This window comes from Candidatus Bathyarchaeota archaeon (assembly GCA_026014685.1).
Lineage (GTDB): Archaea > Thermoproteota > Bathyarchaeia > Bathyarchaeales > Bathycorpusculaceae > Bathycorpusculum.
The window spans coordinates 1-52,887 of record JAOZHW010000010.1 but is presented as its reverse complement, the minus strand read 5'-3'; the positions used below and the strand labels follow the sequence as shown (position 1 = coordinate 52,887).

General features: G+C 46.0%; 53 protein-coding genes and 2 tRNA genes. 23 read left to right on the top strand and 32 right to left on the bottom strand.

Annotated features, from left to right (window positions below):
* Positions 1–873 (bottom strand): methyl-accepting chemotaxis protein (locus NWE96_08660; protein MCW3984052.1); only part of this gene is annotated, 873 nt, incomplete at its 3' end.
* A gap of 165 nt (positions 874–1,038) precedes the next feature.
* On the opposite strand from NWE96_08660, the gene NWE96_08655 reads away from it, so the two are divergent.
* From NWE96_08655 to NWE96_08640, 4 genes are all read left to right on the top strand, one after another.
* A tRNA-Ala gene (locus NWE96_08655) sits at positions 1,039–1,113 on the top strand.
* Positions 1,114–1,166: 53 nt separating this feature from the next.
* The gene (locus NWE96_08650; GenBank protein MCW3984051.1) at positions 1,167–2,030 is read left to right on the top strand and encodes a site-specific integrase; all 864 of its coding nucleotides are present in this window, start codon (positions 1,167–1,169) and stop codon (positions 2,028–2,030) included.
* Positions 2,031–2,127: 97 nt separating this feature from the next.
* Complete coding sequence (locus NWE96_08645; GenBank protein MCW3984050.1) at positions 2,128–2,763, top strand: DUF5343 domain-containing protein; 636 nt, start codon at positions 2,128–2,130, stop codon at positions 2,761–2,763.
* On the top strand, positions 2,714–3,319 hold the full coding sequence (locus tag NWE96_08640) for a hypothetical protein (GenBank protein ID MCW3984049.1): 606 nt from the start codon (positions 2,714–2,716) through the stop codon (positions 3,317–3,319). Before NWE96_08645 ends, NWE96_08640 begins: the two co-directional genes overlap by 50 nt.
* Positions 3,320–3,603: 284 nt before the next feature.
* Here the strand turns inward: NWE96_08640 and NWE96_08635 are convergent, their stop codons facing one another.
* Both NWE96_08635 and NWE96_08630 read right to left on the bottom strand, forming a co-directional pair.
* Positions 3,604–3,885: a hypothetical protein gene (locus NWE96_08635; protein ID MCW3984048.1), complete on the bottom strand. Its 282-nt coding sequence runs from the start codon at positions 3,883–3,885 to the stop codon at positions 3,604–3,606.
* Entirely contained in the window at positions 3,886–4,791 is a 906-nt protein-coding gene (locus tag NWE96_08630; protein MCW3984047.1) for a hypothetical protein, read from the bottom strand.
* A gap of 74 nt (positions 4,792–4,865) precedes the next feature.
* On the opposite strand from NWE96_08630, the gene NWE96_08625 reads away from it, so the two are divergent.
* Positions 4,866–5,411 carry a hypothetical protein gene (locus tag NWE96_08625; protein MCW3984046.1) on the top strand — a complete coding sequence of 182 codons (546 nt, stop codon included), beginning with the start codon at positions 4,866–4,868 and terminating at the stop codon, positions 5,409–5,411.
* Between the two features lie 156 nt (positions 5,412–5,567).
* On the opposite strand, the gene NWE96_08620 is transcribed toward NWE96_08625, so the two are convergent.
* The 5 genes from NWE96_08620 to NWE96_08600 form a co-directional block, all read right to left on the bottom strand.
* Positions 5,568–6,206 (bottom strand): hypothetical protein, encoded by a 639-nt coding sequence (locus NWE96_08620; protein MCW3984045.1) that lies wholly within the window; start codon positions 6,204–6,206, stop codon positions 5,568–5,570.
* A 402-nt stretch (positions 6,207–6,608) separates the two neighbouring features.
* Positions 6,609–6,884 (bottom strand): hypothetical protein, encoded by a 276-nt coding sequence (locus NWE96_08615; protein MCW3984044.1) that lies wholly within the window; start codon positions 6,882–6,884, stop codon positions 6,609–6,611.
* A 58-nt stretch (positions 6,885–6,942) separates the two neighbouring features.
* The gene (locus tag NWE96_08610; GenBank protein MCW3984043.1) at positions 6,943–7,935 is read right to left on the bottom strand and encodes an NADH:flavin oxidoreductase; all 993 of its coding nucleotides are present in this window, start codon (positions 7,933–7,935) and stop codon (positions 6,943–6,945) included.
* Between the two features lie 59 nt (positions 7,936–7,994).
* Positions 7,995–10,097 (bottom strand): PAS domain S-box protein, encoded by a 2,103-nt coding sequence (locus NWE96_08605; protein MCW3984042.1) that lies wholly within the window; start codon positions 10,095–10,097, stop codon positions 7,995–7,997.
* A gap of 148 nt (positions 10,098–10,245) precedes the next feature.
* Complete coding sequence (locus NWE96_08600; GenBank protein ID MCW3984041.1) at positions 10,246–10,467, bottom strand: hypothetical protein; 222 nt, start codon at positions 10,465–10,467, stop codon at positions 10,246–10,248.
* A gap of 138 nt (positions 10,468–10,605) precedes the next feature.
* Between NWE96_08600 and NWE96_08595 the strand changes: the two genes are divergently transcribed.
* Positions 10,606–11,382, top strand: coding sequence for a DUF72 domain-containing protein (locus NWE96_08595; GenBank protein ID MCW3984040.1), 777 nt, complete (start codon positions 10,606–10,608; stop codon positions 11,380–11,382).
* A gap of 11 nt (positions 11,383–11,393) precedes the next feature.
* On the opposite strand, the gene pyrH is transcribed toward NWE96_08595, so the two are convergent.
* A complete protein-coding gene (gene pyrH, locus NWE96_08590) occupies positions 11,394–12,068 on the bottom strand; it encodes a UMP kinase (GenBank protein MCW3984039.1) in 675 nt (224 codons plus the stop codon).
* Between the two features lie 92 nt (positions 12,069–12,160).
* Between pyrH and NWE96_08585 the strand changes: the two genes are divergently transcribed.
* Positions 12,161–13,084 (top strand): DNA-3-methyladenine glycosylase, encoded by a 924-nt coding sequence (locus NWE96_08585; protein MCW3984038.1) that lies wholly within the window; start codon positions 12,161–12,163, stop codon positions 13,082–13,084.
* Here the strand turns inward: NWE96_08585 and NWE96_08580 are convergent.
* From NWE96_08580 to NWE96_08570, 3 genes are read right to left on the bottom strand one after another with little or no spacing between them, the layout of a single operon-like run.
* Positions 13,081–13,914, bottom strand: a complete 834-nt coding sequence (locus NWE96_08580) for an ABC transporter permease (protein MCW3984037.1) — start codon at positions 13,912–13,914, stop codon at positions 13,081–13,083. The genes NWE96_08585 and NWE96_08580 overlap by 4 nt on opposite strands.
* Complete coding sequence (locus tag NWE96_08575; GenBank protein MCW3984036.1) at positions 13,911–14,837, bottom strand: ABC transporter ATP-binding protein; 927 nt, start codon at positions 14,835–14,837, stop codon at positions 13,911–13,913. Before NWE96_08575 ends, NWE96_08580 begins: the two co-directional genes overlap by 4 nt.
* A 37-nt stretch (positions 14,838–14,874) precedes the next feature.
* Positions 14,875–15,210 (bottom strand): DUF3795 domain-containing protein, encoded by a 336-nt coding sequence (locus tag NWE96_08570; GenBank protein MCW3984035.1) that lies wholly within the window; start codon positions 15,208–15,210, stop codon positions 14,875–14,877.
* A gap of 169 nt (positions 15,211–15,379) precedes the next feature.
* On the opposite strand from NWE96_08570, the gene NWE96_08565 reads away from it, so the two are divergent.
* Both NWE96_08565 and NWE96_08560 read left to right on the top strand, forming a co-directional pair.
* Complete coding sequence (locus NWE96_08565) at positions 15,380–15,727, top strand: transcription factor S (GenBank protein ID MCW3984034.1); 348 nt, start codon at positions 15,380–15,382, stop codon at positions 15,725–15,727.
* A gap of 699 nt (positions 15,728–16,426) precedes the next feature.
* Positions 16,427–18,280: a copper-translocating P-type ATPase gene (locus tag NWE96_08560; protein MCW3984033.1), complete on the top strand. Its 1,854-nt coding sequence runs from the start codon at positions 16,427–16,429 to the stop codon at positions 18,278–18,280.
* Positions 18,281–18,286: 6 nt separating this feature from the next.
* Here the strand turns inward: NWE96_08560 and NWE96_08555 are convergent, their stop codons facing one another.
* Positions 18,287–19,342, bottom strand: coding sequence for a hypothetical protein (locus NWE96_08555; GenBank protein MCW3984032.1), 1,056 nt, complete (start codon positions 19,340–19,342; stop codon positions 18,287–18,289).
* A gap of 249 nt (positions 19,343–19,591) precedes the next feature.
* On the opposite strand from NWE96_08555, the gene NWE96_08550 reads away from it, so the two are divergent.
* A complete protein-coding gene (locus NWE96_08550) occupies positions 19,592–20,956 on the top strand; it encodes a cation-efflux pump (GenBank protein MCW3984031.1) in 1,365 nt (454 codons plus the stop codon).
* 166 nt (positions 20,957–21,122) lie between these two features.
* Complete coding sequence (locus NWE96_08545) at positions 21,123–21,686, top strand: TATA-box-binding protein (GenBank protein MCW3984030.1); 564 nt, start codon at positions 21,123–21,125, stop codon at positions 21,684–21,686.
* Here NWE96_08545 and NWE96_08540 read toward each other — a convergent pair.
* On the bottom strand, positions 21,683–22,390 hold the full coding sequence (locus NWE96_08540; protein ID MCW3984029.1) for a nucleotidyltransferase domain-containing protein: 708 nt from the start codon (positions 22,388–22,390) through the stop codon (positions 21,683–21,685). The two genes, NWE96_08545 and NWE96_08540, sit on opposite strands and share 4 nt — an antisense overlap.
* Before the next feature lie 77 nt (positions 22,391–22,467).
* On the opposite strand from NWE96_08540, the gene NWE96_08535 reads away from it, so the two are divergent.
* Positions 22,468–23,406, top strand: a complete 939-nt coding sequence (locus NWE96_08535; protein MCW3984028.1) for a TIGR00269 family protein — start codon at positions 22,468–22,470, stop codon at positions 23,404–23,406.
* On the opposite strand, the gene NWE96_08530 is transcribed toward NWE96_08535, so the two are convergent.
* Complete coding sequence (locus NWE96_08530; protein ID MCW3984027.1) at positions 23,399–23,608, bottom strand: DUF1922 domain-containing protein; 210 nt, start codon at positions 23,606–23,608, stop codon at positions 23,399–23,401. The two genes, NWE96_08535 and NWE96_08530, sit on opposite strands and share 8 nt — an antisense overlap.
* 73 nt (positions 23,609–23,681) lie before the next feature.
* On the opposite strand from NWE96_08530, the gene NWE96_08525 reads away from it, so the two are divergent.
* Positions 23,682–24,038, top strand: a complete 357-nt coding sequence (locus tag NWE96_08525; protein MCW3984026.1) for a hypothetical protein — start codon at positions 23,682–23,684, stop codon at positions 24,036–24,038.
* Here NWE96_08525 and NWE96_08520 read toward each other — a convergent pair whose 3' ends face one another.
* On the bottom strand, positions 24,039–24,623 hold the full coding sequence (locus NWE96_08520; protein MCW3984025.1) for an adenylate kinase family protein: 585 nt from the start codon (positions 24,621–24,623) through the stop codon (positions 24,039–24,041).
* 220 nt (positions 24,624–24,843) lie between these two features.
* On the opposite strand from NWE96_08520, the gene NWE96_08515 reads away from it, so the two are divergent.
* Together NWE96_08515 and asnS are read left to right on the top strand one after the other, a co-directional pair.
* A complete protein-coding gene (locus NWE96_08515; GenBank protein ID MCW3984024.1) occupies positions 24,844–26,106 on the top strand; it encodes an MFS transporter in 1,263 nt (420 codons plus the stop codon).
* Between the two features lie 73 nt (positions 26,107–26,179).
* The gene (asnS, locus tag NWE96_08510; GenBank protein ID MCW3984023.1) at positions 26,180–27,463 is read left to right on the top strand and encodes an asparagine--tRNA ligase; all 1,284 of its coding nucleotides are present in this window, start codon (positions 26,180–26,182) and stop codon (positions 27,461–27,463) included.
* Between the two features lie 11 nt (positions 27,464–27,474).
* On the opposite strand, the gene NWE96_08505 is transcribed toward asnS, so the two are convergent.
* The gene (locus NWE96_08505) at positions 27,475–28,176 is read right to left on the bottom strand and encodes an FAD-dependent oxidoreductase (GenBank protein MCW3984022.1); all 702 of its coding nucleotides are present in this window, start codon (positions 28,174–28,176) and stop codon (positions 27,475–27,477) included.
* A gap of 106 nt (positions 28,177–28,282) precedes the next feature.
* Between NWE96_08505 and NWE96_08500 the strand changes: the two genes are divergently transcribed.
* On the top strand, positions 28,283–28,831 hold the full coding sequence (locus NWE96_08500; protein ID MCW3984021.1) for a hypothetical protein: 549 nt from the start codon (positions 28,283–28,285) through the stop codon (positions 28,829–28,831).
* A gap of 140 nt (positions 28,832–28,971) precedes the next feature.
* Here the strand turns inward: NWE96_08500 and NWE96_08495 are convergent, their stop codons facing one another.
* Positions 28,972–31,668: a cation-translocating P-type ATPase gene (locus tag NWE96_08495; GenBank protein ID MCW3984020.1), complete on the bottom strand. Its 2,697-nt coding sequence runs from the start codon at positions 31,666–31,668 to the stop codon at positions 28,972–28,974.
* Positions 31,669–31,989: 321 nt separating this feature from the next.
* Here NWE96_08495 and NWE96_08490 point away from each other — a divergent pair, with 321 nt between their 5' ends.
* Positions 31,990–34,743, top strand: coding sequence for a cation-translocating P-type ATPase (locus NWE96_08490; protein ID MCW3984019.1), 2,754 nt, complete (start codon positions 31,990–31,992; stop codon positions 34,741–34,743).
* A gap of 348 nt (positions 34,744–35,091) precedes the next feature.
* Here NWE96_08490 and NWE96_08485 read toward each other — a convergent pair whose 3' ends face one another.
* From NWE96_08485 to NWE96_08430, 12 genes are all read right to left on the bottom strand, one after another.
* Positions 35,092–36,009 (bottom strand): LysR family transcriptional regulator, encoded by a 918-nt coding sequence (locus tag NWE96_08485; GenBank protein ID MCW3984018.1) that lies wholly within the window; start codon positions 36,007–36,009, stop codon positions 35,092–35,094.
* 111 nt (positions 36,010–36,120) lie between these two features.
* On the bottom strand, positions 36,121–36,627 hold the full coding sequence (locus tag NWE96_08480; protein ID MCW3984017.1) for a molybdopterin-dependent oxidoreductase: 507 nt from the start codon (positions 36,625–36,627) through the stop codon (positions 36,121–36,123).
* A 10-nt stretch (positions 36,628–36,637) separates the two neighbouring features.
* Positions 36,638–37,546: a molybdopterin-dependent oxidoreductase gene (locus NWE96_08475; GenBank protein MCW3984016.1), complete on the bottom strand. Its 909-nt coding sequence runs from the start codon at positions 37,544–37,546 to the stop codon at positions 36,638–36,640.
* Positions 37,543–38,115 (bottom strand): ECF transporter S component, encoded by a 573-nt coding sequence (locus tag NWE96_08470; GenBank protein ID MCW3984015.1) that lies wholly within the window; start codon positions 38,113–38,115, stop codon positions 37,543–37,545. Before NWE96_08470 ends, NWE96_08475 begins: the two co-directional genes overlap by 4 nt.
* 111 nt (positions 38,116–38,226) lie before the next feature.
* A complete protein-coding gene (locus NWE96_08465) occupies positions 38,227–39,495 on the bottom strand; it encodes a hydroxymethylglutaryl-CoA reductase, degradative (GenBank protein MCW3984014.1) in 1,269 nt (422 codons plus the stop codon).
* Positions 39,496–39,734: 239 nt separating this feature from the next.
* The gene (locus tag NWE96_08460) at positions 39,735–40,751 is read right to left on the bottom strand and encodes an MBL fold metallo-hydrolase (protein ID MCW3984013.1); all 1,017 of its coding nucleotides are present in this window, start codon (positions 40,749–40,751) and stop codon (positions 39,735–39,737) included.
* A 15-nt stretch (positions 40,752–40,766) separates the two neighbouring features.
* Positions 40,767–41,174, bottom strand: a complete 408-nt coding sequence (locus NWE96_08455; GenBank protein MCW3984012.1) for a hypothetical protein — start codon at positions 41,172–41,174, stop codon at positions 40,767–40,769.
* Entirely contained in the window at positions 41,162–41,728 is a 567-nt protein-coding gene (locus NWE96_08450; protein MCW3984011.1) for an AAA family ATPase, read from the bottom strand. Before NWE96_08450 ends, NWE96_08455 begins: the two co-directional genes overlap by 13 nt.
* Before the next feature lie 198 nt (positions 41,729–41,926).
* The gene (locus tag NWE96_08445) at positions 41,927–42,592 is read right to left on the bottom strand and encodes a hypothetical protein (GenBank protein ID MCW3984010.1); all 666 of its coding nucleotides are present in this window, start codon (positions 42,590–42,592) and stop codon (positions 41,927–41,929) included.
* Entirely contained in the window at positions 42,592–43,557 is a 966-nt protein-coding gene (locus NWE96_08440) for an ABC transporter ATP-binding protein (GenBank protein ID MCW3984009.1), read from the bottom strand. Before NWE96_08440 ends, NWE96_08445 begins: the two co-directional genes overlap by 1 nt.
* A 312-nt stretch (positions 43,558–43,869) precedes the next feature.
* Positions 43,870–44,055: a hypothetical protein gene (locus NWE96_08435; protein ID MCW3984008.1), complete on the bottom strand. Its 186-nt coding sequence runs from the start codon at positions 44,053–44,055 to the stop codon at positions 43,870–43,872.
* A gap of 148 nt (positions 44,056–44,203) precedes the next feature.
* Positions 44,204–44,473, bottom strand: a complete 270-nt coding sequence (locus NWE96_08430) for a 60S ribosomal protein L22 (protein MCW3984007.1) — start codon at positions 44,471–44,473, stop codon at positions 44,204–44,206.
* Positions 44,474–44,665: 192 nt separating this feature from the next.
* On the opposite strand from NWE96_08430, the gene NWE96_08425 reads away from it, so the two are divergent.
* Positions 44,666–44,878: a hypothetical protein gene (locus tag NWE96_08425; protein ID MCW3984006.1), complete on the top strand. Its 213-nt coding sequence runs from the start codon at positions 44,666–44,668 to the stop codon at positions 44,876–44,878.
* Positions 44,879–45,047: 169 nt separating this feature from the next.
* Positions 45,048–45,569 (top strand): nitroreductase family protein, encoded by a 522-nt coding sequence (locus tag NWE96_08420; GenBank protein MCW3984005.1) that lies wholly within the window; start codon positions 45,048–45,050, stop codon positions 45,567–45,569.
* 370 nt (positions 45,570–45,939) lie between these two features.
* Here NWE96_08420 and NWE96_08415 read toward each other — a convergent pair whose 3' ends face one another.
* Entirely contained in the window at positions 45,940–46,356 is a 417-nt protein-coding gene (locus tag NWE96_08415; GenBank protein MCW3984004.1) for a flavodoxin domain-containing protein, read from the bottom strand.
* A 267-nt stretch (positions 46,357–46,623) separates the two neighbouring features.
* On the opposite strand from NWE96_08415, the gene NWE96_08410 reads away from it, so the two are divergent.
* The 3 genes from NWE96_08410 (at position 46,624) to NWE96_08400 (ending at position 51,863) form a co-directional block, all read left to right on the top strand.
* On the top strand, positions 46,624–49,251 hold the full coding sequence (locus tag NWE96_08410) for a PQQ-binding-like beta-propeller repeat protein (GenBank protein ID MCW3984003.1): 2,628 nt from the start codon (positions 46,624–46,626) through the stop codon (positions 49,249–49,251).
* 155 nt (positions 49,252–49,406) lie between these two features.
* Positions 49,407–51,176, top strand: a complete 1,770-nt coding sequence (locus tag NWE96_08405; protein MCW3984002.1) for an ATP-dependent DNA ligase — start codon at positions 49,407–49,409, stop codon at positions 51,174–51,176.
* Between the two features lie 54 nt (positions 51,177–51,230).
* Positions 51,231–51,863 carry a hypothetical protein gene (locus NWE96_08400; protein MCW3984001.1) on the top strand — a complete coding sequence of 211 codons (633 nt, stop codon included), beginning with the start codon at positions 51,231–51,233 and terminating at the stop codon, positions 51,861–51,863.
* A gap of 4 nt (positions 51,864–51,867) precedes the next feature.
* Here the strand turns inward: NWE96_08400 and trxA are convergent, their stop codons facing one another.
* Positions 51,868–52,191 carry a thioredoxin gene (trxA, locus tag NWE96_08395; GenBank protein ID MCW3984000.1) on the bottom strand — a complete coding sequence of 108 codons (324 nt, stop codon included), beginning with the start codon at positions 52,189–52,191 and terminating at the stop codon, positions 51,868–51,870.
* 272 nt (positions 52,192–52,463) lie between these two features.
* Between trxA and NWE96_08390 the strand changes: the two genes are divergently transcribed.
* A tRNA-Gly gene (locus NWE96_08390) sits at positions 52,464–52,540 on the top strand.
* Positions 52,541–52,887 lie beyond the last annotated feature (347 nt).

Here is a 52,887-nt window from a genome sequence, read left to right as displayed (position 1 = left end):
TGCTGAGCCTGCAGCTTGCTTGGACTGCCCCGCTAAGCCTTTAACGGCGTCGGCTACGACGGCGAATCCCCGGCCAGCTTCACCAGCACGAGCAGCCTCAATAGCCGCGTTTAAAGCAAGCATGTTGGTTTGACCAGCAATATCAGAAACCGAATTAGCCATCTGACCCACCTGCTCGATCGAACTCACCATCGAGGTTACTGCTTCAGAGACTTTCGAAATGTTTGCTTTGATGTTCTCTATTGCTTGGAGACCCTGCTGGCTTTTTTCGTTTGCTTCTTTTGTTTTCTTTAATGCTTCCTCTGTGGTGTTGGATGCATCTAGGGCTATTACACCCGCTTCATCCATTACTTTTCTGAGCGCTTCTGTGCTTCGTGCGGCGTTTTGAGAGAGTTCGGCAAGTTTTTGGGCGCCTGTAGACACCTGCTGTGATGCAGTGCTAACCTGCTGCATACCAATAGCCATCTGATTAGAAACATTAGCAACTTCTTTGCCCATTTCAATAACTTTTTCTGTTCCTTTTATCACGTTATCTGCTTGTTCGAAAACTGCACCTGCCACCTGCCCAACTGCTTTTGCGCTAGAATTAACTCTAGAGATTGTTTCAGCTGCTTCTCTGGCGAGTTTTTCAACCTCTTGAACTGCCTGCTCAACAAGGTTACTTAATTCTGCCATTTTTTTGCCGTTTTGTATGGTTTCTTCGTTGATTTTTATTGTTTCTTGGTCGCCGCGTAAAGCGTTTTGTAGAATCTTTACTTGTGTTTTAACTAAGCCGTCGTTCATTTCTCGTAGTTTTTTTATTTCTTTTTCTAATTCAGCGTTTTTGTTAATGTGATCTTTTAATTGTTTTTCTAAGGCTTCATTACTAGACATACAATAGTGTACCCCTGAGCAGATGGAACGTTATGTTTGGTTGGTTTGTTTATAATAGACTTATGAAGCCTAAATCTACTCTAAAGTTAACTAATTCAAATCCAGTTGCTTACTTGACACCGAAAGCTCTAAATCCCATAAATCAAAGTCTTTGAGGGCAGAATTGGGCCGGTAGATCAGTCTGGTATGATCGCCGCGTTCGCAACGCGGAAGCCGCGGGTTCAAATCCCGCTCGGTCCACTTTTACCCCCGCTCGCCCCCTTTTTGAATCCGCTCAAACATTAGCTGTTATTTTGGACCTTAAAAAGCAAGGGAAAGCCGAAGACACCATAAACGGATACAGCAGACGACTAAGGCACCTCGCAAAGAACACCGATATAAACAACCCAGAGACAGTGAAACAATACATTACTAACCAGCAATCAAGTAATGCAAACAAAGAAGCATACGCAAACGCCTATGACCATTTCGTTAAATTCTACGGATTAAAATGGCAAAAACCGTTTTTTACAAGAGAGGAAAGACTGCCAAACGTACCAACAACCGAACAAGTCAACGCAATAATCGCAACTTTTACCAGAAAATACGTGACCATTTTTAGCATACTTAGAGATACAGGACTAAGACCCATAGAACTGCACAGGCTACGACTAAAAAACATCAATCTAGAAAATGGAACAATAACCCCAAGAACCGCCAAAAACGGCGCAGCAAGAATCCTAAAACTACCAAACCCAACATTAGCAATGCTCAAAGAATACCTTACAAAATACAACTTTAAGCAAACAGACGTTTTGTTTCCACCCACAAAAAAACAATGCCACCTATGGGTACTAAGAAGAAACCAATTAGCCCAGAAACTAAATCAACCAGAACTTACCAAGTACCGATTATACGATTTAAGGCACTATTATGCAACCATGCTTTATGCCAAAACAAAAGATATCCTTTTAGTGAAACAGCAATTAGGACACAAACGCATCGAACACACCCTAATCTACACGCACCTAATCAACTTCACAAACGACGAATACATCTCAAGAACCGTCCAACTCGGAACACCAACAACAATAAAGGAAATATGCGAACTAGCCGAAGCAGGCTTCACAAAATTCACAGAAATAGAAGGCTACCAAATATTCAAAAAACCAAAATAAGACTAACAAAATAGATACCTAAAACCGAGTGAAAATTAAACTTAAATACTGAAAGCAACATAAATGACTAAAAATAATTAAAAGTTAAGGTAATAAAATGTCAGAAATACCCTATACAAACTTGGCTGGCAAAATTCCAAAATATTTCCAGAAAATTCAAGAAGCTGGAGTTCCCCAAAAAGTAGATTATAATTGGTTAAATCAATGCGGATTCAAAAGTAGAAATGACAGATATATTCTGCAAGTACTGAAATTTATTGGATTCATTGATGAAAGCAAAAATCCTACAGAATTATGGGTGTCCTATAAGTCACCAGCAACTGCGCGAGCAGCATTAGCTAAAGGTATAAGGAGTGGATACAGTGATTTGTTCTCACTCTATCCTCAAGCAAATCGAAAAGCCAAAGATGACCTCTATGCTTATTTTAGCTCAAAAACAGGAAAAGCAAAAAACACCGTTGACCTAATAGTCAACACTTTCATTAATTTATGCCAATTAGCAGACTTTGAAGCTGAAGCACCTAAAGAAACCAAAGAAAAACAGGAAAATGAAGAAAAAGCCAACTCGGAGAGCGGCATAAAGAGCGAAAAGAAAAAACAAATAATTCCACAAATCACAGAAGGATTTGCGGTCAATATGAATATCCAGATAACTTTGCCAGTAACAGAAGACGCAAAAGTTTATGAAAACATTTTCAAAGCCCTCAGAGAGCAACTCTTCAAATCAGACTGAGAAATTAATCGGTGACTTAGCCACTCGGCTAATCGGAGCTCAGAAGAGCATTGCCGAAATTTTATCTGAATTTCAGCCGCCTATTCAATTAGTTGTCGCCCAAAATTTAGTGGAAAATATAATTCAAAGATTTCATTTAGTGGTCAAAGAAATAAGTGATAGATATGATAACAGACTGCCATTTTCAATGAATGATGAGTATGACGTTCAAGACCTCTTAGAAGGATTACTACGCCTTTATTTTGACGATATAAGGCGCGAAGTCCCTACTACAGAATTTGCAGGCTCTTCAACTCGGCTTGATTTTTTGCTTGACCAAGAACAGATAGGTATAGAAGTAAAAAGAACAAGGAAAAAACTTGATGCTAAAGAGTTGGGAAAGGAATTAATAAATGATATACCGCACTACAAAACACATCCTAAATGCAGGATTCTTTATTTTTTCGTATATGACCCCGAGGAGAACATCATTAATCCAAGAGGAATTGAAAGAGACTTGAGCGGGGCAATTCAAAATATGACAGTTAAGGTCTTTATTGTTCCAAAAAGGGCTTAGCCTTATGGTGTTCCAACATTTTAGATTGAGTTTAATGCTTCGCTTGCGCTTGCGCGCTCGCTCCGCTTTCTCAGGTAGAAAGCGCTCAAACCAAAAGACCAAGCAAAAAATTCAACTATCCAAAAACCGATTCATCCTTTCCTCATCGGTCAATGAATCCTCTTCCTCATCCTCACGCTGAATGTCCAACATCTCAGCCTTGTAGCATTTACGACAAAGCACGTATCTATCCGCGATATCACAGCCACATGAAACACATTTCTTAACCAAGATATTCACATCTATTACCAATCATAAATTCGCTTCTCCAAATCAGGCGCAAGAACCCAAACCACTTCGCCATTCTCTTTTAGAGGCATCCAAAAATTATTTTTATAATCGCTTTTAATAGGGTCATGTTGGAAAACCATAGAGCCAAAGTACCGTGCAGGCTCAAGTTCATGTTTACATAATGGACAAAGCAGTTTACGGGATTCATAAGTGATATGTAAACGCCTATAACTCAAAGAGCCAAACCAAACAAACCCACGAACACGATATTTGACTGCACAAGCGGAAATGCTCATTTATCGAGCCCCCTTTCTGATAGCCATGTGCGAAAGCTGATACCATGCGGTAGCAAAAACAGACCTTCGCTCATCAGTCACCTTGATGATATAACGATGCTTCTCAAAGCTCTGTCTCACCCGATTCTCAAAACCATCACAGGAAGCGCAAAAACGGCTATCCCCATGCTTAGTAATCAATTTGCCGCTACCCGCACGATATACCTTCTCAGTCTTAGAACAATGCCGACATTTCCCATAACCGCCCTCAATAAAACCAAGAATATGCACATGAGGCGACCAATAAAACCCGAAAGGAACACCCTTCTCTAACGACTCAGAATAATCAGCAAACCTAAACCCATGAAAACAGAAACCACCATTAATAATCCCCACTTCAGCAGCTATTGACCGCCACTTTTTACACCACTTCTCATGCTCAAACTCAGCCAAATTATAATCGGATTGAGGCGCCGAGACGATAATATGCTGAGGCTCACCTAAAGGCGCATGATAAATACCCTTATCATCCTTTCCGCCCTTAGACGCCTTCTCAACACGTTGAGAAATACGCTCAGCCTCACGAAAACATGCCCCTTTCAAATAGCAAACAGGACAAGAATAACTATGACACCAAGTATGAACCATATGAACATAAACTTCGCCAGCATGACTCACCCCTAAAAGGTCAGCTTGAGCATGCAATTCAACACGGTTACAAATATCGTGCCTTCTCCATACACCGCATTTACTGTTAGTCTTCTCGCCATGACCAACAACTATCCAGTCACCATGCTCGAAATGAAAAACATGAGAATTACCCATATCGCCATGCAACTGCTCATAAGCTGAATAATCCCTCCATTTAGCCTCGAAATCGCCCGATTCAGGAAAGAACTCATCACTTTTGGGTGCCATTTTAATCAACGAGAAACCTTAAATCTAAACCATAAATAAACTTCAAAGTAAAGCGAGCGACCTTTACTAATTTGGGAAGCAAAATGGAAGAAGCTAACGATAGAAACAAAGCGCTTCAAGAAGTGAATAGCAAATATCAGAGATATCTTAAAGATATAGAAGCGGAAAATTGCAAATTCCGCGAGTGTTTACAAGATACCCCTTGTCAACAGATCTATGACAAATTATTTTCGCAAGCTAAATTGAACGATAAAGTTGAATTTAGGTTTAAAGAATTGCTTGAGCTTACTAGAATGACTCGCCCAACACTAATTTCACACCTAAAACACCTTGAAGAAAAGAAGTTCCTAATCAAAAATGTACAAACGAGATACAAAAAGATATACAGACTAAATGTTATAAAAATGGTAGCGGTCTGTAAAATTAAAAAAACAATTACCAGAAAGGAAAAATTAGAATTAATAAATTTGGCACAATTAAGAACTGGAGACATATTTACCCCTATTGAACCTGTGAAATCTCTACCAATCTTTGCAAAAACCCATGACTCACAGAAATCAGGTAATAAGAAAACCAGACAATATTTTAAAGCGCACAAAAACAAACTAGCAAAAGTCAAAGATCCCTAAGAGTGATCCACTAAGCAAGCTAAAAAAGAACGATTTTTTACAAGATTAATCGAACAGTCTTCCGTTCTTGCAGAACTCAGAGGGGAGTAACGCGCTCCGACTCTCATTAATTGATGTCTATGTCGAAAAGGGACAAAATGGAAGTTGTTTATTGGATTACCTGCCGAATTGCTGGAACGCAGAAGCCACAACGTCTTCCATTTGTTTTAGCGCCTCACGACAGTAATCCAAAGCGCTTCTGTCTGGGCAATCATGAAATGTAATATCGCCTACATTAGTAGGAGTAACATTATTGGTCACTGATGTAGGAACAGCGCTTCCAGCCAAAGCAGGAGTTTCTAAATCTTGTCTCGTCAGCAAAGATGTCCCGTTAACCGCAGTTGGTTGAGCGACAACAAATGAAGACGAAAAAGCCATTGACCCAGAGGTGTAAACTTGATATACAATATCTGGATAACCTCTATGAATTATTATATTCCTCTTTCTCCAAAGCGGATTATTTGAAAGATTTCCTTGTTGTCGTAAAAGCCACTGGATAAATTGAGTTGCATCAGCGTTATTAGTGACTCTTGCAGCTACCTCAAAATCGCGAATAACTAAATTCTCTTCTCGAGAAAATCCAAAATGATATTTATCCGCATAATCATACAACATAACATCAATTACGCTCCGCCAGGAACAAAGGAAAGCACTTAAAAAATACAGAAATTCTTCTTCATTTGCTGTGTCTTGCATAATTTTCTCAAGTTTATTAAAAAAGAATCTCGCTTCTTTAAGCTTGTTTTCACATTGCAAGGTCAAACGCCATTCTAACTAAGCTATAAGTGATAAAAAGATGTTGCGCATTATCGCTTATACTGTATAGTTAGAATACGAATCAAAATTTAAGAAAAAGGTAGCAAGGGAGTGGCATCGCTCCCGACTCCCTCTTCGCCGCCCGTGGCGTCGAATTCACCCACCGTCTCTAAGGAATAGATGAAGATGTAAGAAGTTCCCCCTTTGACCCCTAAATCCCCTCTTCCGCCGTCGTAGAAGAATGGGACTTGCGCAACAAAAAAGTCAAAAAATAGAATTACCAAAAGCTTATAGCTAGACTATAACACATAACCTCACAGGGATTAAAATGAATAAACAAGCACACCCTGAAAAATTAGATAGGCTATTTGAGGCGGGTTCAAATCCCGCTCGGTCCACTTTTTACTTCATTAGGGCACAGCTTGCTTCTTCGCCTTGCACCAAAAAGTATCTTGTTACACGTTCGCCGCGGGGGGTGGCTTTGTAGAGGGTTTGTGTTCCGACGTTTTCTTTGCGGATTAAATCTTGCTTTTCTAGGAAGCTTATGGCGTGTTTTAGGAAGGCAGGTCCGATTTGAGTTTTTTCTTGGAGGGTGAGGAGGTTGGCGACTTGGAGTTCTTCGAGTGAAGCGAGGATTTCTATGTAGAGTTCTAGTCGGGAGGGCCGTTGAGTCTTCACAGTACACACCATTTGCAGATTTTAAGGGCAAAAAAGTAATAATTATGTGTGTGTTACTTTACACTTGGACACTTTGCTGACTGTTACTTAATGTTTTTGAGGCCTTGACTGCCCATTCGTTATCATGCCACAACGCACGTCCAACAGCAACCAAATCAACCCGCCCCGCTTTAACCAAGTTATCTGCAAACTCTGCCTCTTTTATGCCGCCGACGCCAATCACAGGAACCTTCACGGCGCTTTTAATGGCTGAGGCTTGGGGTATGAAGTAGCCTTTGATGTGTTGGAGCTGTTTAGGTTCGCTACCACACATGCCACCTGAAACATCCAAAATGTCTACCCCTACTTCTTGGAGTTTCTGTGAAAAAACCACTGCATCTTGAATGTGCGTGCCCATCGGCGCCAAATCATCCGAACCAACTCGATAAAGCAAAAGCAGACCACCCAAGGTCTTACGCACCTTTTCCACAACAAGAAGCGGGAAATGCATTCGATTCTCCAATGAACCCCCAAACTCGTCTTGACGCTTGTTCAGCAACGGCGTGAAGAACTGATTTAGCAAATATCCGTGCGCTCCATGGAGTTCCACACCATCAAAGCCCGCTTTAACTGCACGTTCAGCCGCGGCGGCGTATTCGTCAGCGATAGCGTAGAGTTCGCTTTTTTCTAGCATCCGCGTTTTGTCTCGCATGGAGGGACCGACAGGAGTTTCACCTATGACTTTCTTGGTGGCTACAGCACCAGCATGGCTTATCTGGACAACTGCGGGGGCGCCGACGGAGTGAATACCTGCGGCAAGCTTCTCAAACCCTGGCAGCAGTTTGTCATCGTATATTCCAAGTTGTTTGGGGCCGATTTTGCCCATAGGCGAGATGTATGCGTGCTCAACTATTGGCAATCCAAGCGCGGCTGAGCGGCGAACGTAGAAGTTGATGAGTTTAGTTGTGACGGCGCCGTCGAAGTCTGCTCTGCCTGACTGCATCGGAGGCATAACTATGCGATTACGGAGAGTAACACCTTTTACGGTTAGGGGGTCGAGTAGTCCAGCCAAATCGGGCACCGATTGCAAATATGGCTCATTGAACAATAAGAATTTGCTGCAAAAACAAATTATTGTTGGGGTGTAGATTGGATTTTTTCTTTGGGAATGCTCATCACGAATCGGACGCCTTTTCCAGGTTCCCCGTCTTCTCTTATATCCCAACCGTAAACCTGAATCATTTTCTTGATTAAGAACAAACCGAACCCCGAGCTACCCGCGGTGCTAAAACCTTCCTTAAACAGGTTTGGCTTGTTTTCTTTTGAAATTCCTTCGCCGTCGTCTTGGTAGATCAATTTAACTTCGTTATCAGCTTCTTCATAGGATATTTTTATGGTTGTGGCTTTTTTGCCGTGCTTCCGTGTGTTATCTATGAAGTTGTAGAACATTTGACTTAGAAATGAATCGGCCAAAACCAGTAAGCCACTGCAGTTGTTGATGACTGAGGGAATTGGGTCGGAGAAGAGGGCTTTTGCGTCGTTCACGGCTTTTCCGACATCGACAAACGTTAATTCTTCTGAGCCTAATCTTTCATACGCTCGCGCAAAATCGAAGATGCGTTCCACATCCCTAACAGACTGCACCATCTTGTCCAGTTTGTCGACAACTTCAGGGTTGTCTTTTAGCTTCTTTTTAATCAAGTAGGAGTAGCCAGTGATGGTGCCGAGTTTGTTGCGTACGTCATGTCTTGTTAGGCTTCCTACAACGCGGAGCTTTTCGTTGATGAGTGCCATTTTTTCTTGGTTTTCCCTTAGTTGGTGTTCGACCATTTTTTGTTCTGTTACGTCTCTGATTATGGATAGCACTGCGTAGGGCATTTGGCGTTTGTTGTAGATTAAAGATGACCGTGCAAATCGGTAAACCCATGAACCGTTACGATGTTTGACTCTATACTCGGTTGTTGATGAACCTGTTTTTATCAGTTGATTTCTCTTCTGGGCAACTGCTGGCAAATCTTCGGGGTGTATCTGTGCAAAATCGTCAGATTCGCCTTCAGAAAAACCAAGTTGGCGATAGTAGGCGGGGTTTCGGTAGATTGTTTTTCCGTTGAGGTCGCTTAGTAAAATGGCGTCGTCAGCGCTTTCAACCAAAGCTCTGTATCTTGCTTCGGAGAGTCCGAGGGCTTCCTCCATTTTTTTGCGTTCTGTTACATCGCGTCCAGCGCATACGACGAATTTTTTGCCTTCCAACTCGACTAATCGCGAGTGGACTTCAATTGGAAAAACGATTCTATCTTTTCGAACGTTGAAAGAATTAAAGGTTCCTTCTTTATTATCTTCCAATTGTTTGATGATTGCCGTCATATCCCAGGTATCGTTGGGTGCTTGAAGGTTTGCTACATTTAGGTTTTGGAATTCTTCTTTGGTGTAGCCTCTCATCTGGTGAGCGGCTTCATTGAAGAAGATAATTCTGCCTTCTAAGTCGTGTACTATGAGGGAGTCAGAGACGGAATCAAACAGTTGCCCTGCGATGGTGAGTTCTTGCTGTGCTTTTTTGATTTCTGTTATGTCTTTGGCGCTGTGAACGCATTCAATGATTCTGCCATCTACATCGGTTAATGGCGAAGTCGTTACTAGTAATATCTTGCCCAAGTTTGGGTCATTAATTTCTTCTGTAACTGACTGGTTTGACTGTAATGTTTTTGATGCTGGACACGTGGGCCAAGGTGAATGGGTGCCGTGGACTATTTCGTAGCAGTGTTTGCCTAAGAGTTCTTCTGGTTTCTTCTGTAAAGCGTTGCAGGTTGCCTTGTTTACGCGGATGACTCTTTGGTTTTGGTCTAAGACAAACAGTAAATCGCCCATTCCGTCTATGGTGCGGTCTGTTTTTTCTTTTTGAGCAACGAGTTCTTTTTCGATTTTTGCTCTGCGTTCAAAGAGGTAGCCTGTTATGTAGCTTACTATCAGGAACGCCGCTGCCCTAACCAAGTTATCAGTCAGTGAGAGTTGGGGGGCAAAAAGGAAGGCGGCTGCAAATAGGAATGCAATGAGGATTGAGGTTAAAATCACGCTTTTTCTTTTCCACAATGCGCTGAAAAGTACAATGGGCAAATAAAGCAGGTGCGTGTATACTGTTCCATCAGCCATGAAAACCAGAAGATACGCTATCAACGACATGCTTCCTAACAGGATAGCCACTGAGGCAGCTGCATGAATGTAGGTTGTTTTAACCATTGCAGCGGCGGCTCCTGTAAGCAAACGTTTGCGTATTGGCAAGGGTAATCGTTAGGTGCACCTATTATAGAAGTTCAACGAGGGCTATTATGAGATTTATGAATTCAAAATCCAACTTTAATTAACAAAAATGCGAAAATCAAGAGATTTACCTGTTTGTATTAGCTACGGCATCCATGAACAGGGTTTCTTCTTCAATCGCCTTAGCCATAAGGCTTCTGAACGCTTGGTTTATGTTACCGCCAAAGTAGGGCTTCACAATTTTAACAGCGAACTCCCTTAGCATAGCTGCAGAAAAATTATGCAAAGTCAAATCGACCAAAAAATCTTCGGTCAAGGTTTGTTTTTGTGTCATGATTTCACGGTCCATGGTTGCGCTTTTTCCTTTAAAAGGCGGGTGCTCAAGAGACCTTATCTGTCTGGGGAGAGGCTAGTTAAAGTGTGCTTGCGGTTGGTCGCCGCAAAAACTATTAGACCTGCGAAGTAATAAAAAAAATGGTTGCTGGTTTTGGAGTGCTATTTTGGGTGTTCAGGATTCTACTACGACCACTGGCGGGGCAAATTCTACCCTGCAGGTCTCGCTAAACCGAAATGGCTACTATACTATGCCGCGCACTTCAACACGTTGGAAGCTAACAGCACCTTCTATCGTTACCCAACCGAGAAAATGCTCAAAGACTGGTACCAAAAAACACCTGAAACCTTCAAGTTCACACTTAAAGCCAACAGAGCCATAACTCACAGCCGAAAATTCCACAACACCGAACAGCTCACCAAAAACTTCTACCAACTAGCACACCTCTTACGTGAAAAACTTCTCTGCATTTTGTTTCAGTTGCCTCCCTCTATCCACAAAGACATGCAGTTGCTTCAAACAATCGTAACCCAGCTTGATCCCTCCGTGACTAATGCTTTAGAATTTAGGCATCCGAGCTGGTGGGACAGCGAAGTCTACGACTTATTGCAGGCGCAGAACTTGGTTTTTTGTTGTGTCTCAGCTTCGGGGTTACCTGATGGAATCGTAAAAACTACTGATTCCCTTTATGTTCGGTTTCACGGCAAAAACGGCTGGTACCAACATAACTATCCCGACGATGAACTCGCTCAGTGGGCAGAGAAGATCACGCGTCAAAACCCTGCTAAAGTGCTCTGCTACTTCAACAACGACTATAACGCTAACGCTACAAGAAACTGCCTAACCCTAAAAAAACTCTTAGATCAACCTCAAACAAGCGGCAGAGTAACCATCAAAAGAAACAGCAATGAGCTAAATGATAGTTTTTAATAGGAACACAATCAACTTATGACGGTACCCACATTTTCGCCCGCAATTGCCGCCAGCATGTTCTGTGGTTTGAACCCGCTCACGATGATAGTTTTAACGCGGTTAATCCTTAGCACTTTGACAGCTTCGGGGTCGAGGATTTGGTGGATTCCCGCTTTATGTTCGTTCTGCTCAAAAACTCCCGCCAATTCGTCAAAGGTCAAGCGGTCAAGTTTAACGGCGTCAGGATGTTTTCTTGGATCTTTATTGAACACGCCCTCTTGGTCGGTTCCCTTTACGAGCAAATCCGCATGCACCCGCTCAGCAACAAGTGTAGCAACGGTGTCCGTGGTGATTCCTGGCTTCAAACCGCCCATCACAACCACTTTACCCTCGCCCAAGCACTGCTCAGCTTCATCCAGCGAAACCGCAACTTTGCTGCATGCGATGTCACCTAGCTTTTTGAGGAACAACTGCGCAAACAACCGCGAACACGAAATCGCAACTTCATCCTGTGCGTTCATGTCTAGCTCCAGCTTTTTTGCTAATCCGATAAATTCCCGCGCCAAGGAGCCGCCGCCTAAAATTACCACGACCTCATGACCCTGCATCTTGAGGACTTTGATTACGTCAGCATACTTAGCCATCAAATCGGTGTTTATTGGGTTGGCGACGACTGAGCCGCCTATTCGGATAACGATGCGCACTTTACTTCCTCTTAGGGCTTCTTTATGCGGTTGAGGGTTAAAAATCTTTAATAGCGAGCCGTAGATATGCCAATGCCTAAGGAAGAAAACGCATGGCTTTCACTGAAACCTTCACTATGACTCCGCTGGCGCCGCTTGATTTCGATTTGTGCTGCCAAGTTTTTTCGAATGGCAACCCCAATGTACGCGCATACAGTAACGGCATGTTTAATCAGGTGCTGCGTCTAGGTGGTGGGCTTGTTTTGGCGGAGGTTGCCTCTAGGGGCGGTGTTGAGCAGCCAAAGCTGGAAATCAGATTAAAATCAAACTTGCCCATAACTTCCGAAACGAAACGAAGTGCCCAAGAGGCATTGACTTACGTTTTCAACCTCAACTTTGATCTAAAAGCCTTCTACAAAGAAGCAGAAAACGACCCAACAATGAATAGAATAGCTCAACAACTCCGTGGCTTCAGATTCCCCACCACCCAAACAGCTTTTGAAGGCTTAGTGGATGCAATCGTTGAGCAACAAATTTCCATAAAAGTCGCCCGCACCATCGAGGAACGATTAGCCACCAAATTCGGCGACCAACTCCAAATCGACGACGAAACCTACTATGCATTCCCTAACGTGCAAAACATTTACGCCGCAAGCATAAGCGACATACGCGGCTGCGGATTAAGCGAACGCAAAGCCCAATACATCTACAACGCGGCACATTTAATTGCAGATGGCAAATTGGACCTTGAAGATATGAAAAACAACCCCGACGCAGACGCGGTCATCGCTGAGTTGGATGAGCTTAAGGGGATTGGAGTTTGGACTGCGGAGCTTACGTTGCTGCGGGGGATGCAGCGGTGGGATGTGTTGCCCGCCGACGATTTCGGGATTAGGCGCGTGATTTCCACGTATTACTGCGACAGTAGAGACATCAAGGCGGCGGAAGCCAGAGAAATCGCAAAAAACTGGGGGAAATGGCGGGGGTTAGCTGCGTTCTACCTTATACTCGCTGAAGTCAAAGGCGTCGTGGTTTAGGCGATTAGACGTTTCTTCATCAAGTTTATGGCTAAGATAAAGAAGAACGCCGTCACCGCAATCAACCAAACCAAGCTGACCAGTAGTAGCATTTCTGTGCTCAACCCTAAAATCGGCTCCACCGTAGACACAACCGCGCCTCTGCAGAGGTTCACCACATGTGTGAGCGGTAATACGGTCATCGCTAACGCCTGTACAGCTGTTGGTAGGGCGGTGAGGGGGAAGAAGGTTCCGCTTAGAAACAGCATAGGCGTAACGAAGAGGAATGCGGGGTAGTTGAAGAAGTCGATGTTGGGTGCCAAGGCGGTGAAGCACATGGCTATGGCGGCGAACATTAACCCGCCGAAGAACGCAATAAGGGGCACCAGCAAAAACAGGGGACTGGAGATTAAGCCGAAAGCTGCAATGACTGCTAGCACGATGGTTACGTTGATGGTTGAGCGCGTAGCACCCCAAAGCAGCTCGCCTGCTACGACCTCTTCCACGCTCACAGGTGTGGCGACGATGGCGTCGAATGTCTTCTGGAAGTACATACGCACAAACGAAGCATACGTGCACTCAAAAAACGAGCCGTTCATGACCGCAATCGCCACCAATGCGGGCGCTAAGAAATTGATGTAGGGTTGACCGTTGATGTTCTGCACAAATCCACCCAGTCCAAAGCCGAACGCGACCAGATAGAGGATTGGCTCAAGAAGGGAGGGCATAAAGTTGACTTTTATTGTTTTGATAAAAACGTCCGCGTTTCTACGCCATACTGTCCATACTCTGTAGGTGAGGTGGGGGATGCTGAATTTTGCGGGGGATTTGCGCAGGTTGGGTGTTGTCATTCTGCCCTCAGCCCCCTGCCAGTCAATTTCAAGAAAACGTCTTCGAGGTTAGCGTTGCGAATAGAGACATTTTGAAGTTTATGCTGTTGCAGGAAACCTTCGAAGACGCCGTGCGGTTGGTCGGTGAAGATTTGTATGCGGTCGCCGATGCGCTCCATGCGGGACTGTGGAAAAGCCTCTTTTAGAAGAGGAATCATTTTTTCGTCGTAGTCGAGTTCAAGAACTTCTTCACCGACATGCTTTTTGATGAGCTCAGCTGGGTTGCCTTGCTCTATGATTTTGCCGTGATCTACGATGAGTATACGGTCACAGAGGATTTGGGCTTCATCCATGTAATGCGTGGTTAAGATGATGGTTACATGCTGCTTTTTGAGGTAGCGAATTTCATCCCAGACCAAATGCCGCGCTTGAGGATCCAAACCTGTAGTGGGCTCATCAAGAATAAGAATCTGCGGCTGATTGAGCAGCGCCCTAGCAAAAATCAGTCGGCGCTTCATCCCCGTCGAGAGCGCCAAGATAGGCACATCCCGTTTTTCCTCCAACTGAAAAAACCTCAACTGTTCCTCCGCCCGTTTGAGCGCTTCTTCTTTTGGGATGTCAAAGTACCGGCAGTAAACGGTCAGGTTTTTTAATACGGTGAAGTCGGGGTCTAAGTTGTCCTCTTGAGGCGCCACACCGATTAAGGCTTTGATTTCTCTGCACTGCGACTTAACGCTTAAACCCGCAACAGTGAGTTCACCTGCGGTGGGAACCAAAAAGCAGTACATCATGCGAACAGTGGTAGTTTTGCCCGCCCCGTTGGGACCCAAAAACCCCACGCACTCTCCCCTGTAAACTTCAAAGTCGATGTGGTCAACGGCTTGAAAGTCGTCGTATTTTTTGGTTAACCCTTCTGCTTTTATGAGGACTTCTCTAGAAACCATAACTTATCATTCGGAAGCACGCAATTAAGGGTAACTCTCACTGTTTACCCGCAAGATACTGGCAGTAACCGTAGCTTATGGGGCCTTGTTTGGTAGTTTCACAGGGGAACTCGGCGCATTCAAAGCAAAACTTGACGCCTTTTGTGAAGGCACAGTTGCAGATTTGACAAAACTTGTTTTGCCGCGCGACGCAGCCGACGCTGCCGTTTGGACATGTGCCTTTGGTCATTTTGGGGCATTTTTCACATGCGATTCCGCATACACCGACTTTCATCTCTAAACCAACCTTACCTGCCACTGTGACGCGACGGCAATAAAAGTTGTTCGGTCGGTCTTGTTGTTGACATCCTGCAGTCACAACGTTATTTATCACTAAAAATAGTCTAATGCATTACTGCGCAGAGGATGAGGTAATATCCATATGCGACAGGCAAAACAACGCTTAACAGAGATGCAAGCAAAGCTGTTTTCTCTCTCTTCAACGCTTTGGTTTGCGTCAAAGCTAATCGTTGATTGCCAACCTTTGTGTGGGAGATGATTGTATGGAGTTTTGTGGCGAATGCGGTTCAATGCTAAAACCAATCAAAATCCGTTCAGGAAACCAAACCCTGCTAATGCTTGTTTGCAGTAAATGTGGGCGCAAAAAAGAGGAAGCAAACGCGAAACTGTTCAGCGCCAAAGTATTCGAGCACAACCCAAAACAGTTCGTTGCGGTAATCGGCAGGGAAGAGCAGGAACTAAACCCTATGCCAACCATACACGTCGAGTGCCCCCGATGCGGAAACAACACCGCCAACGTCTGGCAGGTACAGACCCGCGGCTCAGATGAGTCTTCAACACAGTTTCTACGTTGCATCAGATGCGGCTACACATACAGAGAAAACACTTAATCGTTCTTTCATATTAGAAGCAGTTTTAAGATGCTGGTTGATGTGGAAATGTTTATGAGTTTAGCTTAAGCACTAGACGATATCGCTTGATTAAAGAAGCGCTCTGAGGCTGATTTGTTTTGTCTATGGAGTTAGACCTAATTGGGAACGTTAGTCTGTCACTACAAATCCTGATCGTAGCCCTCTTGTTTTTAGGGTTGCCTCTTTTTCGAAAACAAAAAAGCACAAAAACCTTTATGCTTCATGGTTACTCAACTGTAGCTGCCTTAATTTTGCACACAATTTTAATCTTTATTGTAATGGTGCCCAGTTTTGCGTCTGAGGCAGAAGAGCTTTTTGAACTTTCGATTTTTGGCTCTGTTACAGTGTGGTCACATGTTATTTTAGGGACAACAGCCGAAGTAATAGGTATAATCCTTGTCGTCGCATGGGTAATTAAGAGGCCTTCCAAGATGGTTTGTGTGCGGTGGAAAAAATTGATGACGCCCCTTTTTGTTATTTGGGTTATTTCGATTGTTAATGGAGCTCTTGTTCACCTTTTAGGTTTGCTTTAATATGGAGCATCACGGGAAATCGCACCAGACAAATATGCAGGAAACGAAGCATGAAACGCCATCGCATAGTATGCACATCAAAACCCTGAGAAATAGGCTCTTTGTTTGCCTCTTCCTTACGATTCCTGTTTTGGCGCTTTCAGAAATGATTCAATTCTGGTTTCAATATACTCTGACTGTACCTTATCAGTCATACATCCTACTTGTCTTATCAGCAGTTCTCTACGGTTATGGCGGGTGGCCCTTCTTAACAGGGTTAATACAGGAACTCAAGGCTCGCCAACCGGGAATGATGACTCTGGTGGGTACCGCCATATCTGTGGCTTTCTTTTTTTCAGCTGCAACAGTGTTCTTCCCTGTGGGCAACGACTTTTTTTGGGAACTCGCCACCTTAATCGACGTTATGCTTTTGGGACATTGGCTTGAAGCCCGCAGCGTAATGGGGGCGTCAAGGGCTCTTGAAGAACTTGTAAGGGTGATGCCTACGACCGCCCATGTTGTCATGGATGGGGACGTTATGGATATGCCTGTTTCTCATTTGCGGGTGGGAACTGTGGCGTTGGTTAAGCCGGGTGAAAAAATTCCCTCCGACGGCGTAGTCGTTGAGGGCGAATCATACGTTAACGAGTCACTTCTAACAGGTGAATCTAACCCAGTGCACAAAACAGCAACTGACAAGGTTATCGGGGGAGCAGTTAACGGCGACGGGGTTTTGCTCACAAGAATCGAGCGTACTGGAGAAGAAACGTACCTTTCACAGGTAGTTAAGCTGGTTAGGCAAGCCCAGCAAAGCAAGTCGCGGACGCAGGATTTGGCTAACCGCGCAGCTGCACTTCTATTTTATGTCGCAGTTGCTGTCGGTGCCGTGACGTTTTTTGTTTGGGCGTTAATCGCCAGCCCACAGTTTGCTCTCACAAGGTCTGTAACCGTGCTTGTTATTGCATGTCCTCACGCGTTGGGTTTGGCTATCCCGCTTGTGGTTGCCTTGTCAACTTCTTTGACCGCTAAACGGGGTATTTTGATTCGGGACCGAAAAGCCTTTGAAGACGCCAAATCCGTGGATGCTGTGGTTTTTGACAAGACGGGCACCTTGACGATGGGGCAATTCGGTGTAACCGACGTCGTACCCTACATTTCAGAGGCTGAGTTGTTGGCAATGGCGGCAGCGGTAGAGCAGAACTCCGAGCACGTAATCGCAAAAGCCATAGTAGAACACGCCAAAACAAAAGTCATCTCCATTCCAGTCAGCAAGGGCTTTCAAGCATTCCCCGGTAAAGGCGCCAAAGCAGAGGTCAACGGCAAAAGCATCTACGTTGGCAGCCTGCATCTTCTGAAAGAACTCAACATCGCCATAACTGACGAGAAAACATCTCAACTTCAAATGGCAGGTAAAACCGTTGTTTACACCGTTGTAGATGGTAAGCTTGTGGGAGCTTTTGCATTGGCAGATAAAATCCGCGAAGAATCCCGAAGAGCAGTGCAGGGTTTGAAGGCTGCAGGCATAAAAGTTTACATGTTAACGGGTGATTCCCAAGAAGTGGCTCAAGCAGTGGCTAAAGAGTTGGGCATCGACGAGTTCTTTGCAGGTGTGTTGCCTGACCAGAAAGCTCAAAAAATCGTGCAGTTAAAAAATCAGGGTTACCGAGTTGCGATGGTGGGTGACGGCATAAACGACGCACCCGCACTGGCAACCGCCGACGTGGGAATCGCCATCGGGACAGGAACTGATGTCGCAATAGAGAGCGCCGACGTTATCCTCGTTAAAAACAACCCCCAAGACGTCACCCGAACCATCAACTATTCAAAGCGAACATACTCAAAGATGGTACAAAATCTCTGGTGGGCTGCTGGCTACAACATCTTTGCGATTCCGCTGGCGACGGGAGTTTTCGCGGGGTTAGGGGTGGTTGTGGATCCTGCGGTGGGGGCGATTTTGATGTCTCTATCGACGGTTCTGGTGGCGATTAACAGTCAAACACTGCGTAGACAAGAACGCTAAATAGGGCTATAAGGGTGGTTTAGTGATTTTCTTGTCGCTAAGTGTTTTGGTCCACTGTTTGAACTCCTCTGAGACAGGATGCTCTTTGAAGAGTTGTTTGCGTTTAGATTCCAAGAAAACGTTTTCTTTGCCTGCGTATTCAGCGGCAGTCATTACCCTATGCCCCGTTGCTTGGGCTTTCAAAAAAACCCTCTCCAGTTTTAACTGCCACGCTTCATCGCGCAGTGCATGATGCTCCAAAACCACCGTGGGCACTGCTGCGACGATGCGCTCAAGGTTCCGTATACCCAATTCAAGCTGTGCTTCTTCAACGCGGAAGCCTGCAAGGTAGAGCGGCGGGCCACCCAACATGATGACGGCGGGTTTAGCAGCCAAAATCAACTCAGTCGTGCGCGTTGCCATGGGTCCTTGCACGTCGGGAGCAAACATAAAACGTTCCTGCCCATACGCCACTACTGCCATGATGACCCAGCCTAGTATCGAATCCTCCGAACCATGCACCACCGCCTCAGAAAACATCAGCCGAGTCTCGCCAAAACTGAAAGTTTTACCATCAGCCGCATCCACGCTTTTGGCGTGTTTACCGCCTGTCTTCTGGAACATCCACGCCCGCTGACGTTGGCTAGCGTTGATGTGTTCTTTAGGGTTTTTGGCGAGTACGGTTTTGTTTTGGTAGATTTGCCTTGCGGTCTCGGTGCCATCGGTCCAGTTGACGACCCAGTCCTCGTAGCTGGGCGTGTGATGATCAAAATGATAGTGACTAATCGTGGTTACTGTAGCTTTGCTGGCGGCTTCGGCTATTGTTTGGCGGAGGCGCTGAATGGTTTGGAATTCGATGGGATGCGGAGGCAAGTTAAAGCGGTATGGGCAAAGCGAGATGCCTGCGTCCAAAAGCACCGCTACATCTGGGGTTTCGACGAGTGTGCACATGGAGCGGACGCCGAAGCTCTCCGATGCCAATGGGGTAACCTTGATTTTCTTTAGCTCAGCGCCCATGTTGAATTCCTGTTTAGGGGTTACTGCTCGAAGAGTAAAAACCTTCCCAACCAACGTCTGAGACATAAACAATTAACCTAAAACTTTGGCCATAAGCATCAGCAAAAGAGGCTGCAGAGAAAATATCGCTGAACGTAGCGTCGAGGACATCTGGGACAAATCATCTTCACAACATTTAATCCATTAACGGTTATCTAAGGTGGGCCAGAGCAACTGAACTCCCTCGAAAGCCGCCCTCACCTAAAGTACCATCTCAAACTAGTTTATGCCCCACAATTCTTAAATCGCCCTTACATCGAGCATAGATAGATAGTAATGCAAAGCGGCCTTCAAGGACAAGCTAAGCTTAAGGCACTAAAAATCTCTGCAGTAGCCATATTTAGCGTCGTCATCGTCGAGGTGACCATCGGCGCGGCAGTAAACAGCTTAGCAATCATAAGCGACGGTTTACACGCACTTCTAGACGCCCTAACAAGCGTGATGCTATACTTTGCAGTTCGAGCGGCACTTAAACCGCCAGACGAGGAACACACTTATGGGCATGAAAAGTTTGAGGCTATCGGCGGATTAATAGGCGGCATCGTTTTGGTGGCGGTTGCATGCATAATCTTCTACGAAGCCGCACTCAGACTCATAGCAGGCACAGAACTGTCAAGCGGTGTAGAATTTGCGGGTTTCGGAGCCATCGCGTACGCACTTTTCGTGGCTTCACTGAGAGTTACGGTTTTCAAGAGAAACCAACATGGCGAAAGCCAGTCTATGAAGGCAGGATTCTACGACGCAATTTCCGATTTAGGCTCAACAATAATCGCCCTCTTAGGCTTCGGGTTGGCCCTGTTGGGTTTCACTGGAGCAGACGCCTTCGCATCTATCTTCTTGGGTTCAATGCTCACCTACCTTAGTATCAAACTAGCCAGATCCAGCGTTATGGAGCTAAGCGACAGCGCGACAAAAGACCTCGTGAACAAAACAAGAAAAATCATTCTTGACTGCATGGGCGTGGTTAAGGTGGAAAACCTCAAAGTCCGCAAAGTCGGCTCAAAAGTCTTCGTGGACGCCTCAGTGCAGGTTCCAAGCGCTATGAGTTTAGATGAAGCCCACTCGCTTTCATCAAAAATCGAAAGCTGCCTAAAAGATTCCTTTGAAAACGTGGATGCCACAATACACATTGAGCCATCTGAACAGGACAAAAAAGTCCAAAAAGCCGTCCAGAAACTTGCGGCGCTTGAAGGCATAAGGGAAGTGCATGAAATCACAACTAACTACGTCGCGGGCAAACGTTACGTTACTTTACATGCACATGTCAATCCTGACTTGTCGGTCGAGGCAGCACATAAAATCGCGGAGAACATTGAACGCAGGATACGCGCTGAGATTAAGCCGCTTGAGAACGTTACTGTGCACGTTGAACCTGCAGGTGTGGTTATTCCTAGTGAACAGTTTGATGAGTTGAAGCTACAGGTTGTGGTTCGAGATGTAGCAAGAAGCGTGAATGGTGACTTGCAGGTTAATCGGGTAGTTACCTATGCGTCGGAGGGGAAACGTTACATTAACATCGATTGTTGCTTCACCAAAAACGTGCCGATAAAGCAAGCGCATCATTTGGCGTCGCTTGTTGAGAAGGGAACTAAGGATCGCTTCTCCAATGCTGTTGTCACTGTTCATATTGAGCCTAAATGATAAAATAAACATTAAGGGCTAAAAACCTAAAGAAAAACGCCAAAAACCTTCAAAAACTGAATACTTGAACACGAAAACCCTCAAAAACCTGAGCTTAGCCACCCTATTTAAATAGATGCTTTATATACTCCCTTTGTTATTTAAATAGGGAAGCTCGTGAGTTGACATGAGTAAACGAAAACCAATCATAAGCATCCAGAACATAGTCGCTTCTGTTTCACTTAACCAGAAAATCGACTTACAGAAAATAGTGGAAAAGTTCCCACAAACCGAGTACAACCCCTCCGTATTCCCAGGCCTCGTTTTCCGCCTTAAAAAACCCAAAACAGCCACCCTCATCTTCGGCACAGGCAAAATGGTATGCACAGGCGCTAAATCCGAAAAAGAATCCCGCAGCGCAGTAGAAAAAGTCGTTAAAGAACTCCGCAGCGAAGGCATCCAAATCACCGAGAAACCAATCGTTAACATCCAAAACATCGTTGCCTCAGCAGAACTCGGCGGAGAAATCGACCTTGAAAGCCTCGTCTACAAACTCAGCCGCGTCATGTATGAACCTGAACAGTTCCCAGGCGCAGTCTACCGCATGGATGAACCCAAAGTCGTCTTCTTAATCTTTAGCGCAGGCAAACTCGTCTGTGTCGGTGCAAAGAAAGAAGAACAAGTCTACGAAGCAGTCGACAAAATCCAGCAGCTACTCGAAGAAAAAGAACTAATCTACTACCCCTCTTAAACCCCTTTATTTCTTCGGCGAACCGCAGGGTTTGCCTCAGCCAACTTTTTTAAAGCTAACTCAAAAGTCTCGCTTGGCGAGAGTTCTTTTTTGATGAACACACCTGTTCTGCCAACTGTATCGCGTTTGGTAAGTGCATGCGCTCGGTCAAGCACGGTCTGAGCTGAAACCCCCAATAACCGCGCGGTTGATTCTTCTTTGCCGATTATGCTACTTTCAACATGACCACTTAGGGTGGGTTCGATTAGCATGAGGCGTTTATCCACACCAGCCACCCGAACATCCGCTTTCAGTTGCGCAAGGTTTGCTTCGCCCCCGAAACGATAAAACTCGCGCTCGACGCGACGCATTTCCATAAGCGGGAAAGTCACGGTTGTGGTTTGGTCGATTACTATGTGGGCTTTCATGGCATAGTTCGGTGTTGCCTGCACTATCCAGCGAGTGTTTATGGGTACGTTGGCTTTTTCGAGGGCGGTCTCCACCAAAAAGCTGCTCTGTACCTCAGCAATGAAGATGTCTATGTCACTGCTTTTTTTTACGTCGCCCCTAGCGGCGCTGCCGTGTATGGTTGACTGGAGATGGGCGGTTTCCAGCGCAGCCATTATGGGCTTTGCTTTCTCTCGTAGAGCCCTGAGTTGAGTCCAATGTGTAGTGCTGTAGGTGACTTCTTTGTATTCGCCGCTTCTTTTTGGTTTAGTCGCCATGGTTTACCTGACATTTTTAGGTTAACTGTGACATCGTTTATTTACCTTAACGCCCCAAACAGTTAACTGTGAAGTCGATGGCTGCCTTACTCTGCACCTGTTGCAAACGCAACGAAGCATTCTACTTTAGAAAATACTCTGGAGAACGCCTCTGCAGAAGATGCTTCGCCGCATCCATCGAAGCTAAAGTCCGCGCAACCATCACCCGTTACCATATGTTGCGGTTCGATGATCACTTGGCGGTAGCGGTTTCAGGGGGCAAAGACAGCCTCGCGATCCTCTACATCTTAGCAAAACTACGCAAATACAGACCAAAAACGACCCTGACCGCTGTTACAGTTGACGAAGGAATCAAAGGCTACCGTGACGAAGCACTTGACATCGCAACAAATCTATGCAAAAAGCTAGAAGTACCGCATCACGTGGTTTCGTTCAAGGAGTTGTATGGGTTTAGCCTTGACGAAATTGTTGCTAAAGCCAGAGAAAAAGGGCAAGCTGAGTTGACTGCTTGCGCTTACTGCGGTGTTTTACGTCGAAGGGCAATGAATGTTGGTGCACGGCAAGTTAAAGCAGATAAAATCGCCACTGGACATACACTTGACGACGAAGCCCAAACGGTTTTAATGAACATACTTCGCGGGGACATCGCACGTTTAGCCAAAGAGAAGCCTGTTACAAGCGAAGTGCATCCGCTATTTGTACAGAAAATTAAGCCGTTCTGTGAAATCCCCGAGAAAGAAAGTGCACTCTACGCTTACGTCAAAAAGATCGATTTTCAAGACACTCCCTGTCCATACGCTTCAGAAGCCCTGCGCAACGACATCCGCGGAATGCTCAACCGCATGGAAGAGAAGCATGCAGGAACCAAATTTACCGTCGCAAGAGCCATAGAGAAACTGCGACCAGCCATAGAAGAAACCCTCAAAAAAGAGAACTTCAAAACCTGCAAAGAATGCGGTGAACCCTCGGCGTTGGATTTGTGCAAAACCTGCGAGATGCTACACCAAATCAGTTAGGTTTGCGGTCGAAGCCGCGTTCACTTTTCAGTTTCCTTAGTATCTCCGACGCCTCAAAAGCGGTGTTTGCTGCTGCAACCCGTTGGGCTTTTTGGAGGTTAACGTTGGCACCGCAGTATGGGCAATGTTTGGTTTTTTGGTCTTTGGCTGAGAGCATGTAGCCGCCGCATTGGGTGCATTTTACGATTAGGGTTGGGGCCATTGATGGTTGCTTCCGAAAGGCTTTTCCATACACAGACAGATAAGAGTGTTGGTAGAGGGATTAGGGAGCAACCATGAGCACAGAGGAGTCCAAGCCGAGGTCGCATTTGATGGATATGGCCATAAAGTACTTCAAAAAAGAAGGCTACAAAATCAACGGCGAAAACGTGATGATGGAAGGCCATAGCGGAGTTATGCGCCACTTCGACCTGATAGTCCAGAAGGGGCGCCAAGAACAGGGTGTTTGGGTCCGCGATTGGAACCGCACTATCGGCGTAAACGTCATAATCAACCTCGACACGGCATCGGACGACGTAGAGTTAGGTGCTCCGATCATGATTGGGGAAAAGTTTAGCGACCATGCTAAGTCCTACAGTAACCGCCGCAAAATCTCACTTCTGACTAAGCAGAAAATCGGTAGCTTCCGGTAATTACGTTGGTTTTAGGTATTCGTCAAGGATACCTTCACGTTCTAAAACACCCATCCAGTCCACTCCGCCGACAAAGCAGGTTTTACGTTTCTCCAACACCGCCAAGATGTCCTCCACAACTTCCTCGACTGACTTGCCCGTAACATCCAACTCACAAACCCTGCCTGCATGCACTTCCACGGCTTCGCCGAGGCAGACATCGATGATTTCAGCTTGTAGGTTCTCCCACATCTTGCTGTCTCTGTAGCCTGCTTTTTCCATGAATGCTTTGAGTTCTTTTGGGTGTCTACGGAGCACAAACACTTGAGCTACATGCTGGGTGGGGGTTACTGCGCTTGCGAAGTGACCGTCGATGACTATGTTTGGGTTCTCTGAGGCGTCGATGGTTTCGCCGAGTTTTTGCTGCATTTTTTGTTCATCTACAATAACTGTGCATCGTTCTTGGTCTTCGCCGAGTGTAAGGCCGTGTTTTTTGGCGAAGTCTGTGAGGTTGATATATTCGGCGTTGAGTTTGGCGGCTAAAGCTTTTGCAGTTGTTGTTTTACCGACACAAGGTGTGCCCGTTATGAGAACAACACGCGTCATAACAAACACCAGTGCATCAGAACTAATTATTGGTTTTCATTCTACAAAGTCCCACTTTTTGTCCAAGCTCTGGAAGGTATTAGCATCAACCCTGTTCATACGCCCAAATTATAAGAGAAACAAAAAATATTCGCTGAGATTAACCACAATTTAGACATCGTCACCGCAAACCGAGCAAAAAAAAAACACCGCATCCGCTCTTAGCTTATATAATTCCACGTTGACTTCTATTTTTAAGATGCGTTTCTCGGGGCTTTTCCGCGGGGACCAAGCTGTCCTCAGAGGCAACTTCCTACTGATAACAATCAGCTGGATAATCATGTTCACCGCCCAGCCGATCCCCGACACCTACGCCAGCCTCTTCTACCTTCACCTCGGTGCCAACGAACTGCTGCTCTCCATCATGGGCTTCGCGGGCTCCATCGCTGTTGCGTTGGTGCAGTTTCCAGGTGGATATCTGGCGGATAAACATGGCAGACGGCGACTCATCGTCACAATGACTTTTGGCATCGCCATCGGCAGCTTATTCTTTGTCTTTGCTCCCTCGTGGCCCTTTATTTTGATTGGCTTGCTTGTGCAGAACGTGTGCTCGATTTATGGACCCGCCTTGATGGCTATGGTTATTGATTCGTTGCCTGCGGAGAATCGCGGGGCAGGTTTCAGCTTTCAATCTGTTGTGAGTTCGCTTGTTCTGTTGCCTGCACCAATCATTGCTCAGTATCTTGTGGTTACGTTCGAGTTTGATTTGGGTATGCGTATCGCCTACTCACTCACTTCTATTGCATATTTTACCATCGCCATTTTGCGGTTGAAGCTCACCGAAACATTGCCGCCGAACGGTGAAGACAAAAAAATCAGCTTCGTCGGCGCCCTGCGGAGTTATCCCACTGCGGTAAAAGAAAGCATCCGAGTGTGGACCAAGGTTCCAAAATCCGCCTTCAACCTTTTCATCGCAATAATCGTTGCAAATGGGTTCGTTGTGAGCTGTCAAACCTATTTTGTGGTTTACGCCACCAAGGTGCTTGATGTGTCTTTGGAGCAGTGGGCGCTTGTCACAGCGTTTAGGTACTTAACCATCGCCATACCCGCCATAATCGCAGGGTTCAGCATGGATACGTTTGGACGAAAACGCTTCCTTATACTGGGGTACCTGCTCTATGTACCAGGCATGTTGCTATTCATAAACGCCGACTTTAACATGCTGTTGTTGTCGTTTTTCTTCTTCGGCTTAGGCAACATCCTTCAACTCAACAGCTACCAAGTGCTTATGGGTGACCTTGTTCCACGCACCCTTCGCGGCACAGTTACGGGCTGCTTGAACTTCTTTATGTTCATATTCCAAGCCATCCTGTACATCATTATAGGACAAATCTATGTTAATGTCTCGCCGCAGTTGCCTTTTATCTTGTTTGCTTCGGCTATGATTCCGCTTTCGGTTTTTGTTTATTGGCGTGTTCATGAACCAAAAGTCAGAGAAGCATAACGACTGCACCGAAAAATCTATAGATAGGCATTTAGGGTTGAAGAGAAGTATAGTCTGCAACAGTTGATGCACGATGGCAATAGTGAAGATAAGCCAAATCCTAGAAGGCAAATGCACAGAACAAAAAGTCACCGTTCGCGGCTGGGTGTACCGCAAACGTGAAGGAAAAGCACTCATATTCCTAGTAATCAGAGACTCCACAGGAGTCATCCAGTCAACGATTAAAAAAGACAGCTCCTGCTGGAACGACGCCCAAAAACTCACAATCGAATCCTCACTTGTTCTGACAGGAACCGCCCGAGAAGACACACGCGCACCCGGCGGATTTGAAATCGGCGCAGAAACAATCGAAATAGTTGGCTTAGCTGAAAACTTCCCCATATCCAAAGATAAAAGCGAGGAATTCATCCGTGACATGCGCCACCTCTGGCTCCGAAGCAGAAAAATGAACCTCGTCATGAAAGTCCGCGCTGAAGTCCTCGAAGCAGCACGCGAATACTTCAAAAAACAAAACTACACCGAAGTTTCACCACCCATGTTCATCTCAGCAGCGGTGGAAGGCGGCTCAACGCTTTTCGGCCTGAAATACTTTGAGCAGGAACTCTACCTCACCCAGAGCAGCCAGCTTTATTTGGAGATTTTGATGTATTCGCTAGAGAATGTTTACTGTATTGCGCCTTCGTTCCGTGCAGAAAAAAGCCGAACAATACGTCACCTCACTGAGTACTGGCATATGGAGGGTGAGTGGGCGTTTGCAGACATGAACGACCTCATGACTTTCGAGGAAGGCTTAATGACTCACATCTGCCAAACCGTCGCGGCAAAATGTGAAAAAGAGTTCAAAGAATTAGGCGCAGACATCGAAAAAGTCAAAGCCGTTAAAACCCCATTCCCAAGAATCACCTACAAAGAAGCTATCGAACGTCTCAAACCCAAAAACCCTGCTTTGGACTGGGGCTCGGATTTGGGCTACGAAGACGAAAAAGTCCTAGCTGAAGACTTCGGCAAACCCTTCTTCGTCTACGATTACCCCACAGCCATCAAAGCTTTCTACTGCAAAACCTACAAAGACCACCCCGAAGTCGCCATGTCCGTGGACATGATGGTACCGCGCATAGGCGAAATCAGCACGGGCGGCGCAAGAGAAGACAACAAAGACTTGCTGATTCAGCGTATGAAGGAGCAGGGTTTGAAGCCTGAGGATTACGAGTGGTATCTTGATCTGAGGCGCTATGGAACTGTGCCACATGTTGGTTTTGGCATGGGTTTGGAGCGGTTGCTGGTTTGGATGCTTGATTTGGAAAACATCATCGACGCCATTCCGTTCCCAAGAACGACCCGCAGGTTCTACCCCTAACCTTTTTATTTTTAGGTGTAACCCGTAAAGAACTCGATTTTCAACCTGTCTTTGTCTAAGCCCAGATTCTCCGCTAGCACCTGCATGGCTTTAACCATAGGCGGCGGACCACAGGCGTAGAAAACGTAGTCGGCGTAGTCGGGGAGCTGTTTTTTCACCATTTCTGCGTCTATGTTTCCTGTTAAGCCAGTCCAATCTGGCGTGGCGTCACTTACAGTGAAAACAACTTTTAGGTTCCTGTTTTTGCGTACAAGTTCCTCAAATTCCACACGGAACGGTATGTCGCTTGGTGATCGGCAAGCAAAAAACAACACAATTCGGCTATCTAATGCTTTGTCGGTGGCGTTCTTGCATATGCTGATAAACGGTGTTACGCCTATGCCGCCAGCTAGCATCGCGATTTTGGGGTGCTCGCCGTCAAACGTGAATTTCCCGTATGGCCCATCAATTCGCACCCAATCCCCAGCTTTTGCGGCTCTGAGCGCATCTGAATAGGGGCTGTCGCTTAAGCGTTTGGTGAATTCTATGTGGTTTTTTTCGGTAGGGCTGCTACTGTAGCTGAAGTGATGTGTTAACTCTTTGCCTTGATGACGTAGCGTGACAAAGAAGTATTGTCCAGCTTTATAGTTAAGTTCTGCTGGGCGGGGAAACCTGAAGCTAGTTATGCTTGGGGTGCGCGGGATGATGGTTTGGAATGTGGTTTCGTACTTCAAGATAAGCACCTAAAACAGGTTCTAGTGTGCCACAACCGCATTAGTACTTTTTGTTTAGGCTAATCTTTGAAAAGAATATATGGCGTAGTCAGCGTAGAATAATCCAATGACACAATACCGAGCCCCCCTCAAGTGGAGAATAACAGATTACGTTAAACGCCACGAGGTTTCGCTTGGACTGTTTTTAGCTTCCTATGGTGTATTCTACCTTGCGGTGGTCATCATGGGCGGTTGGTCACTTTCAGATTGGGGCAAAGACACCTTCGATGCCCCCGCCGCCGCAGTTCAAGCTCTCATCCCTCGCAGCTACATTGCGCCCCTTTTTTTCGTCACAAGCCTGCCCGCCTTAATCATCGGAGCAACAATGCTCTGCGTCATCAGTGTCCGTGCACTTCGCGCAGGTTCAGCGGTGGATAAGCACATCGCCATTGTTCTGACTGCGTTTGGGTTTGGTTACCAAATTGTGGGGGCGTGGCCTCTTCAGAACGTGGTTGATTTGCCTTGGCAATGGCAGAAGCAGATAATGAGTTTTGGGCCTGTCTTCGCTTGGGGGCTCTATGTTTTGAGTTGGATTGTGTTGGCTGTCGGTGCCGTCTCGCTGTATGTGCATAGTAAAGATTACCGACGGAGACATACTGAACTTTCCGTTGAGTAATTGAATGATTGCTCAATGCGAGTTTTTTGTATCCTTTACTGAGGTATCAGTCAAGGTTTCATTTTCCGCTACCGCCTTGTTAGGGCTTCTGAATGGGTATTCTTAAAGAAATATGGAATGAAAAGGGGGATTCTCGGAGTTTAGGCTTGTGCCTGTTTGTCGTCTCGACGGTGCATTAGCCACTTGGTTAACTCTATGGTTCCAAAGACCAGCGCGGACAATCCAACAATGAGACCTATTTCGTATAGTCCTATTGGAGCAAGTTTGAAGACATCTCTGAGGAACGGCACGTTAATTATGAGAGCGATTAAGCCGATTTCCCAAAGGATCGTTGCAACTAGAAGTTTGTGTGGTCTTGCTTTGAAGACGGGGTATTTCAGCGAGCGACAGCATATCGCTAAGATCAGCTCGAAGGCAATTAAGAGCAGGAACAATCGAGTTTGAGCTACTTCAATTCCCAGTGGAAGTGAACTGATGAAGACACCTAGCAGTAGCGGTGTTTCAATGAGTAGAGCGCGGATTAAGAATGCTTTAACGTCTTTTGTGAATATGGATTCTTTTGGGTTTCTAGGCGGTCTCTTCATAACGTCGGGTTCCGCAGGGCTCAAACCCAACGCAATAGCAGGCAACCCGTCTGTGGCAAGGTTAACGTAGAGAATGTGAACTGGCAGAAGGGGCAGTGGAAAACCAGCCAAAACCGCAAAGGAAAGAATCACGATTTCAACCAGATTTGCTTGCAGCAGATAAGTGAGGTACTTCTTTATGTTATCGTATGTCCAGCGACCCAGTTCCACAGCGTTGACTATGGTTGCGAAGTTATCGTCTGCTAGAACCAAATCGGCGGATTCTTTGGTGACTTCGGTTCCAGTGATTCCCATGGCGACGCCGATGTCTGCCTTTTTGAGTGCTGGTGCGTCGTTTACTCCATCGCCAGTCATCGCTACGACTTCGCCCTTCTTCTTCCACGCATCCACGATCTTGAGTTTATGAAGCGGTGAAACACGAGCATACACGGACACGTTGCGAACTTTGGCTTCAAATTCCTCTTGAGAGAGCTGTTCTAGATCTTCACCAGTGAGGACTTCATCTCCTTCCTTGAATATGCCTATCTCTTTAGCGACAGCCAACGCAGTTAGCTTGTGGTCACCTGTTATCATTACAGGTTTAATGTTGATTTGCCGGCAAAGTCTCACGGCCTCCATAGCTTCCTTCCGTGGTGGATCCATCATGCCCACCAAACCTAAGAAGGAAAGTTCACTTTCAGCGTCTTCTTCTTTGTAGCTTGTGCCGTCGCCCGACACTTCTTTATAAGCTACACCTAAAACTCTCAAGCCATCGCTTGCCATTTCCTCGTTCACGCCGAGAACCTGTTTTCGTCTTTGTTCAGTGAGTTTTTCGGGTTTGCCTTCTGTAGAAAGATGGGTGCAGTGCCTAAGGATTATTTCGGGGGCACCCTTCATGAAGATCAAGTTTTTGTCATCTGCTTTTACCCTTAGACTATGTATAGTGGTCATGCGTTTGCGATCTGAAGAGAACGGGTACTCGTCTACACGCGGATAGTCATTGCGTAATTCCTCTTTTTTGATTCCAGCTTTAAGTGCAGCAACTACCAGTGCGCCTTCGGTTGGATCGCCTTTAACAATCCATTTGTCTCCATCGGAAACAATGTCGGCGTCGTTACATAAAACAGAAGCTTTCATCAGAAGCGAAAAAGATTGGCTCTTCAATATCTCAGGGTCGTTTGTTTCCAATTTGCCTTGTGGCGAATAACCTACTCCAGAGACCTCTAATAACTTATCTGCCGTCCAAATCTTGCGGACCGTCATTTCGCCTTTAGTCAATGTACCAGTTTTATCTGAACAAATAACCGTAGTTGAACCTAAAGTTTCGACAGCAGGCATTTTTCTAACTAATGCATTTCTCTTCGCCATTTTGTACATGCCGATTGCTAAGCTTCCCGTTACAATGGCAGGCAGTGCTTCGGGAACCGCAGCAACTGCTAAGGCTATGCCAAAGAGGAACATTTCAAGAATATCTAGCCCCCGCAAGATACCCAAAATTATAACAGTTACACTCACACCTAACGCGGCTGCACCAAGCCATTTCCCGATTTCTTTGGTTCTCTTCTCCAGTGGTGTTTCCTTCTTTTCCACGATGCTGACTTGACCGGCTATCTTTCCGAATTCTGTTTTCATTCCAACGGCGACGACTACAGCTTTGGCTTTTCCACAGGTGACTTCTGTTCCAGAGAAAACCATGCATTTTTTATCTAAAATAGCGGCGTTTTTTGGAGCTTTTTGTAAATCTTTCTCAACAGGGATAGATTCACCCGTTAACGGCGCTTCGTTGACGTGCAAGTTGTTAACTTCAATAAGCCGTGCATCAGCAGCGACCTTATCGCCTTCTCGGAGTATGAGTATGTCGCCTGGCACGATGTCTTTTGCGGGCACTTGAATTTCTCTGCCATCCCGGAGCACAAGCGCGGTTGGAACCAACATTTTTGTTAATGCTTCAAGCGCTTTTTCCGCTCTGTATTCTTGAACGAAACCTAGCACAGAGGAAAGAACCACGATAATTAGTATGATTATCGCATCAAATTGATGGCCTGTTGCAAAAGAAATCAAGGCAGCGGCTAAAAGAATCAGAATCAAGATGCTTTTGAATTGAGCTAAGAAAATTTTTATGGGTGAACTTTTTTGGGCTGCAACTAGTTGGTTTAAGCCGTATTTGCGTTGCCTTTCCGCTGCATCTGCTGAAGTTAATCCTTTGTTATTTGAAGATAACTTGCTTAATGTCTCGTCTGCATCTAAAGAGTGCCAAGATTCCTCTGTGCTCATAAAGTATCCAGTTTTGGATTTGAATTCTTCAATAATAATGTACTGATAGAAAAACAATTTTTTAATGATTGAGATTTACTAAAATTGCTTAAGAAAAAATAGATTAATATTCCTTTAGCTCTAACAACTGTTAGTTAGAAAATTGTAGATTGATAAAGCTAGTATCGTAGCATACTATGCGGTTAGTTCAGTTTATCCCAGTTTTACTGGTCGTTTGTACATTAATCACTAAAATACATGTTAAATTGTTAAGCTGTGCCGAATAAACCTCAACACCTATATACCTAATGTTTCAACTATTCTGAGAAGCGAGGGAACGAAGTGACCAAAAATTGGCACAGCCAAAACGTTGAAAACATAATGAACGAACTAAAAGTAACCAACAATGGCTTAACCACACAAGACGCAAAACAGCGACTAACACAATATGGACCCAACGAGTTGACCAAAGAAAAAGGCAAATCTCCACTCAAACTCTTCATAGGTCAATTCACAAACGTCCTCATGGTTATCCTTCTAATCGCTATCGGCCTCTCCATCGCAGTAGGCGAAGTAGCAGACGCCCTAATCATCTTAGCCATAGTTATAGCCAGCGCAGTCTTGGGGTTCACACAGGAGTTCCGCAGCGAAAAAGCCGTTGACGCCCTTAAAAAGATGGCTGCACCTACAGCGAATGTTATCCGCGATGGCAAAGAAACCCGAGTTCCCGCCTCGGAGCTTGTCCCGGGAGACATCATTATTCTCTACACCGGCGACAAAGTCCCTGCTGATGCCAGATTAATCGAATCCTTCACCATCAAAACCGATGAAGCGCCTCTGACTGGTGAATCTGCACCCGCTGAGAAATCAACTGTAACTTTGCCCGAGGATACGCAACTTAATGACCGCGATAACATGGTCTTTTCTGGAACAGTTGTAGTTTACGGCAGAGGCAAAGCCATAGTCACTAACACAGGCATGACAACTGAGTTCGGCAAAATCGCCGCGATGGTACAGTCGGCACCAGAAGACGAAACCCCCCTCGAGAAACGCATGGCTGCGGTGGGTAAATGGATCGGTCTCTTAGCAGTCGTCATCGCCATAAGTGTAGGTGTAGTCGGCATCGTTGTTGAAGGGCGCGATATCATTGAAATGGTGCTGTGGGCAATCAGTCTTGCTGTCGCAGCAGTTCCCGAAGCTCTACCCGCAATCATTACAGGCGCACTCGCTATCGGCATGTACCGTATGGTCAAAGTAAACGCCATAGTCAAACGTCTCCCAGCCGTAGAAACGCTCGGATGCACCAGTGTTATTTGCAGTGACAAAACAGGCACACTAACCAAAGGCGAAATGACCGTACAACGCATCTACGGCAACGACAAATCAATAAAAGTCACAGGTATAGGTTACTCCCCAGAAGGCCACTTCTTCCTAGATGATGACAAAGAAATAAAACCAGACGAAGAATTAGAGCAGCTACTCAAAGTTGCAGTCTTATGCAATGATTCTGGTTTGGAGATGGATGCTAAATCTGGGAAGTGGGTTGTAAAGGGCGACCCAACAGAAGGCGCACTAGTCGTAGCCGCTGAGAAAGCAGGCATCAAAAAAGAAACACTTGACCGAAGCGAAAAACGCATCGCTGAGATACCCTTCTCGTCTGAGCGCAAGCGTATGACCACCATACACCAAGCCGACGGCAAATACTTTGCTTACATGAAAGGCGCGCCCGAAATCGTTTTGGGAAAATGTAGCAAAATATTGCTCAACGGTAAAGTTCAAACCCTAACTAAAGAAGTCATCGAGAAACATCACAAAATGACCGAAACCATGGCGCAGCAAGCGCTCAGAAACCTTGGATTTGCCTACAAAGAACTCCCCGCAAGTGCTAAGGATTTCAGTGAAGAAATCGAGCATGACTTTGTCTTCGTCGGCATAGCAGGGATGATTGATCCGCCCCGCTCAGAAGTTAAAGAAGCCATAAAGATTTGCCGAAAAGCAGGCATACGTCCCATCATGATTACAGGTGACCACAAACTCACCGCCACAGCCGTCGCAAAAGAACTCACATTGCTCGGCGAAACCGTCGAAGAGGGACAGGTGCTTACCGGCGATGACCTTGAAAAAATGACCGACGAACAGCTTGAAGCTGTAGTTGAAAAAGTCGTAGTATACGCTCGCGTAGCTCCCGAACACAAATCCCGCATCGTCAAAGCCTGGAAGAAGAAAGACCAAGTCGTAGCAATGACCGGCGACGGAGTTAACGACGCACCAGCACTCAAAATGAGTGACATAGGCATAGCTATGGGCATATCCGGCACAGAAGTCAGCAAAGAAGCCGCAGACATGGTATTAGCAGACGACAACTTCGCAAGCATCGTTAAAGCGGTGCGCGAAGGCAGAGAAATCTATGACAACATCAAAAAATACCTCACATACCTGCTCCAATGCAACATCATGGAAATCTTGGTAATGTTCATCGCCGTCGTCAGTGTCCCCTACATCGCCCGCTGGCTATCCCCCGGCTCAAGCATGGAACTGATAGGCAGCTCAGCCATAGCTCTAACTGCCGTGCAAATCCTCTGGATCAACCTTGTCACTGATGGTTTGCCCGCTATAGCGTTAGGTGTTGACCCAGGTGACCCTGATTTGATGGACAGAAAGCCCCGCAAGACCACCGAGAGCGTCTTTACAAGAGACGTCAAAACGTACTTGGTCTTTGTACCAATATTCACTACGATCCTACTGCTAGGGGCATACTTCTCGCATTTGCCCTGGACAAGCGAGTTTGCGTTGCTGGAAGCTCGAACACAACTCTTCACTGCAATGGTCGTCATAGAATTAACCATAGCCATCTCAGCGCGTTCTTTCAAGTACCCAATTTTCAAAGTCGGCGCATTCAAAAACAAGTTCCTCTGGCTTGCAGTCCTCTCATCGTTTGCCTTGCAGCTTGTAGTCCTCTACACCCCAGGTGTCCAAGAATTATTCGATGTACACACGCCAGAACTAATCGACTGGGCAGTTGCAGCTCTATACGCTGCGATAGTCTTTACAACGCTTGAAGTGGGTAAATACGTTACAAGCAGACGCAAAAAATGAGGTACGCGTTGAAACGGTTTAAGCCGTAAAAGCTTTCTTTTTATTTTTTAAACGACCTTTTTTTACAGTACAGAAAGTTTTTTCTTCCTCCAAAGGCGTCCCTACCTGCCTTCAGGTGACTAAACCCCCTAACGCTCAAACCCCCGTCATCCACAACCGCATTATAGGGACAACATTTTGTTCTTTATATAAGGGAGGGGAGGTAGACGCTGAGACGTCGCGTGCCCCCGCGTTACGGATAAGGCTTCTTTTGCGCCATTAATACCCTGTGGCTTAACGGGTTTAGACCAGTGATAATAAGAAAGAAGTTGTGGGTAGTCTGTCGCTGAATTCAGCCTGTGTAACCGTTTAGGGGTTGCTTTTGTTGAATTTGTATTGTTTACAGAATTCCCAAAACGCTTCTGCTGGTTTTAACATGGCTTTTTTGGGTCTTACGAGGTAGAGTTTGTAGGGTTTTTTTGCTTCAACGATTGGGATTGCTTTGATTAATCCTGCTTTCTCGGCTTTGGCTGCGTCACCAGAGGGGATTATGCTTACTCCTTTGCCTTCTGAAACAGCGGTTATGACTGAGCAGGTGCTGCCTAACTCTAGTTTTGTTTTAAGTGTATCGGGGTTTATTTTGTTGTCTTTGAGTAGTTTTTCGATTTCAAGTCTTGTTCCAGAGGTTACATCACGGTTAATGAAGGGGTAAGTCACGATTTCAGAGAGTTTTATTGATTTGTTTGCAGCTAATTTTGTGTTGGGTGCAGTGATGAAAACCAACTGTTCCTCGCCTATTTGGAGGCATTCGTATTTTTCTCCGAGCGCATCGATTGAGTTTAAGGCGGCAAAATCTGCATCGTTTGACTGTAAACTGGCAAAGCTGGTTAAGCTGTCTTGAGCTTTTATCTTAAACTTAACTTCTGGGTGTTTATCTTGGAATTCAGCAATCAAAATTGGGATAATTTGTTTTTCAAGTACGCTTGCCGCCGAGATTTTTATGGTTCCTGAAAGCACAGTTTTTGCGCTGGATATGTTTGCTTTAGCGGTTTGTGTTTCTTTTAGGATTCGTTCAGCTGCCTCTTTTAGGATAGCTCCTGCATCGGTGACTTCGACGCCGTGTGCTGTTCGCTTGAAGAGTTCGGCATCAAAAAAAGTTTCCAATGCCGCTATATGGTGGCTTACTGTTCCTTGGCTGGTTTTGAGTTCTTTTGCCGCCAAAGAGAAACTATGCAGTTTATCGACGGTTAAAAAGGTATTTAGGTAATCGATGCGTATGTTCTCCATGCACTTCTTTTCTCCTTAGCAAATACACAGTTGTGTTTGTGTTTATATTCTATTCGATTTTTGAATAGTTTCGATTTGAAAAAACCATAAAAAGGATGAAGCTCCTCAAGTTTAACGGGCTTCAATAACTACAACGCCGCGTGTCCAACGTTGCGCAAACTCGTCGTCACCTATAATTAACCTTAAAGGGCCTTCGCCGCCGTCTTTGAGTAAAGATAGTTTTTGCCCGTCTTTGAGGTAAGCGATGATGACGTTTTCGCCTCTTGCTTCTTGTAAACTCAGCGTTGTTCCGTATCCGTCAGAGGCTTGAATGTAGATTGAGGTTGCGTTCTCGTATGGTTCCACTAAGTTTAGGAGATCGTTTAGGCGCACGCCTGTGTAGTTGAAGTCTCCGTTGTCTTTGAGGCGACTGCTAGATGTCAAAGTTACGTGCAACGTAACTGCTTGAAATGATTCCAGTTCAGTGAAAGTAACGTTTGTAGGGCAGTTTACTTTTCCTTTAATAAGTAGAGTTTCCTCTGGCTGTGACGCATCGGGGAGCGCAAGGTAATAGAGCGGAATGGCAGCTACGATGAGAGCAAAGAAAACTATTAGAGCAAATTTGTTGCTTTTTTTCATCTTTCATCCGTCAGCTTACTTTTATTTCTGAAACCCATTTAACCCAAAACTGCGCCCACTTAAACTCTTCAGAGGGCACAATTAACCGAAACGGTTGACTATCAACCTTAGATAGAGCTACACCGTTTTCTTGGTAACCAATCAGCAAACCTAAACTTTGCGTCTCTTGTAGTGAAAATTCTTTGCTGTAACCATCCATCGCGGATATGGTAACTTTGTTTGCTTCTGAGGAAACTCCACTTGTCTGTAGAATGCTTGAAAGCGTAACTCCCGTCCAGTTAGAAACCCGCTGCGGGCCATCAGGCGGCGCATAGGTTGCTTGCACGGTTTTGATTTCGTAGTCTTCGATGTCTTTTCCTGTTATGATAAGTTGATGATCAACGGCACCGTTTACCACGATAATCCACGGCTGTAAATTCATTTCTGATATCCCAAAAACAATGTTGCGCTCTAAACCTGGCGCTACAAGAACAAAGGGTCCTTGAGTTTCGCCATTTAACCATTGCCCATTTTTCGCAAACGCCAAGATGAACTCACTTCCACTAAAGAGGGTGCTATTGTAAGCTTGATAGATGTCGATTGTGCATTTAGTTACGTCTTTAGAGCGAAAACTAACAAGCCCTACATCCCACTCTGCCCCGACATTTTTCAACAATTCAGTTACCGAGATTCCAACGTAGTTTGCGGTTTCTCCACTGCTGGTTTGGGTAACCATTGTAAGTGGCATCTGTTTTAAGTCGGTAATGGTCAGTGTTTTTTCTGTTTCTACGTCGCCTGTAATTTTCAGTTCCGCATTTGGAGGTGTTCCAGTGGGTAACGTTGGAGACAGCACAGAATTCTCTTTTAAATAATAGATTGATACACCAAAGAGGAGGGTCATCGCCAAAATTGCTAAAACAACAATTTTTTGGTTTTTCAACTGTTTTTCCCTCCAGCATAGACTTTGCTTATTCTAACGAGAAGCATGTTAGCGATGAATCCGCCTATAGAACCGCTGATTGCCGCTATAATTGCCAAAAACGCCAACACAACAGTTGGCAAAAAAAGCACCAGTGCTCCAATAAGGGTGGTTCCAACAACGTTTGCGATGGCGCAGGCACCCATACAGCAGGGTAAACAGCAGGCTTTGTGTTTCAATAGGAAGAAAAACGTGTCGATAGCCACGCCTGGTAAGAGGTAGATGACAAAGGATAATACCCCAAAGTTGCCAAAGGGCACTACCAAGCTGATGAAGGCTTGCGTTAGCGACACCAAGGTTGCCGCGCCAGGTTTACGCACCAAACCGTATGCCATCACAGGCCACATCATGTATAACCCTCCTGCAACTGCGCCTGCAGGTACTCGAAGTGGACCTGTTAGCAGTGCTACTAAAGGGTGGAAGACGTTTTTTGTAGCTAAACCCAAACTTGCAAAGAGCGCCATAAGGACTAGGTCGACGGTTGCGATTTTGAGGTTGCTGTGGCGGAGGGGTGGGTTTGGTTGGTTCATCTACGTTCCGATGTTATGAATGGGTAACATCGAGAAATTAAAGATTACCCCAAACATCAGCCAAAACACATAAAACATCGACAAGAAAAAAAAAGAAAAAAATGCCAAGCATCACTGCTTGGTTAATTCTTCAAGAATCTCTTTAGCACGATCCACACGAACCTTGCGTTCCTTAACCATACGCTCAGCCACTATCTCAATCTGCTCGCCCTTAGCGCCCGCATTTACTGCGATGTTTCTGGCATGCAAAGACATGTGCCCCCGCTGAATGCCCTCACTGGAAAGTGCACGGAGCGCAGCAAGGTTCTGAGCCAAACCAACAGCCGCTAAGACTTCAGCGAATTCGTTGGCGCTCTTCACGTTTAGGATTTTCATGGCGATACGCGCTATGGGATGAGTTTTTACTGCACCGCCAATCAAGCCAACTGCCATCGGCAACTCGATTGAACCCTCCAAGTCGCCGTTTGCGTTTTTGGTCCACTTCGAAAACGATGTATACGGACCATTTAGTGCTGCATAGGCGTGGCCGCCTGCTTCGATGGCGCGGTGGTCGTTTCCTGTGGCTAAGACGACGGCGATTATGCCGTTCATGGCGCCCTTGTTGTGGGTTGCCGCGCGGTATGGGTCAGCTGCAGCGAAAGCCGAAGCGTAAGCGATGCCTTCAACGACTGCTTCGCCGCCTACTGCTTCTTTGGGTACGGTGCAGGTTGCTTTGGCGAGGCGTTTCACAGCCAAATTTGAGATAATTCTTAGGAAGACATGTCCGCCTGTGAGTTCCTCAATCATGGGTGAAACAGCTTCAGCCATAGTATTCACAGCGTTGGCGCCCATGGCGTCTCGGCAGTCCACGAACAATTCCACTATAAGCATTTTCCCCATAGAAGTTTGAATAATTTTGGCGTTAAGATCCTTAGCACCGCCGCCGAAAGAATTCAAAACTGGGTCTTGCTCATTTGCTTTCTTCAAGATTTCATTTCTAGCAGTAAGTACCTTCATCTGCGCGTACTCTGCATCTTTAAGCTTAACAACTTGGATTTGCCCAATCATAACAGGGTCAGTGCTGCTGGTCTTGAAACCACCGCCGTCACGAACCATCTTTGCAGCGTAACTGGCAGCTGCGATGACGCTTGGTTCCTCGGTCGCCATCGGGATGAGGTAGTCTTTGCCGTTAATGAGAAAGTTAACGGCTACACCGAGGGGTTCGGGGAAGACGCCGATGAGGTTTTCAACCATGTGGTCTGCGACATCAAGGGGCAGAGAGCAGGGTTGCTGCAGAAGCTGCTGCTCTTCCTCGGTTAAGTTTGCAAAATCTGCGATTAACGCTAGCCGCTCTTTAGGCGACAACTTATAGAAGCCTGAAATAACAGATGACTTAGACATACGGTTTCACTTTGCATGTTTCTGTTCGATTTTGAGCTTTTAAACTTTTAACTCATCAAAACTATAAACAATGGTTTTGAAGATTTGGTTCGGTACGGTAACTTTGCTTCAAAAACCGTCGATTTCACCGTGGCACTAACTCCTTTTCCAGCTACAGAAGTTGCTGTTATCTTGGGAGCGGTAGTTACAACAACTGTTTTGTTTTTCTACGTCAAGAAGCACAAATCTGCCCCAATTCGTTAGAGGGTAGTTTGGGGTGTGCTTCTTGGCATGGCAACTGCGGAGACGCCGAGGCGTTTGCAGATTTCTTTGGCTAAGGCGTCGCCGTTGCTTCGGAAGTTGTCGGTGATGACTTGTTTAGCTTTGGTGCGCTTGACGTATTCGATTAAGCCGTCAAAATCAGAGTGGTCGCTAAGAGCAATGAGGTGTTCGCGGTCGCCGATTTGGCGGCAGGGCTTTTGGAATTCCCATCCGCTGACGCATATCCGCGCGTTACGCAACCCCACATGTTGGCGTTGGTTCATGTGGTAGAAGGCGACGCAGGGTAAGTTGCCGTCTAAGAGTTGATGACCTTCCTTATCGGTGGATAATGAGATAGGACCGAGGTTCATGCCGTGTTTTTCACAAACCTTAGTAACTTCAAAAACGCGTTCAGGCATAACAAACGGCACCGCAACGTCGGCGTCACGGAGCAGCTTCATTACTTCTTGGAGTTTGCCATGATAACCAAAAACGTAAACCGCGCCGCCGCGCAGGCGCTTCTCAACCATATCAACCAGCAGTTGCCGCACATCCACGTCAAAATTGCGCCTGCAACTCGGGGTACCATAAGTTGCTTCAACCACCAAAACGTCACAGTCAACAGCTTTGGTGCCTTCAATTCGAAAATCCCCCGACCACGCAATGCGAATTCCCCCTGCATCTTCAACTAGCACTTGACATGCACCCAAAATGTGGTCGGCTTTGAGCAAAGTGATTTTTTCATCTCCATACTTGAATGGTTTACCGTATTCTAAGGTTCGAACGGATTTCTGGTGCAGGTTTAGCTTTTCATCGAGTGTTTCAGCTAAGTCGCGGGTAGCTTTGGTCATGAGCACTTTTTCGCAGCACTTAACGCTCTTGCGCAAACCATAAAGATGGTCAGAGTGAGCATGCGTAACAACCCGCAGCGGACGCGTGGCATCATAAGCGTCGCAAGCGACACTGTCTCCTAAGAGAACCGCGCCGTTTTTGGTTACAAGAGCCCGTTCCGCCAAGGTTAAGCCTTCAAGTCAGGTTTTTTCTGTTTTCTCGGCAAGCCACTCAATCAGTTGCTGTGCATTGTCAGTTTCGATTTTAAAGCGTATGGGTCCAAGCGGTGACTCAGCGATTTCTTCACAGAAAGAAACATGCCCTGCAAAGGCAACTTGCTTGTTTAAGCAGAAACTGATGGTGTTGCCGCGGGTGGATTTGAAGAGTAGACGTCTGGCGGCGTCGCGGATGCGGTCGTTTCGGAGCATGTTGCGGAGTTTGGTAAGTGAATCCTGCCCTTTCGCCTCTGCAATTAGGATGCTGCCTCGCTGAGCAGGTTTTAAGATTATCTCCGCGTTTCCCAAAACATTGTTGATTGCAGTACGAACTTTTGTCTCGTCTTCAGTGGGGTTAACTTCCACTTCCACAATAACCGTTACTTCAACCATTTCTGCTCTATCCTACCAAAATTCTCCTTCACCAACGCCTTGAAGCCCTCTATACTGTTATCGTTAACTACTATCTTTTCAGCCATCGCTATAACATTTCCCAAACCTACACCCAACTCACGCATGTCACGTTCGTGAAAGACTTCGTAGTTTGGGGGGTCGTCGCTTCTACCGCGAAGTCTAAGCCGCTCAAAACGAACCTGCGGAGGAGCATGGACAGCCACAAGCGTAAAGCTTGCAAAGTGCTCCCTGAAAATGTCTGCTTCAAAAAGGCTACGTAAGCCGTCGATTAGAACACGGTTGCTGGGTTGCTGCTCGATTTTGGGGATACATTTCTTAGCTATAACATAGTTGCCTTCTTGTGCACGTAATTCCAACATGACTTTACCCACGTTTTGCGGCGTCGGCTCTAAACCACGCAGCCGCGTTTGCTCCCGCACCACGTCACCCATAGCCACAACGTCATAGCCCAATTCTTTAGCGGTTTCGACAACGAGCGATTTCCCTGCGCCTGGCATGCCGCCTAAGCCCACAACAAGTTTGTTAGCGTCCACTCTCTCTAACCCTTTTTTGGTTGTATAGCAGACACCCACACAAAAAAACATTCCCATATTTAAAACCGCATACGGTTCCGTATCCGTACCTGCTGGAATCACGCGACGTCTCTGCCGCTACCTCCCCTCCCTTATTTAAAGAAAGCAACTGGAAAAAGGTTTGAGCGCCATTATTTTGGCGATAAAGACGTGTTTGAATTAGAACTGTTTTTTGTTGAACAGTGCAATCGCTCCCGCAAGTAACCCAGTAGCTACGGCAACGGCGATAATAATGGTGAATAGTGTTGCGTCGGGTAAATTGAGCAAAGTTGGTAGGAGCGGAATGACTGAAATCTGGTTACCTCCGTAAATTACCAGTATGGCTCCGACAAGCACCGAGGGCGAAGCGACACCGATGAGTACGCCGGCCGCGCAGGAAACAGCAATCATGCTTAAGCTTATTGCAAGTGACTGCCCTGCGTTTGTAAGTACTGTAGAGGAAAGGGTTCCTGTTGTGGCAAAGTCTGTCACAATCCCAACAAACACAGCTATGGCGGCTGCTATGGCAACACATGTGTAAACCGAGAAAAACTTGGCCAGCAATATGTCTCGGCGTTTTATGGGTCTAATCAAGAATAGGTCATAGACACGACGGTTCTTTTCGTTAATTAAAAACACTGCCAACATAACCGCCGCTAAGGTTCCTCCTATGCTTGAGACAACCAGCGAAGAGATAACTGTGAAGGGAATCTCTTGGCCTGTTGAGCTGACTTGAATGAAGCGGAATAACAGGGCGATTACGGGTAACCCTATCCAGAGGAAGACCATAACTTTAGACTTGTAAAAGCCCTTCAATTCATCGGTGAAGAGTAGTGCGAGCTGCATTAGTTTTCAGCCTCCGAAACGTAGTTGAAGTAGATTTGGTCTAGCGAAGGTTCCACTTGCCAGATACCCCGAACAGGGATGTGTAATTCAACGATTTTTTGCACAATGTCGTTTACGGCTTGGTCTGCGTCTGCTTCAGCTTTAAGCTTCAACAACACTACCCCCGAAGAAGGTTGAACCACTTCTGAAACGTTTCTCACTGAACCTAACTGTTTCCAGCTGCTGCTTTCGCCTGAGAGGAGCACTTGCACGGTTTTTTGGAGCATAAAGTGGGTTTTTAGCTCGCTAATTGTGCCTACTTCTTTGATTCGACCGTGGCTAATTATGCCCACTCGGTCGGCAACATCTTGTACATCGCTTAGGATGTGGGAGGAGAAGAGGACTGTGGTGCCTTTTTCTGCGAGTTTAAGCACGATGTCTTTGAATTGGCGGCGACTCAGTGGGTCAAGTCCACCCATCGGTTCATCTAAAACCAATAGTTTAGGTTCATGAAGAAGCGCCTGAGCCAACCCAACTTTCTGCGTCATACCGCCCGATAAATAGGAAATCCGTTTATGTCTGGCGTCAGCTAAGCCCAGCATGTCCAGAAGCGGGGGGATGCGTTCTTCAAGTTGTGCGTCAGTTAAGCCTGAGAGTTTGCCGAAGGTTTTCAGTGCGTGGTCAATAGTGCGCCAATCTTGAAAGGCTACGCTTTGGGGCAGATAGCCTAGTAGTTTGTGGATTTCGTCTTTCTTTTCGGGTGCTGAGTAGCCGCCTATGGTGACTTGGCCTTGAAAGTCGCTGATTAAGCCGACGAGGATTTTCATGGTGGTGGTTTTGCCTGCGCCGTTGGGGCCTATGTAGCCGAAGATTTCGCCCTGTTTTATTGTTAAGGATACTTCGTTTAGGGCTTTGAAGCCGTTGAAGTTCTTTGTTAATTTGTCTAGGATGACGAAATCTTGGTTTGTGTTTAGGCGTTTGCTCATAGGAGTCACCCGATCAACGTTTACTGGCGAGTGGAGTTACTTTATTGGGTTGTAGGTATTTAAGTTAGGCGAAACCGTTTTCAAGCTGTGAAAGCTTCTGCAAAGTTAGTCAAGAAACCTTGACTAAGCCTTAGTCCAGAAACCTTGACAAAAAAGCATTTAACCAAAAAACACTTGGGTGATTATTGGTTAAGCATGAACACAAAGTTAACTGCCATGCCGCTGTTTCTCCTCTTTTAGTATGTGTTCATGCTTAGCCCTCCTTAAAATCTAGTTTATTCTTATAGAAACAGCGTGGGAGGAAGAAGTGGACTAACGGCAGGTTTTTTTGAACCATGCTAAGCCGATTATGGCGGCTGTAATGGCGGTGAGGGCTGCAACTGGGTTTATGGCTTGAAGGGATTGCAGGGCAGAGTATGAAGTCGCCAAGACTGCAGTTGCAACGATGGCGGAGACAAAAATTGCGATCCCGCCTAAGGTTAGATTTTTGTGGCTCAAATCTTTACCCTCACACGCACATATACAAGTATCATTATGTGAAGTTTTGATTTAATGCTAAGCCATCGAACAAGGTGTTCAAACTTTAGGACAACAAAAACTAAGATTTAGGTCATACAAAAAGTAACTAATTTTGGGAAAAGAGGGTTTAGTCTTCTTCGACTATTTTGCGCTCTTTAATTTTGAGTGCTTCCTCGTCGCCGATGACTTTGAAGGTGTCGGTCAACTCGTTCTTGTGTAGGAATTTTTTGACGGTTATGCGCACGTATTTTTTGCTGAGTGCTTCGCCTTCGCCTTTTACGGTTACGGTTTTGCCTTCTGTGCTGACTTCTCCGCCTGTTTTTTCTTTGAGGAAATCTGAGAGTTTTTCTATTAGGTCGCCTTTGAGTTCGGAAGCGTCAACTTTCATTTCAACCATGTTCTATTTCACCTCGATGAGCATCGCAATAAGTTTGCGTTGTGCTTGTTTGTTGACAGCTACAGGCTTGATAAATTTTCCGCTCATGCTACTTCAGTGGCATGTTCCTTATGGAGCAGTGTTTGTGGTTACTTGCTTACAGCCACATACGTTAAAATAAATTCTCGCAGACATTGGAACTGAGGTTTGTTCATGTCCAATTTAGATGAACCCAAACATACCGAAGGACACAGCACAAAAATAACCCCTATCAGCGATAAAGAGTTCATGTGTCCCGAATGCGGCAGAAAATTCGACTTAAAAGAGGCTGCTGAGCAACATCTTCACACGGTGCATTTGAAGCATCTGCGGACTGTGCATGGAGAATTCCACGGCGAAGACGTAACGGCCATTCATGTTGGTTAATTTTTGGTCAGTTTGCCCGTCGAGTCTTATTCACAGCGTAAGCTCAGACTCTAGTGCACATCATTCCAAAAGTAAAATCTCCAGTAAAACTTAAGACTCTTACGCTTAAAGTGCCGCAGAAAGAAACGGTTTTATTTTCTACAACCAAACTTCAGTGTAGGGGACCATTATGGAACTCGTAGAAGCAATTAAAGACCGCCGAAGCATAAGAGCCTTCAAAAAACAAGATGTCTCCCAAGAAGCAATCGACAAACTCGTCGAAGCGGCACTCCTCGCGCCCTCCGCAGGCAACGCACAGTCATGGGCGTTTGTGCTCGTCAAAGACCAAGCGACAAAGCTGGCTCTCTCAAAAGCCGCTCTGGGGCAAAGGATGGTTGCAGAGGCACCGGTTGTGTTTGTTGTTTGCGCGGATGAAAAACGTGCCCAACAAAGCTACGGGGAACGCGGCAGGATGCTTTATTGCATTCAAGACACCGCGGCAGCAACTCAGAACATTCTTTTAACTGCTTGCTCTTTGGGTTTGGGTGCCTGCTGGGTTGGCGCATTCAGGGAAGAGGCGGTTAGAAAAATCGTGAAAGCCCCCGAAGAGATGCGGCCAGTCGCCATGATTCCCGTCGGGTACCCCGATGAGTCTCCGCCTGCAAGGTCCAGACGACCCGCAAGTGAAGTGGTCTACAACGAAAGCTTTTAGCTGAAGCGGTTTTTCTGCTCGATTTCAAGGTTGAGGCGTTAGTATTGAGACATCATAAAATTTAAAAGTCACATCCATATTTCTATGTGGCTTTATCTGAGGTAACAGTTAGATGTGTGAATCAGTAGAACGCTGATCATAACACACCTAAAGTGCCTCTTTAATAGTAATCAGGAGGAAAAGAATAGAAATGTTGTCGCGAGATTGCGATGGATGCTCCGAAATGAAAGCATGTAGCAAACGCTATCATATTGCTGAAGTATTTGACAAAGTATACTGTCCAGACGGAACAGCACACCTAATAGACGGAGCCTAAAATAGCATCATCACTACGTTTTGATACCGAACGTCCATTTGTCCTTTCTTTATTTTATGTTACAGTTTCCAGAGCTTTCTTCACTTGAGCTAGCTCTTTTGAGAAGTCAACTTGCTGCTGCTCAGGCTTCATCCCCTTCTTTGAAACCTTCAAAATCGTCTCGTAGCCCCTAGCAGATAGTGCCTTCTCTACGGTTTTCATGGCTCGCTGGTTTCCAAAGAGGCGATAGGTGCAGAACAAGATTGCTTTTTTGCCTGAAACAGTGGGCATGTTTTCTATGTAGGTGAGGGCTTCTTTTGTGGGGCTGGCGCCTTCAACGGGGGTTCCGAAGATTAGCAGGTCGCAGTTTTCCAGTGTTGAGGTTGCTGCCGAATTTAGGTCGTATAGGGGGGCTTTTGTGGCGTCTGCTATGGCTTGGGCGAATTTTTTTGTGTTTCCAGTTCTGGAAAAGTAAACTACACAAGCGTTCATAGGGGTTAGTAGCTTTTACTTGGCTATATAATCTTCTAGAGCGTTCTTGCTTTAAATGCTCTTTAAGGATTCTTTTGAGAAATTTTTTGTAACAACCGCGGTGCTTTTCGGCGAAACGTATACTTTCATTATTAAATAAATACAAAGAAGTGCAGGTTTGCTTGGTATAATTGTCCAAAAAAGTGCCTGAATTCTTTGATTTTGGCGACCCCTGAAACGTTAATATGCATCAAACGCTTAGTTTACTGCCACAAGGAGAAAAGAAAAATGTCAAATAAAAACAAAGTGAAAACTCTAGCACTTTTAATCGCAACAATACTAGTAATATCAACAGGTGCCTCACTGGCACTAATGCAAACAGCATCAGCACATACCCCAGCATGGCAAATCCCAACATTTGCATTTATCAACGTCTCACCCAACCCAGCAGGCGTCGGCCAACAAGTCGCAGTGGTAGTTTGGCTTGACAAAATCCCTGACGGGGCACTGATTACCAACAACATCAGATTCCACAACTTCAAAGTGGTAATAACTGCTCCTGACGGAAAAACCGAAACTGTAACATGGGAAACAGTCTGGGACACAACCTCATCTGCATACACCGCATTTACACCGAACCAGATTGGCACATACACATTCAACTTTACCTTCCCCGGACAAAAATACACAGACTACGCATACAACCCTGCTTCACTATTCGTTAACGACACATACTTACCTAGCTCAGCAGTCACAACCTTAACCGTCCAAGAAGAACCAGCACCCGGCGGAGAAGTAACACCCCTGCCGACTGAATACTGGACAAGACCAATCGAAGGACAGAACGCACTTTGGTACTCAATTTCCTCAAACTACATCAGACCAATGGGCGCAGCATACAGCTTCGGTTCAGTACGCTTCCAACCAGACGGCACAGCACCAGATACACCACACGTTATGTGGACTAAACCCATAACCTTCGGCGGTATCATGGGCGGAAACAACCTTGACCAACTACCGAACTCGCCATCATCTCCAACAGGCGTTGAAGGCGCAGCATTCTACACAGGCTTGTCTTACGAAACTAAGTTCAACAACCCAATCATCATTAGCGGTAGACTCTACTACGGATTACCCCACAGCAACAACGGTGCAGGCGGCGGATACATATGTGTCGACTTACGCACTGGCCAACAAATATGGTTCCAAAACTACAGCGTTAACCCCTCGTTTGGAGCAGTCATAAACGTTGAAACACCAAACCAGCACGGTGCAATCTCGTACTTGATCTCTACTCAAGGCACTACATGGATGATGTTTGATCCATGGACAGGAAACTGGGTATGCAACATAACCGACGTCCCCTCAGGAACCATGAGCTACGGACCATACGGTGAACCAATAATCTATCAAATCAACATTCCAAACAAGTGGCTAGCATTGTGGAACTTCACACAGGTCGTAAGCAACGGTCCAGTTAACCTCTTATCATCAGGTGGTTACCGACCAGTAAACCAAGTCTTCAACACAACACTACGCCAATCATACTCTTGGAACGTAACCCTTCCAACACTGCCAACAACCAACGCTGGTGTAGGCTGGGTAATCGATAACGACTTGCTCTTAGGCTACAGCAACATGAGATCAACCTTTGGCCAACCCACATGGGGTGGCGTCGCAGCAGGCAGTAGCACAGCTTTCGCAACCATTTGGGCAATCAACCTCAAAGAAGGCTCACGCGGTTCATTGATGTGGTCTAAAGACATACAAACACCACCAGGCAACATTACCCTACAACTCGGCACAGTAGACCCAACAAACCGCATGTTCTTCGTAAGCACCAAAGAAACCATGCAATGGTACGGCTACAGCCTCGACAACGGCAACCTCAAATGGGGCCCAGTCGGTGAAACACGCGCATTCAACTACTACCCAACCATCGGCAGCGGCGGTGTCGCACAAATCGGCTACGTAGCATACGGCAAACTCTACGTCGGCGGCTACGGTGGCGAAATCTTCGCATACGACACATCTAACGGCAAAGTAGTCTGGTCTTACGGTGGCGGCGGCGAAGGCAACAGCACAAACAGCGGCACAGAAACCTCCTGGGGACTCTACCCAACCTTTGTCGGCTCAATCTGCGACGACAAAGTCTACGTCTACAGCAACGAACACTCACCAAACGTTCCACTATACAGAGACTACAAGATCCGATGCTTAAACGCAACGACAGGCCAAGAAATCTGGAAGATGGACAGTTGGGCTTCAGTTGGCGGATTCGCTGACTTTGGCTTCCCAACAGCAGACGGACAAATAGCTTACCTCAACGCCTACGACATGCAGGTCTACTCCATCGGCAAAGGACCGAGCAAAATGACCGTGACCGCTCCAGATGTCGCAACAACCGTCGGCACACCCATAGTCATCAGAGGAACCGTTACCGACATCGCAGCAGGCACAACACAGAACGAGCAAGCAGCACGGTTCCCCAATGGTGTTCCCTGTGTTTCTGACGCAAGCATGAGCTCATGGATGGAATACGTCTACATGCAGAAACCAATGCCCATGGACGTCACAGGCGTACCTGTAACCATAAACGTAGTTGACTCAAACGGCAACTACCGCACAATCGGCACCACAACAACCGACGCAAGCGGCATGTTCACCTATGCGTGGGCACCCGACATTGACGGCGCATACACTGTAATAGCAATCTTTGAAGGAACCAACGGCTACTACGGATCATCAGCCAGAACATCATTCTACGCAGTCTCTGCTCCAGCAACACCAACCCCACAACCCACACAGGAACCCTCCGCAGCTGACCTCTACTTCATTCCAGCAATCGCAGGTCTCTTCGTGTTCGTAGCCATCATGAGCGTAGTCATTATCGTAGTTCTACGCAAACGGCCATAAACAAAACCTAAACTCTTCCCCCTTTTTCCTTTTTTTAATTTTTGTAACAGCATACTATTCTTAGATGTAACCATGCGTTATCATTATTCTCCGACAAAGCATGAAGGGGTTTAAATTATAATACCCACAATCCAGTATCAGAGAGCGAAAACTGCATGGACTACAAAGTAATCGCGGAATCCTACGAGAAAATCGAAGCCACCACCAAACGCCTAGAAATGACCGACCACCTAGTGGAGTTGCTCAAAAAAACACCCAAAGACATCATCTCCCGAGTAGTTTACCTAACACAGGGAAAACTCTACCCGGACTTCGTCGGCATCGAGATGGGCGTGGCTGAAAAACTTGCCATAAAAGCCCTCATCCGCGCCTCAGGCGGCAGCGAAAGCGCAATCCAAGCGGAACTGCAGAAAAGCGGAGACATCGGCGAAACCGCAGAAAAACAGCTCTCAAAACGCAAGCAATCAACTTTCTTCACCAAAACACTCACTGTGCAGCGCGTCTACGAAACACTGGACAAACTCGCTAAGACGACTGGTTCGGGCGCGGTAGACACGAAGATGGCGCTCCTCTCAGGTTTGCTCACAGATGCATCGCCCAAAGAAGCCAAATGGCTCATCCGAACCGTGACAGGCAACCTGCGCCTCGGCATCGCTGACATGACTGTACTTGACGCCTTAGCCATCGCTTATGGTGGCGGTAAAGAAGCTCGAGAAAAAATCGAACGTGCCTACAACATTTCCTCGGATTTAGGACGGGTCGCCAGCGTAGTGGCTGAAAAAGGTTTAGAAGGCATCGAAAAATTCCAAGTAATGTTCGGGGAACCCATACGTCCCATGCTAGCTGAACGCTTAGGTGCCCCTGAGGAGATACTGGAAAAATTCGGCGGCAAATGTGTAGCCGAATACAAATACGACGGTGAGCGCGTTCAAGCGCACAAAAGTGGGGACAAAGTGGTCCTTTTTTCTCGGAGGCTGGAGAACATTTCAGACCAGTACCCCGATGCTGTTGAGTTAATTCGCACTCAGGTTGACGCAAAAGAAGCTATACTTGAAGCTGAATGCGTCGCTATGGATTTAGAGTCAGGCGACATGCGTCCCTTCCAAGAACTCATGCATCGCAGACGCAAATACGGCGTCGCAGAAGCCATAGCTCAATATCCAATTTCTCTGTTTTCTTTCGATGCACTCTACGTCGACGGCAAAGACCTAACACAGGAACCCTTTCCGCAAAGGCGGAAAACTCTTGAAAAAATCATAAAACCAAACGACCGCCTAAAACCCGCCACCCAAAAACTCGTCAAGAACCCCAAGGAATTGGAGGATTTCTTTGAGGAAGCCATAGAAGACGGCTGTGAGGGCGTGATGTGTAAATCCGTTGGCAAAGAATCCGTCTACCAAGCAGGCAACAGAGGCTGGTTGTGGATAAAGTACAAGCGCGACTACAAGAGCGAAATGACCGACACCGTTGATTTGGTTGTGGTGGGTGCTTTTCATGGGCGGGGAAAACGCGTCGGCGCATATGGTGCGCTACTTTTGGCAACTTATAACCCTGAATCTGACACGTTTGAGACGGTTACCAAATGTGGCACAGGTTTCACCGATAAAGACCTTGCAACCCTCCACGAAATGCTCCAGAAACATGTTGTTCCACGCAAAAACAGTCGCGTCCAATCTACATTGGAGGCAGATGTGTGGTTTGAGCCTGCGGTGGTGTTGGAGATTTTGGGTGCAGAAGTCACCTTGAGCCCTATTCACATGGCGGCTATGGATTCCGTACGAAAAGGCAGCGGCATGGCTATTCGTTTTCCGCGATTCACGGGCAAATACCGCACTGACAAAAGCCCAACGGACGCTACCACGTCAAAGGAAATCGTGGAAATGTACAATGCGCAACTCAAAAAAATCGGTGAATTGCCCGCATAACAAAAGCTAAAACAGATAAAGCCCAAGTACGCATTGTAGTGCGGGTGCAATTGTTTGGCTCAAGACCCTGAAAAAATGAAGTCCATGATTGCTTTCAAAAAAAGGCTCGAAGACCAGCTTGAAAGGCTCAACGCGGAAGTTAAAGAAGTTCAGGCAACGCTGGACACTGTTAACACTATTTTGCTCGAGAAAGGTTTCAAGCGAGGCGACATAAAAGAAGTCACCACAGCCCCGCCTGCGTCAATGCCTAAAGAAGTGGTCTTGCCCAAATCGGCCGCTGAGCAACCCAAACCCACACAAGCGCCAGCACCACCCGCAACTCCAGCGGAACAGGAAACCGTCATACCCCTAAAAACCATGACAGACGAAGCACTCGCATTGATGTATTTTGATAAACAAACCATCCATGTTATGCCTGACGAAAGCAAAAACTTCAACGTCAACACGCCTCCGTTCACCAATTTCTTGGTGGAAAAAGTCTTTGCAAAGATGCAGGAAAAAGACAAAGAACTCGTCCGCCTCGGACAACTCACCCCTGACAAAATGTTCAGCTACAACATCGTCCGCGAAGGCGACTTAATACGAGAAATCATCATCAAAAACGTCGATGAAGACCGCTTAAAGGAACTCAAATCCAGTGTACGCTGGACGTTTGAGAAGATGTATGAGAAAATGAAAAGCGCCTAAGCGCTTACTGATGTTTAGCTAAAGTGTCGGTTATTCGGTTTTTTGGGCATAAACCGACAAGGCGATCAACTTCCACTCCGTCTTTAAACAAGATCATAGTCGGGATGCTAAAAACCTGAAATTTCTCTGCTGTAACAGGGTTCTCGTCCACGTCAAGTTTGCCCACCAACACTTTGCCGCTGTATTCCTTGGCGATTTCAGCTATTGTGGGTGCTAACGCTCGGCAGGGACCACACCAGTTAGCCCAGAAGTCAACCAAAACAAACTTGTTAGTTTTTAGGGTTTGTTCAAAATTTGAATCAGTTACATGGAAAGGTTCGGTGCTCATCAATTTTTCTCCTCTAAAACCTTACTAAAGTTAAGGGGATGTTTGATATAAACCGTTCGTGCACGCGTGCATACCTGACATCAGCAGTCTCTTCATGCTGAATCGTAATCCCAAATAGTTCAAACTACTTTCAATTATTTTGGCAAAAAGCAAGAAGTGCTGGTGCAATCGCGTAGAACTTGCTTAAGGTTGTGTTTGTACGAAGGGGAGAGGGTTAGGGAACTGTTATAGTTTATTAGGAAGTTTTTAGATTGTTGGTTGCGAAACTGAGTGCGGTAATAGTACAGCTTGGTTAGTACATAGGCTTGCCAAGTCTAGGACCCGGGTTCAAATCCCGGTTACCGCACCATTCGTGCTATTACATTCTGATTCAATTGAGATACCCATTTTTTTCATGGGGGTGATGTTTTGTTGTGTGTTTTTTGTTGATTTGTTGTACAGTTTGTTTTGGGGGTTATTTTTTCCATTTTTTGATGTATGTTTTGATGGTTTTTCGTGTTTTTTGTTGTGTTTGGTTGTGTTTTGTTATGCTTGGGTTATGTGTTAGGGTTTATATGGTTGTGTATTGTTACTCTGTATTCAAGATATGTCCAGTTGTGGACATATTGTATATGCGTCTAACAGCCGAACTGTTGGACAAAAATACACAAAGGAGAAAAAAATCAGACATGTTCAAAGCCAGTTCGCAAAAAGAGG

Coding starts and splice junctions, on each gene's coding strand:
- NWE96_08645 (MCW3984050.1), top strand. CDS start 2,128: ATGTCAGAAATACCCTATACAAACTTGGCTGGCAAAATTCCAAAATAT.
- NWE96_08640 (MCW3984049.1), top strand. CDS start 2,714: ATGAAAACATTTTCAAAGCCCTCAGAGAGCAACTCTTCAAATCAGACT.
- NWE96_08635 (MCW3984048.1), bottom strand. CDS start 3,885: ATGAGCATTTCCGCTTGTGCAGTCAAATATCGTGTTCGTGGGTTTGTT.
- NWE96_08625 (MCW3984046.1), top strand. CDS start 4,866: ATGGAAGAAGCTAACGATAGAAACAAAGCGCTTCAAGAAGTGAATAGC.
- NWE96_08605 (MCW3984042.1), bottom strand. CDS start 10,097: ATGGTTAAAACAACCTACATTCATGCAGCTGCCTCAGTGGCTATCCTG.
- NWE96_08600 (MCW3984041.1), bottom strand. CDS start 10,467: ATGGACCGTGAAATCATGACACAAAAACAAACCTTGACCGAAGATTTT.
- NWE96_08585 (MCW3984038.1), top strand. CDS start 12,161: ATGGCTTTCACTGAAACCTTCACTATGACTCCGCTGGCGCCGCTTGAT.
- NWE96_08580 (MCW3984037.1), bottom strand. CDS start 13,914: ATGACAACACCCAACCTGCGCAAATCCCCCGCAAAATTCAGCATCCCC.
- NWE96_08575 (MCW3984036.1), bottom strand. CDS start 14,837: ATGGTTTCTAGAGAAGTCCTCATAAAAGCAGAAGGGTTAACCAAAAAA.
- NWE96_08565 (MCW3984034.1), top strand. CDS start 15,380: ATGGAGTTTTGTGGCGAATGCGGTTCAATGCTAAAACCAATCAAAATC.
- NWE96_08560 (MCW3984033.1), top strand. CDS start 16,427: ATGATTCAATTCTGGTTTCAATATACTCTGACTGTACCTTATCAGTCA.
- NWE96_08555 (MCW3984032.1), bottom strand. CDS start 19,342: ATGTCTCAGACGTTGGTTGGGAAGGTTTTTACTCTTCGAGCAGTAACC.
- NWE96_08550 (MCW3984031.1), top strand. CDS start 19,592: ATGCAAAGCGGCCTTCAAGGACAAGCTAAGCTTAAGGCACTAAAAATC.
- NWE96_08545 (MCW3984030.1), top strand. CDS start 21,123: ATGAGTAAACGAAAACCAATCATAAGCATCCAGAACATAGTCGCTTCT.
- NWE96_08540 (MCW3984029.1), bottom strand. CDS start 22,390: ATGGCGACTAAACCAAAAAGAAGCGGCGAATACAAAGAAGTCACCTAC.
- NWE96_08535 (MCW3984028.1), top strand. CDS start 22,468: ATGGCTGCCTTACTCTGCACCTGTTGCAAACGCAACGAAGCATTCTAC.
- NWE96_08530 (MCW3984027.1), bottom strand. CDS start 23,608: ATGGCCCCAACCCTAATCGTAAAATGCACCCAATGCGGCGGCTACATG.
- NWE96_08525 (MCW3984026.1), top strand. CDS start 23,682: ATGAGCACAGAGGAGTCCAAGCCGAGGTCGCATTTGATGGATATGGCC.
- NWE96_08520 (MCW3984025.1), bottom strand. CDS start 24,623: ATGACGCGTGTTGTTCTCATAACGGGCACACCTTGTGTCGGTAAAACA.
- asnS (MCW3984023.1), top strand. CDS start 26,180: ATGGCAATAGTGAAGATAAGCCAAATCCTAGAAGGCAAATGCACAGAA.
- NWE96_08500 (MCW3984021.1), top strand. CDS start 28,283: ATGACACAATACCGAGCCCCCCTCAAGTGGAGAATAACAGATTACGTT.
- NWE96_08495 (MCW3984020.1), bottom strand. CDS start 31,668: ATGAGCACAGAGGAATCTTGGCACTCTTTAGATGCAGACGAGACATTA.
- NWE96_08485 (MCW3984018.1), bottom strand. CDS start 36,009: ATGGAGAACATACGCATCGATTACCTAAATACCTTTTTAACCGTCGAT.
- NWE96_08480 (MCW3984017.1), bottom strand. CDS start 36,627: ATGAAAAAAAGCAACAAATTTGCTCTAATAGTTTTCTTTGCTCTCATC.
- NWE96_08470 (MCW3984015.1), bottom strand. CDS start 38,115: ATGAACCAACCAAACCCACCCCTCCGCCACAGCAACCTCAAAATCGCA.
- NWE96_08465 (MCW3984014.1), bottom strand. CDS start 39,495: ATGTCTAAGTCATCTGTTATTTCAGGCTTCTATAAGTTGTCGCCTAAA.
- NWE96_08455 (MCW3984012.1), bottom strand. CDS start 41,174: ATGGTTGAAGTAACGGTTATTGTGGAAGTGGAAGTTAACCCCACTGAA.
- NWE96_08445 (MCW3984010.1), bottom strand. CDS start 42,592: ATGCAGCTCGCACTACTCTTCACCGATGAATTGAAGGGCTTTTACAAG.
- NWE96_08440 (MCW3984009.1), bottom strand. CDS start 43,557: ATGAGCAAACGCCTAAACACAAACCAAGATTTCGTCATCCTAGACAAA.
- NWE96_08430 (MCW3984007.1), bottom strand. CDS start 44,473: ATGGTTGAAATGAAAGTTGACGCTTCCGAACTCAAAGGCGACCTAATA.
- NWE96_08425 (MCW3984006.1), top strand. CDS start 44,666: ATGTCCAATTTAGATGAACCCAAACATACCGAAGGACACAGCACAAAA.
- NWE96_08420 (MCW3984005.1), top strand. CDS start 45,048: ATGGAACTCGTAGAAGCAATTAAAGACCGCCGAAGCATAAGAGCCTTC.
- NWE96_08415 (MCW3984004.1), bottom strand. CDS start 46,356: ATGAACGCTTGTGTAGTTTACTTTTCCAGAACTGGAAACACAAAAAAA.
- NWE96_08410 (MCW3984003.1), top strand. CDS start 46,624: ATGTCAAATAAAAACAAAGTGAAAACTCTAGCACTTTTAATCGCAACA.
- NWE96_08405 (MCW3984002.1), top strand. CDS start 49,407: ATGGACTACAAAGTAATCGCGGAATCCTACGAGAAAATCGAAGCCACC.
- trxA (MCW3984000.1), bottom strand. CDS start 52,191: ATGAGCACCGAACCTTTCCATGTAACTGATTCAAATTTTGAACAAACC.